Annotated in this window: 57 protein-coding genes (2 of these 57 only partly in view); 21 read left to right on the top strand and 36 right to left on the bottom strand. The window is 55.3% G+C overall.

From position 1 onward, the window contains the following. The 3 genes in view from ACX9GU_RS26715 to rfaQ are tightly spaced (at most 3 nt apart) and all read right to left on the bottom strand, a layout consistent with a single transcriptional unit that may run on beyond the window. Positions 1–163: the 5' end (the start) of a glycosyltransferase gene (locus ACX9GU_RS26715; RefSeq protein WP_473193415.1), read on the bottom strand. It extends 935 nt beyond the left edge of the window; 163 of the gene's 1,098 nt are visible here — the first part of the coding sequence; it begins with the start codon at positions 161–163; the stop codon falls past the left edge of the window. Positions 164–166: 3 nt separating this feature from the next. Beyond that, positions 167–1,294: a glycosyltransferase family 4 protein gene (locus ACX9GU_RS26710; protein ID WP_473193414.1), complete on the bottom strand. Its 1,128-nt coding sequence runs from the start codon at positions 1,292–1,294 to the stop codon at positions 167–169. Continuing rightward, positions 1,291–2,370 carry a putative lipopolysaccharide heptosyltransferase III gene (rfaQ, locus tag ACX9GU_RS26705; protein WP_473193413.1) on the bottom strand — a complete coding sequence of 360 codons (1,080 nt, stop codon included), beginning with the start codon at positions 2,368–2,370 and terminating at the stop codon, positions 1,291–1,293. Before rfaQ ends, ACX9GU_RS26710 begins: the two co-directional genes overlap by 4 nt. A 215-nt stretch (positions 2,371–2,585) precedes the next feature. Between rfaQ and ACX9GU_RS26700 the strand changes: the two genes are divergently transcribed. Together ACX9GU_RS26700 and ACX9GU_RS26695 are read left to right on the top strand one after the other, a co-directional pair. Continuing rightward, positions 2,586–3,542, top strand: a complete 957-nt coding sequence (locus ACX9GU_RS26700) for a polysaccharide deacetylase family protein (RefSeq protein ID WP_473193412.1) — start codon at positions 2,586–2,588, stop codon at positions 3,540–3,542. A gap of 1 nt (position 3,543) precedes the next feature. Further along, positions 3,544–4,638: a glycosyltransferase family 9 protein gene (locus ACX9GU_RS26695; protein WP_473193411.1), complete on the top strand. Its 1,095-nt coding sequence runs from the start codon at positions 3,544–3,546 to the stop codon at positions 4,636–4,638. Positions 4,639–4,654: 16 nt separating this feature from the next. On the opposite strand, the gene ACX9GU_RS26690 is transcribed toward ACX9GU_RS26695, so the two are convergent. The 6 genes from ACX9GU_RS26690 to rfaD are packed head-to-tail and all read right to left on the bottom strand — an operon-like array spanning position 4,655 to position 11,033. Then, positions 4,655–5,644: a glycosyltransferase gene (locus ACX9GU_RS26690; RefSeq protein ID WP_473193410.1), complete on the bottom strand. Its 990-nt coding sequence runs from the start codon at positions 5,642–5,644 to the stop codon at positions 4,655–4,657. Next, complete coding sequence (locus ACX9GU_RS26685; protein WP_473193409.1) at positions 5,641–6,873, bottom strand: O-antigen ligase family protein; 1,233 nt, start codon at positions 6,871–6,873, stop codon at positions 5,641–5,643. The genes ACX9GU_RS26690 and ACX9GU_RS26685 overlap by 4 nt, the downstream gene beginning before the upstream one ends. Positions 6,874–6,901: 28 nt before the next feature. Further along, the gene (locus ACX9GU_RS26680; protein ID WP_473193408.1) at positions 6,902–8,065 is read right to left on the bottom strand and encodes a glycosyltransferase; all 1,164 of its coding nucleotides are present in this window, start codon (positions 8,063–8,065) and stop codon (positions 6,902–6,904) included. Beyond that, positions 8,062–9,027: a lipopolysaccharide heptosyltransferase RfaC gene (gene rfaC / locus ACX9GU_RS26675; protein ID WP_473193407.1), complete on the bottom strand. Its 966-nt coding sequence runs from the start codon at positions 9,025–9,027 to the stop codon at positions 8,062–8,064. Before rfaC ends, ACX9GU_RS26680 begins: the two co-directional genes overlap by 4 nt. A gap of 2 nt (positions 9,028–9,029) precedes the next feature. Then, entirely contained in the window at positions 9,030–10,076 is a 1,047-nt protein-coding gene (gene rfaF / locus ACX9GU_RS26670) for an ADP-heptose--LPS heptosyltransferase RfaF (RefSeq protein ID WP_071683750.1), read from the bottom strand. A gap of 24 nt (positions 10,077–10,100) precedes the next feature. Beyond that, positions 10,101–11,033 (bottom strand): ADP-glyceromanno-heptose 6-epimerase, encoded by a 933-nt coding sequence (rfaD, locus tag ACX9GU_RS26665; RefSeq protein WP_473193406.1) that lies wholly within the window; start codon positions 11,031–11,033, stop codon positions 10,101–10,103. Between the two features lie 240 nt (positions 11,034–11,273). On the opposite strand from rfaD, the gene kbl reads away from it, so the two are divergent. Next, on the top strand, positions 11,274–12,470 hold the full coding sequence (kbl, locus tag ACX9GU_RS26660; protein ID WP_368438833.1) for a glycine C-acetyltransferase: 1,197 nt from the start codon (positions 11,274–11,276) through the stop codon (positions 12,468–12,470). A gap of 9 nt (positions 12,471–12,479) precedes the next feature. Then, entirely contained in the window at positions 12,480–13,505 is a 1,026-nt protein-coding gene (gene tdh, locus ACX9GU_RS26655) for an L-threonine 3-dehydrogenase (RefSeq protein WP_021181859.1), read from the top strand. A gap of 390 nt (positions 13,506–13,895) precedes the next feature. Here the strand turns inward: tdh and ACX9GU_RS26650 are convergent, their stop codons facing one another. The 3 genes from ACX9GU_RS26650 to gpmM are packed head-to-tail and all read right to left on the bottom strand — an operon-like array spanning position 13,896 to position 17,737. Beyond that, positions 13,896–14,846 carry a divergent polysaccharide deacetylase family protein gene (locus tag ACX9GU_RS26650; protein ID WP_473193405.1) on the bottom strand — a complete coding sequence of 317 codons (951 nt, stop codon included), beginning with the start codon at positions 14,844–14,846 and terminating at the stop codon, positions 13,896–13,898. Positions 14,847–14,848: 2 nt separating this feature from the next. Continuing rightward, on the bottom strand, positions 14,849–16,183 hold the full coding sequence (gene envC / locus ACX9GU_RS26645; protein WP_473193404.1) for a murein hydrolase activator EnvC: 1,335 nt from the start codon (positions 16,181–16,183) through the stop codon (positions 14,849–14,851). 9 nt (positions 16,184–16,192) lie between these two features. Then, on the bottom strand, positions 16,193–17,737 hold the full coding sequence (gene gpmM / locus ACX9GU_RS26640) for a 2,3-bisphosphoglycerate-independent phosphoglycerate mutase (RefSeq protein WP_021807260.1): 1,545 nt from the start codon (positions 17,735–17,737) through the stop codon (positions 16,193–16,195). 311 nt (positions 17,738–18,048) lie between these two features. On the opposite strand from gpmM, the gene ACX9GU_RS26635 reads away from it, so the two are divergent. The 5 genes from ACX9GU_RS26635 to cysE all read left to right on the top strand — a co-directional run bounded on the left by ACX9GU_RS26635 (position 18,049) and on the right by cysE (position 21,250). Further along, on the top strand, positions 18,049–18,483 hold the full coding sequence (locus ACX9GU_RS26635) for a rhodanese-like domain-containing protein (protein WP_021807259.1): 435 nt from the start codon (positions 18,049–18,051) through the stop codon (positions 18,481–18,483). A gap of 26 nt (positions 18,484–18,509) precedes the next feature. Beyond that, positions 18,510–18,758 carry a glutaredoxin 3 gene (grxC, locus tag ACX9GU_RS26630; RefSeq protein ID WP_024482902.1) on the top strand — a complete coding sequence of 83 codons (249 nt, stop codon included), beginning with the start codon at positions 18,510–18,512 and terminating at the stop codon, positions 18,756–18,758. Between the two features lie 82 nt (positions 18,759–18,840). After that, a complete protein-coding gene (gene secB, locus ACX9GU_RS26625) occupies positions 18,841–19,311 on the top strand; it encodes a protein-export chaperone SecB (protein ID WP_021181865.1) in 471 nt (156 codons plus the stop codon). Next, positions 19,311–20,330 carry an NAD(P)H-dependent glycerol-3-phosphate dehydrogenase gene (gene gpsA / locus ACX9GU_RS26620; protein WP_071683747.1) on the top strand — a complete coding sequence of 340 codons (1,020 nt, stop codon included), beginning with the start codon at positions 19,311–19,313 and terminating at the stop codon, positions 20,328–20,330. Before secB ends, gpsA begins: the two co-directional genes overlap by 1 nt. A 98-nt stretch (positions 20,331–20,428) precedes the next feature. Beyond that, positions 20,429–21,250, top strand: a complete 822-nt coding sequence (gene cysE, locus ACX9GU_RS26615) for a serine O-acetyltransferase (RefSeq protein WP_021181867.1) — start codon at positions 20,429–20,431, stop codon at positions 21,248–21,250. A 135-nt stretch (positions 21,251–21,385) separates the two neighbouring features. Here cysE and fic read toward each other — a convergent pair whose 3' ends face one another. Further along, entirely contained in the window at positions 21,386–22,486 is a 1,101-nt protein-coding gene (gene fic / locus ACX9GU_RS26610) for a protein adenylyltransferase Fic (RefSeq protein ID WP_039996199.1), read from the bottom strand. A 339-nt stretch (positions 22,487–22,825) separates the two neighbouring features. Between fic and pdxR the strand changes: the two genes are divergently transcribed. Then, on the top strand, positions 22,826–24,331 hold the full coding sequence (gene pdxR / locus ACX9GU_RS26605) for a MocR-like pyridoxine biosynthesis transcription factor PdxR (protein WP_473193403.1): 1,506 nt from the start codon (positions 22,826–22,828) through the stop codon (positions 24,329–24,331). A 99-nt stretch (positions 24,332–24,430) separates the two neighbouring features. Further along, positions 24,431–24,886, top strand: a complete 456-nt coding sequence (locus tag ACX9GU_RS26600) for a GNAT family N-acetyltransferase (protein ID WP_094981591.1) — start codon at positions 24,431–24,433, stop codon at positions 24,884–24,886. 46 nt (positions 24,887–24,932) lie between these two features. Here ACX9GU_RS26600 and rhaM read toward each other — a convergent pair whose 3' ends face one another. The 5 genes from rhaM to rhaB all read right to left on the bottom strand — a co-directional run bounded on the left by rhaM (position 24,933) and on the right by rhaB (position 29,983). Next, positions 24,933–25,247 (bottom strand): L-rhamnose mutarotase, encoded by a 315-nt coding sequence (gene rhaM, locus ACX9GU_RS26595; RefSeq protein WP_473193402.1) that lies wholly within the window; start codon positions 25,245–25,247, stop codon positions 24,933–24,935. 16 nt (positions 25,248–25,263) lie between these two features. Then, positions 25,264–26,412 carry a lactaldehyde reductase gene (fucO, locus tag ACX9GU_RS26590; protein WP_473193401.1) on the bottom strand — a complete coding sequence of 383 codons (1,149 nt, stop codon included), beginning with the start codon at positions 26,410–26,412 and terminating at the stop codon, positions 25,264–25,266. A gap of 67 nt (positions 26,413–26,479) precedes the next feature. Continuing rightward, positions 26,480–27,304: a rhamnulose-1-phosphate aldolase gene (gene rhaD / locus ACX9GU_RS26585; protein ID WP_473193400.1), complete on the bottom strand. Its 825-nt coding sequence runs from the start codon at positions 27,302–27,304 to the stop codon at positions 26,480–26,482. A gap of 10 nt (positions 27,305–27,314) precedes the next feature. Beyond that, complete coding sequence (locus tag ACX9GU_RS26580) at positions 27,315–28,571, bottom strand: L-rhamnose isomerase (protein WP_473193399.1); 1,257 nt, start codon at positions 28,569–28,571, stop codon at positions 27,315–27,317. Beyond that, positions 28,568–29,983: a rhamnulokinase gene (gene rhaB / locus ACX9GU_RS26575; RefSeq protein ID WP_473195243.1), complete on the bottom strand. Its 1,416-nt coding sequence runs from the start codon at positions 29,981–29,983 to the stop codon at positions 28,568–28,570. The genes ACX9GU_RS26580 and rhaB overlap by 4 nt, the downstream gene beginning before the upstream one ends. Positions 29,984–30,360: 377 nt before the next feature. Here rhaB and rhaS point away from each other — a divergent pair, with 377 nt between their 5' ends. Beyond that, entirely contained in the window at positions 30,361–31,182 is an 822-nt protein-coding gene (rhaS, locus tag ACX9GU_RS26570; RefSeq protein WP_024482890.1) for an HTH-type transcriptional activator RhaS, read from the top strand. Between the two features lie 85 nt (positions 31,183–31,267). After that, positions 31,268–32,107, top strand: coding sequence for an HTH-type transcriptional activator RhaR (rhaR, locus tag ACX9GU_RS26565; RefSeq protein WP_473193398.1), 840 nt, complete (start codon positions 31,268–31,270; stop codon positions 32,105–32,107). A 2-nt stretch (positions 32,108–32,109) separates the two neighbouring features. Here rhaR and ACX9GU_RS26560 read toward each other — a convergent pair whose 3' ends face one another. The 5 genes from ACX9GU_RS26560 to cpxR form a co-directional block, all read right to left on the bottom strand. Continuing rightward, positions 32,110–33,534, bottom strand: coding sequence for an arabinose isomerase (locus ACX9GU_RS26560; RefSeq protein ID WP_473193397.1), 1,425 nt, complete (start codon positions 33,532–33,534; stop codon positions 32,110–32,112). A gap of 10 nt (positions 33,535–33,544) precedes the next feature. After that, positions 33,545–34,579, bottom strand: a complete 1,035-nt coding sequence (gene rhaT, locus ACX9GU_RS26555; RefSeq protein WP_473193396.1) for an L-rhamnose/proton symporter RhaT — start codon at positions 34,577–34,579, stop codon at positions 33,545–33,547. 215 nt (positions 34,580–34,794) lie between these two features. Next, positions 34,795–35,268, bottom strand: a complete 474-nt coding sequence (gene trmL / locus ACX9GU_RS26550; protein ID WP_473193395.1) for a tRNA (uridine(34)/cytosine(34)/5-carboxymethylaminomethyluridine(34)-2'-O)-methyltransferase TrmL — start codon at positions 35,266–35,268, stop codon at positions 34,795–34,797. Between the two features lie 57 nt (positions 35,269–35,325). Beyond that, positions 35,326–36,696, bottom strand: coding sequence for an envelope stress sensor histidine kinase CpxA (gene cpxA / locus ACX9GU_RS26545; RefSeq protein WP_024482888.1), 1,371 nt, complete (start codon positions 36,694–36,696; stop codon positions 35,326–35,328). Then, positions 36,693–37,391 (bottom strand): envelope stress response regulator transcription factor CpxR, encoded by a 699-nt coding sequence (gene cpxR, locus ACX9GU_RS26540; RefSeq protein WP_021181873.1) that lies wholly within the window; start codon positions 37,389–37,391, stop codon positions 36,693–36,695. Before cpxR ends, cpxA begins: the two co-directional genes overlap by 4 nt. Positions 37,392–37,540: 149 nt before the next feature. Between cpxR and cpxP the strand changes: the two genes are divergently transcribed. The 5 genes from cpxP (at position 37,541) to ACX9GU_RS26515 (ending at position 42,021) form a co-directional block, all read left to right on the top strand. After that, complete coding sequence (gene cpxP, locus ACX9GU_RS26535; protein WP_024482887.1) at positions 37,541–38,035, top strand: cell-envelope stress modulator CpxP; 495 nt, start codon at positions 37,541–37,543, stop codon at positions 38,033–38,035. A 237-nt stretch (positions 38,036–38,272) separates the two neighbouring features. Then, on the top strand, positions 38,273–38,569 hold the full coding sequence (locus ACX9GU_RS26530; protein ID WP_253083062.1) for a TM2 domain-containing protein: 297 nt from the start codon (positions 38,273–38,275) through the stop codon (positions 38,567–38,569). A 184-nt stretch (positions 38,570–38,753) separates the two neighbouring features. Beyond that, on the top strand, positions 38,754–39,656 hold the full coding sequence (gene fieF / locus ACX9GU_RS26525) for a CDF family cation-efflux transporter FieF (RefSeq protein WP_071683735.1): 903 nt from the start codon (positions 38,754–38,756) through the stop codon (positions 39,654–39,656). A gap of 233 nt (positions 39,657–39,889) precedes the next feature. Then, entirely contained in the window at positions 39,890–40,852 is a 963-nt protein-coding gene (gene pfkA, locus ACX9GU_RS26520; protein ID WP_021181876.1) for a 6-phosphofructokinase, read from the top strand. Positions 40,853–41,031: 179 nt separating this feature from the next. After that, positions 41,032–42,021 carry a sulfate ABC transporter substrate-binding protein gene (locus ACX9GU_RS26515; protein ID WP_473193394.1) on the top strand — a complete coding sequence of 330 codons (990 nt, stop codon included), beginning with the start codon at positions 41,032–41,034 and terminating at the stop codon, positions 42,019–42,021. A 72-nt stretch (positions 42,022–42,093) separates the two neighbouring features. Here the strand turns inward: ACX9GU_RS26515 and ACX9GU_RS26510 are convergent, their stop codons facing one another. The 3 genes from ACX9GU_RS26510 to ACX9GU_RS26500 form a co-directional block, all read right to left on the bottom strand. Beyond that, the gene (locus tag ACX9GU_RS26510) at positions 42,094–42,456 is read right to left on the bottom strand and encodes a hypothetical protein (RefSeq protein ID WP_414825512.1); all 363 of its coding nucleotides are present in this window, start codon (positions 42,454–42,456) and stop codon (positions 42,094–42,096) included. Positions 42,457–42,718: 262 nt separating this feature from the next. Next, on the bottom strand, positions 42,719–43,486 hold the full coding sequence (tpiA, locus tag ACX9GU_RS26505) for a triose-phosphate isomerase (RefSeq protein WP_024482884.1): 768 nt from the start codon (positions 43,484–43,486) through the stop codon (positions 42,719–42,721). A 127-nt stretch (positions 43,487–43,613) separates the two neighbouring features. After that, positions 43,614–44,201 (bottom strand): DUF1454 family protein, encoded by a 588-nt coding sequence (locus tag ACX9GU_RS26500; RefSeq protein WP_473193393.1) that lies wholly within the window; start codon positions 44,199–44,201, stop codon positions 43,614–43,616. A 195-nt stretch (positions 44,202–44,396) separates the two neighbouring features. On the opposite strand from ACX9GU_RS26500, the gene ACX9GU_RS26495 reads away from it, so the two are divergent. Next, positions 44,397–44,816, top strand: a complete 420-nt coding sequence (locus tag ACX9GU_RS26495) for a DUF805 domain-containing protein (protein WP_473193392.1) — start codon at positions 44,397–44,399, stop codon at positions 44,814–44,816. Between the two features lies 1 nt (position 44,817). Here the strand turns inward: ACX9GU_RS26495 and fpr are convergent, their stop codons facing one another. Together fpr and ACX9GU_RS26485 are read right to left on the bottom strand one after the other, a co-directional pair. Then, positions 44,818–45,564, bottom strand: a complete 747-nt coding sequence (gene fpr, locus ACX9GU_RS26490) for a ferredoxin--NADP(+) reductase (protein WP_021181881.1) — start codon at positions 45,562–45,564, stop codon at positions 44,818–44,820. 4 nt (positions 45,565–45,568) lie between these two features. Then, entirely contained in the window at positions 45,569–46,192 is a 624-nt protein-coding gene (locus tag ACX9GU_RS26485) for a helix-turn-helix transcriptional regulator (RefSeq protein WP_473193391.1), read from the bottom strand. Between the two features lie 308 nt (positions 46,193–46,500). Here ACX9GU_RS26485 and emrD point away from each other — a divergent pair, with 308 nt between their 5' ends. Then, positions 46,501–47,685: a multidrug efflux MFS transporter EmrD gene (gene emrD / locus ACX9GU_RS26480; protein ID WP_473193390.1), complete on the top strand. Its 1,185-nt coding sequence runs from the start codon at positions 46,501–46,503 to the stop codon at positions 47,683–47,685. A 32-nt stretch (positions 47,686–47,717) separates the two neighbouring features. On the opposite strand, the gene glpX is transcribed toward emrD, so the two are convergent. The 3 genes from glpX to ACX9GU_RS26465 form a co-directional block, all read right to left on the bottom strand. Then, the gene (glpX, locus tag ACX9GU_RS26475) at positions 47,718–48,728 is read right to left on the bottom strand and encodes a class II fructose-bisphosphatase (RefSeq protein WP_098929446.1); all 1,011 of its coding nucleotides are present in this window, start codon (positions 48,726–48,728) and stop codon (positions 47,718–47,720) included. Between the two features lie 121 nt (positions 48,729–48,849). Next, on the bottom strand, positions 48,850–50,358 hold the full coding sequence (glpK, locus tag ACX9GU_RS26470) for a glycerol kinase GlpK (protein WP_115159610.1): 1,509 nt from the start codon (positions 50,356–50,358) through the stop codon (positions 48,850–48,852). 43 nt (positions 50,359–50,401) lie between these two features. Continuing rightward, positions 50,402–51,247 carry an MIP/aquaporin family protein gene (locus tag ACX9GU_RS26465; RefSeq protein WP_059199388.1) on the bottom strand — a complete coding sequence of 282 codons (846 nt, stop codon included), beginning with the start codon at positions 51,245–51,247 and terminating at the stop codon, positions 50,402–50,404. Between the two features lie 521 nt (positions 51,248–51,768). Here ACX9GU_RS26465 and zapB point away from each other — a divergent pair. Beyond that, a complete protein-coding gene (gene zapB / locus ACX9GU_RS26460) occupies positions 51,769–52,008 on the top strand; it encodes a septal ring assembly protein ZapB (RefSeq protein ID WP_021181887.1) in 240 nt (79 codons plus the stop codon). A gap of 54 nt (positions 52,009–52,062) precedes the next feature. Here zapB and rraA read toward each other — a convergent pair whose 3' ends face one another. From rraA to ftsN, 5 genes are all read right to left on the bottom strand, one after another. Beyond that, entirely contained in the window at positions 52,063–52,548 is a 486-nt protein-coding gene (rraA, locus tag ACX9GU_RS26455) for a ribonuclease E activity regulator RraA (protein ID WP_021181888.1), read from the bottom strand. A 104-nt stretch (positions 52,549–52,652) separates the two neighbouring features. After that, complete coding sequence (locus tag ACX9GU_RS26450) at positions 52,653–53,570, bottom strand: 1,4-dihydroxy-2-naphthoate polyprenyltransferase (RefSeq protein ID WP_473193389.1); 918 nt, start codon at positions 53,568–53,570, stop codon at positions 52,653–52,655. 97 nt (positions 53,571–53,667) lie between these two features. Further along, positions 53,668–55,002: an HslU--HslV peptidase ATPase subunit gene (gene hslU / locus ACX9GU_RS26445; RefSeq protein WP_473193388.1), complete on the bottom strand. Its 1,335-nt coding sequence runs from the start codon at positions 55,000–55,002 to the stop codon at positions 53,668–53,670. Positions 55,003–55,014: 12 nt separating this feature from the next. Then, entirely contained in the window at positions 55,015–55,545 is a 531-nt protein-coding gene (hslV, locus tag ACX9GU_RS26440) for an ATP-dependent protease subunit HslV (RefSeq protein WP_024482875.1), read from the bottom strand. A 102-nt stretch (positions 55,546–55,647) separates the two neighbouring features. Beyond that, positions 55,648–56,240: the 3' portion of a cell division protein FtsN gene (ftsN, locus tag ACX9GU_RS26435; protein ID WP_473193387.1), read on the bottom strand. 337 nt of this gene lie beyond the right edge of the window; only the last 593 of its 930 coding nucleotides appear in the window; the start codon falls outside the window, past its right edge; its stop codon occupies positions 55,648–55,650.

The following is a 56,240-nucleotide window of genomic DNA, read 5'->3' as shown; positions in this document are numbered from 1 at the left end:
GCACCTGATAATCAATGCCGGTGGGGATCGGGTAGTTGCAGACGTCCCGCAATGAGATCAGGCTGACATTATGCCCCAACTGCTGCATGCCCTGGCACAGGGTCAGCACCACCTTTTCTGCTCCGCCGCCCGGCAGGCCGTCGATAATCATCAGAATACGCATAAGTTAGTCCAGCAGTCGGTTATACAACGATATGAGCTGTTCTGAGAGGTGTGCTGGCGTGGCCGACATGATACGCAGCCGCGCCGCCTCTCCCATGCTCGATCCCAAGGCTTGCCGTGGCAGTGCACCGATAGCATCGGTGAGGGCGCTGACGTCCAATGCATCACAGACAAAGCCGTTTTGCCCAGGAGTGATGAACTCAGCGCCACCGCAGGTGGTGCTGGTGATCACCGGGAGCCCGCATGACAAGGCTTCCAAAATCACATTGGGGAACGGATCGTACAACGTTGGCAGCAACAGGGCGTCTGCGGCCTGATAGAACGGCAGCGTCTGTTTCTGCACGCCCATGAAGCGCACCCGGTCACCACAACCCAGCTTTTGTGCCAGTGAGCGGTAACGTTTTTCTGCTTTATCTTTACCCACCACCAATAGGTAGCTGTCGGTGGCGGCTACGGCGCGAATTGCGGCTGCCAACCCTTTACGTTCGAAGCCTGAACCGACAAAGATCAGACAGTGCGCCTGTTGCGGGATCTGATACTGCGCCCGCAACTGTTGCCGCTGCTGCTCATTCGCCGGTAAAAATTTCTGATTGTCGATGGCATTGTAGATCACCGTGATTTTATCGGCCGGCACGCCGAAATCGGCGATGATTTCCCGTTTGATCATCTCGGCGTTGCAGATCACCGCTTTCAGCTCTGGCGCGGCATACATGGCGCGTTCGGCACACATCACATAGCGGTGATAGCGGTTGGAGAACAGCCATTTGCGCCGCCACTCCGGCAGCAGGCGTGCCCGTTGCAGCAGCCAGCGGCGATGGACGCCGTCACCGGCGCGATAGATATCACAGCCGGGGATGCGTTCATGGCTTTGTACCAGATCGAAGCTCTCTTTCTGCCACAGGGCCCGAGCCGCTTCGGCAAAACCGCGTTCGCGGCTGATGCGCCCGAACTTCATCGGGTTGCACAGGTGGATGTGCCAGTTCGGGTTAACGTCCCCCTGCCATTCGCGGGTGATGACGTTCAGATCCAGATCTTGTTGTTCCAGCGCCTCCAGGGCACGGGAAACGAAACGTTCTGCCCCGCCGTCCGGGCGGTATTTTTGGCGGACAATCGCCAGGCGAAATGCTTTCATGCAAGCGTGCTCCGCGCGGCTGCAATCACCACGTCTGTAGGAATAAGGTCCAGGTAGCGCTCATCGGTGCCGGTATTGATGGCATCCGGGTCCGGCAGGCTGCCGTAGTCCCCGGCCCAAATCACCTGGCCGATAACCTGCCAGGGGCGCCAGAATACCAGCTTGGATGGCCCGAACAGCGCCACGCAGGGCGTCTGTAATGCCGCCGCCATATGCATGGGGACAGAGTCTACCCCGATAAAAAGTTTGGCATGGTCGATCAACGCCGCCAACTGACGCAAGGTCAACTGCCCGGCCAGAGAAACCACCCCTTGCTGTGGGCACTGTTTCAGTATTTGCGCCACCATGTCCTGCTCTTTGGCATCCGGCCCTGAGGTGATCACCAACTGGTGCCCTTCGGCCTGCAATGCGCTGATGGTGGCCGCCATTTTTTCTTCGCTCCAGCATTTAAAGAACCAGCGCGACGTGGGTTGTACCACGATATAGCTGCCGGTGACGCCATTTTGTTGCAAAAGCTGGAGGCTGGCCTGCCAATCTTGTGGGTTGTAGCTCATGGTGACCTGCTGGTTTTGCTCAGGTAAACCCAGCGGTTGCAACAGCGAGAGGTTTTGTTCAACGGTATGCAGATGCTCGTGCCCGGCTACCGGCACCAACTGAGTGTGGCAGTAACGCCACAGGAAGCCACGGCGTTTGGGGAAATCGAACCCCAGACGAATGCGGGCACCGGAGAGGCGAGTAATCAACGCGCTGCGCCACTGGTCGGCCAGGTTGACCACCAGATCGTAGCGTTGTGCCTGCAACTGACGGATCAGATGCAGTTCGTGGCCCAAGTGTGCCTTGGTGCCCTGCTTTTTCCACTGGCGATCGATGACAAAGATTTGCGACAGCGCCGGGTTGCTCGCCAACATCTCCTGCGTTTCTTTGTACAGCAGGATGTCGATTTGAGCATCGGGATAGTTCTGCCTCAGCGTATTGATGACCGGAGTGGTCAGCAGCATATCGCCATGATGGCGCAGCTTGACGATCAGAATACGCTGTATGGGCGTGGCAGAAACAGGGGCTGGCGCGTCGTTCATAGTCAGTCGCTTTCAGGGAAACCAATCTTTGATTCTAAATGACCCGGTTGCATGTGGCTACTGTTGCTCGGTTTTCTTGCCTGCACAGAAAAAAATAGTGGCATAGAGTGACAATTACGGCTCAATGTTGTCCAAACGAGGCGATAAAGTCGTTTGCCCTGAGGAATGGGGCTGCGTAACATAATGTAAATCTGTGACTATCAGGTTCCCAATGTATGACTAAACCGGCGTTTCTTATCACGATTGATACCGAAGGCGATAATCTGTGGCAAAACCACGATCGCATTTCGACCGAGAACACGCGTTTTTTGCCGCGCTTTCAGGCGCTGTGTGAAAAATATGCCTGCAAGCCGGTTTATCTGACCAACTATGAAATGGCGGTGGACACACAGTACGTTGAATTTGCCCGCGACGTGATAGCACGCGGCACCGGCGAAGTGGGCATGCACCTGCACGCCTGGAACAGCCCACCGCTGACGCCGCTCACCGATGATGACTGGCGGCATAAACCCTATCTGATCGAATACCCGGCCGACCAAATTCGCGCCAAGGTCGATCATATGACCAAGCTGCTGGAAGATACCTTCCAGACCAAGATGCTCAGCCACCGTGCCGGGCGCTGGGCGTTTAATGAGTTTTATGCCTCATTGCTGCTGGAATATGGCTATCAGGTCGATTGTTCCGTCACTCCGCGCGTTAACTGGCAGTATTCGCCCGGCAATCCGCAGGGCAACGGCGGGACCGACTATCGCCATTTCCCCTCGCAGGCCTATTTTATCGATCCGGCCAATATCGCCCAACCCGGTAATTCCAAGCTGTTGGAAGTGCCAATGAGCATTCAGTATAAACATTCGGCGCTGATGAATGCGGTGAAGCAGGGCTATGACCGCCTGCGGGGTAAAAAGCGTTCGCCGTCGGTACATTGGCTGCGTCCCTCCGGTAACAATCTGGACAAGATGAAGCTGGTGGTCGAACGCTCTCTGGCACAGGGACACGATTACGTCGAATTTATGCTGCACTCCTCCGAATTTATGCCGGGAGGCAGCCCGACGTTCAAGACCGAGCAGGATATTGACGCGTTATATCGCGATTTGGAGCAGCTGTTTGCCTGGTTGCAACAGCGCACGGTCGGCATGACCTTGGCTGAATACTATCAACTTAAAGTGAACTAACATGTCGAAAAAATGGAAAATCAAGGCCGCTGACTGGTTCTTGCGGCGCTACACGGCAAAGCACGGCCGTTTCCAGCCACCTGCGACTTTCGACAGCCGCCTCCAGTTCGAGAATATCGTGATTTATTCTACGACGGCGCTGGGGGACTTTATGTTCAACACCCCGGTGTTAAGAGCGATGCGTGAGCACTACCCGGATGCACATATCACGCTGGTCGTGCATGAAAAGAATAGGGAGCTGGTAGAGAACGGCCGCTATTACGATCGCGTAGTCTACTGGAATAGCAAAATAAAGACCCTGGGGCCGCTGTTGAAATCGTTGCGTGAGCATCAGCCTGATTTGGCGCTGATCATGCATTCACATCTGCCCTATGACATTATCAGCGCCATTATGGCCGGGGCTAAATATGTCATCCGGGATAACTATAGTTCGGGGATCTGTGGGCTGGAGCCTTGGTTGACCAACTACGTATTCCATTATTACGGCCACTTTATCCGCCGTAAGCTGGAGTTGGTTTCTATTCTGGGCTGCCGCAGCGACGATCCGACCATGGAAATCCCGGCCCCTTATACGCCAGGTATTAAAAATCCTGATTTCTGCACCATTGGTTTCCAGCTGGGCGCTTCAACAGAATCACGCTGCTGGCCGGTGGGGCACTTTGCCAAACTGGCGGATATGCTGGTTGCTCGCTATGACAACATGCGCTTCGTGCTGATCGGCGCGCCGATGGAAGAAGGAAAAGCCCAGCAGTTCCAGCGGCTGATCAATGCCAATACCCAGGCCTGCGTTGACAACCAGATCGGCAAGACCGGGCTGCAAGGAGCGCTGACGCTGATCAGCAGCCTCGATGTGTTGGTGACCGGAGATACCGGGCCGCTTCATCTGGCGGTGGCCCTGAAAACCAAGACCATCAGCCTGTTTGTCACCGCCGACCCGCGCTCAACCGGGCCGATCCAGGATCACCAACTGCACCGTATCATTCATCAGTCACGCACGGGCTACACCATGCCATTGGAAGCGGAAGGCCCGGTGGGTGTCATACAACCGCAGCGGGTTTTTGATGAGATCGTGGCTCACGTACCGCTGAATCCTTGAGAAAAAAACGCATCGGTTACCCGGTGCGTTTCTTCAGCCAGCGACGGATTTTAGACAGGCAGCTATCCACGCGCGCGAAACGCATCTGGCGCACTTTCTTGTGCGGAACGTCGCTGTTGCTACACAGGGCCGCCGTTTGGCGCAGGATCGCCAGGGTTTCCGGCGGGTAGCGATAATAGCCGTAGACCGCCTTCGACATGGCCTTTAACTCCGAGAAAGCGTTGGCGAGCATCAGGGCGGCCAGCTGCCGCAGCGGTTCATCACCGCGATGAGCGTCCACGAAGCGCAGCATCTTCTGCATGGCAAACAGCATATCTTCACTATCTTTCGCCCGGATGTTGCGGGTAATCCCACGGTCATTATCCCGATATAAGTAGAGCGGGTGGTCGAGATGAGCGATGTGGCGGGTTTTGAAATACTGGAACGGCGTGAAGATAACGTCTTCATAGCGGCGGCCGTTTTCGAAGGTTTCCCCAGCCAGCAGCGTACGCCGGTAAATCCGGCTCCAGACGTGCCACATTGAGTGTTCAAACAGCGGCTTCAGACTGGCCAGGCCGTGCTGTTCGAAATCGTAGCTACGGTAGCGTATCTCGCTATTGGCGGGCACTGCTGGCGGGTTTCCAGAGAATTTCTGATAGTTGAAATCAATCAGGTCATCTCTGCCCGTGAGTAACAGCGGGCGCAGGATCGCCAGATAGTCGCTGCTCAGCAAGTCATCGCCGTCCAGGAATGCGACGTAGCGTCCGCTGACGTGTTGCAAACCGACGTTACGGGCGTGGGCAACGCCGCCGTTTGCCTGAGTAATGAATTTGCTATGCGGGTGCTGTCTTGCCGCCAGGAATTGGCTCACCAGGGCCGCAGACGCATCGCTTGAGCCATCATCGATAATCACCACTTCAATATCATCGCCGATCTGATCGTATAACGAACTCAGGCTGGCGATGACAAAGTCTTCATTGTTGTAAATCGGCACAATAAAGCTGAGCAGCAGCGGTGACGAACTCATACCGACGGTTCCTGACGCTTTTTCACCGACAGCACGCTGGCGATGATGGCCAGGCAGAAGACTGCCGTGCCTTCGGTACTGAAGAAGATAACGTCGCTAAGCCCGTAGACAAACAGGCTGAAGGTTACCCCCAGCAACAGCGCATTGCGATACGGCTTAAATGAGGAGATGAATAGGCCGATGTAGAGCGCCAGTAAAAACAAACTTCCCCATAGGCCTTTGAGCGAATAGGTTTCCAGCAGTTCGTTATGCAGATGCACGTTGATGTAAGGCGTTACCCCGTACAACCGCGGCTCCTGCGCAACGATGGCGCGGATTTCTTCCCCACGCTGTTCGGCAGATTGTCCCAATGGCGCAAGCGAGCCGGTGCGTATGGCGATGACCTGCATCGTCAGGCGGGAAATAATCGAGTTATCCACTTCGGGCTGGTCGATCATTTGCAGATTGGTTTTGAAATCGGCAACGCGCTGTTCGATCTGTGACTTAAAGGCGAAGCCGCAGGCTAATAGCAATAAAGGCACCGAGGCGACCAGCTGGATCTTATGCTTGCGGGTCACCAGATCTTTGGTTGCCAACAGCGACAGGCAGATCGCAACGGGGTACACCAGTATGGCCGCCCGTGTTCCGGTGAGGATCAGAGTGGAGAAGGTGAGCAAGAAGCCAACCACGTACAGCGGGATGCGATACTTGGTCCGCAGCATCAGTATTGCCTTCATCATGACCAGGCTGATGGCGGTCATCAGGTAGGCAACGACGGTGGCGCGGTCGAAGTTAAGCTCCACGCGCGAGATATCTAACTGCAGGCCCTGATAAAGCGCATAACCATTGACGGCCAAGCCGCAAGCCAACGCCACGACAATAAAGGCGCGTTGCATGCAAAGACGTTCGTTCAGCGCGATCAGTAAAATAAACGCAGTAGCAATCTGCAGCTTACCGGTCGACATATACGAGCGGTAAATATTGATGTATTCGCCGGGCTGCTTGAAATGGTTCATCCAGAAAATCGTCCCCATGCCCACGCAGAAAAACAGCAGCGGCAGGATCAGGTTTCTTTTGTTTTTCAGGAAGTACCTTAAGTGCAGGCAAACGGCAATAAAGGAGATATAGCTGGAGACATAAAACAGGTTACGCCCCGTGTCGAAGCCGAAAGGGATGGTACAAAAGGCAATGGCGCATCCCAGATAGATCAGGTAGCTGAAAATGGGGTGCGGGGCAGTTTCTTTAAACATGGAGTAAGGTTTCCGGCTCACATTACGGTTAGGCAATAAAGGATTGCAGCGTGTCGTCGAATTCTGTTTTGAACAGAGCATAGCTGAAATGTTGAGCGGGGTAGTGCCGGGCATTCTGGCTCATCTGGTTATAGGTTTCCGCCACCAGCAGTTTCTCTACCGCATCCGCACAATCGATATGCGACAACAGCTTCGGCGTGACCAGGCTGTCGGAGAGGGGATCGTAAACCTCGTGCGGGAAATCGACCTTGATGCCGGTTAACCGCTGGTGTTCTTCAATGGACACCGTCGGCGTCAAGCCAATGCCGCAGTAGCCGTCTTTCACCGCTTCCGGCTGGCCGTCTACCATGGGGAAGATCACCGGTACGCCAAAATAGAGCGATTCCATGCAGGATAAGCCGAAGGGTTCGGTGATCGGCGTGCTCATATAGATTTGTGTACGGTTGAAAAAATCCGCCACGTTATCCTGAAACCCGCTGAAAACCACCCGCTCCCCGAGCTGCAGTTTGGCTGCCAGGGCTTCAAACGCTGCCCGATCCGGGCCTTTGCCCGCAATTTCCAGATAAACGTCGTGCCCACGGCGCAGTAGCTCCTGCATCATCAGCAGAGAAACGCTGATGCCTTTCAGGCTCACCAGGCGTGAGGCAGTCCCAATTCTGATCGGCTGTGCCAATGATTTAGGCGTCTCACCGATCCCGGTAGGCGTTTTGATGCGGTTGATCACCACCGGATTCGGGCAAGGCAGATTAAAACGCAGCTCCATCACCTGTTTTGAGGCATGGGAGGCAGAAATCACGCCGTCCAGCATGGCGAAGAAGCGCAACGTCTTGTGGTTTTTGGCGTAGCGCCATGAGCAGCCATGATCGTAATAGAGCAGTTTGCCACGCTTGGGTTTGGCCGCCAGCCCTGGGATCAGATCCCACACGATAATGACGTCGGCGTTTGCCCGCTCGATTTTTCTTTGCAGCAGGTATTTGCGCAAAAACTGTGGGCAACGCAGAGAGAGCGAATTGAAAAGCCGGTTGGCAAAGGTGACCTGCTGGTTCGGCATCTGTTGGCGGATCTCTTCGCCAACTTCGCTGCTGACGCAAATCACCTGGTTACTGCCGTCGTGGGTATCATTGATATACTGCAGGAACAGGCGCTCAACCCCGCCCATCTTGCCTAAATTGATAATATGCAGCTTTTTCATTCAATAACCTTTTGCAGTTCTGTCCAAACGGCGTCGGCGGTGAGGGTGGCCATGCTTTTTTCCGGCGAAATCAGTGAGTGCTGATTCTGCCCGTAACCGCCAATCAACCCCGGATCGGTCGGGCCGAACAGGGTGATATTCGGGCGATCCAGCGCGGCGGTCAGGTGGCTTAGCCCGGTATCGACCGACACTACGGCTTTTGCCCCAGCCAGCACTTCGGCAACCTGTTGCAGGCTGAGCTTGGGCAACACTTCAACGTGTTCAAACCCTTCTGCCAGCCGTAAAGCACGTTGGCGTTCGTGCTCAGCCCCCCAAGGCAGCTTGATCTTTATTCCGCTCGGAGCGATCAGCGCAATCAGTTCGCGCCAGTTTGCCTCCGGCCAGTGTTTTTCATCCCGCGTAGTGGCATGCAGGAAAACCAGATATTGCCCGGCATCGACGGGTGGTTGGCTTAGAAAACGAGCGGCAATGGCGTAATCACCCGTGCTCTGCGGCTTTGCATACCCCAGGCTCTTGGCGAACAGCTCGCGAATGCGTTCCACCGCATGCTGCTGCTTGTCGATCTCATGGCGATGATTATAGAACCAACTGGCAAAAGGCTCGCGGACGCTTTTGCAGTCCAGGCCGTGTTTGCTGCCGTGCGCGATGCGCGTCACCAACGCCGCGCTCTTGATCAGGCCCTGTGCATCGATCACGATGTCATAGTCGCGCTCCTGCACCTGGCGCTTGAAATCGCAGCGCTGTTGGCGTGTTTCACTGCCGAACCAGTTTTTACGCCAGCGGCGGATGGCCACCGGGATCACGCGATCCACCGCCGGATGCCAGGTAGGGATCTGGCTGAACCCCTCTTCCACTACCCAATCGAAGCGGATACCGGGGATGGCCTGCATTGCGTCGGTCAAGGCTGGCAGCGTATGGAGCACATCCCCCATCGAAGAGGTCTTTACGATCAGCACCTGCATGATTATTCCTCGCTGGCGGCTAATAACGGCGTCAGCGCGTCTAACACCTGCTGTGGCTGGATGTCGATCAGGCTCTGGTGATAGCCCTGGTCGGCATCGCCTTTGCGTACCTTGTGATAACCACTGATCAGGCGGATCACCTTGGCCTGATGGGACAGCGGCGGCGTGAAGTCTGGGCTGCTTGGCCCGTACAAGGCTATCAGAGGTTTATTCAACGCTGCTGCAACGTGCATCAGGCCGGAATCGTTACTGACCACGGCCCGGCAAGAGGCCAACAGGATCACTGCCTGTTCGAGCTGGGTTTCCCCGGCCAGGTTGAAGCAGAAATCGCGAGACTTTTCTGCCAATGCGTCACGGATCTGCTCACCGGCCTCGTGGTCTTTGGCTGAGCCAAATAGGGCGATTTGATAGCCTGCGTCGATCAACATCTGTGCCAGCGTGGCGTAATGGTAATGCGGCCAGCGTTTGGCCGGGCCGAATTCGGCGCCTGGGCAAAAACCGATAATGGGCCGGTGATCGGTGAGATTAAACGCCGAAGTGGTTTCGGCAATCTCTTCGTCACTGACCTGCAACTGCGGCCAGAGTATCGGCTGCGGCAGGTCTTCGGCGCGCTGTATCCGCTGCTTGTCATAGGCCAGTGCGACGTAGCGCTGCACCATCAGCGGGAATGCTGCTTTATCCAGTACGCGGAGATCGTTGAGCAGGCCGTAGCGCATCTCGCCGCGCCAGCCAGTGCGCTGTGGCACGTTGGCGAAGAAGGGCACCAGGGCAGACTTGAATGAGTTGGGCAGCACATAGGCACGGTCATAGCCATTAGCGCGTAGCGCATGGCCAAGACGGCGGCGTTCGCCCAATGCCAGGGCACCGTGGCCCAGTGGCATTGCCAACGCCTGGTTGACTTCGGGCATCCGCGCCAGCAGAGGACGGCACCACGCAGGTGCCATCACATCGATTTCTGCCGACGGGTGCTCGGCCTTCAGGGTGCGGTAGAGACTTTGCGACATCATCATATCGCCAACCCACGAAGGGCCAATGACCAGTATTTTCATACCGTGAGTAACTTCCTTCAGCGCTTAAGCGGGACGATTCAACCAGGCCATGTATTCTTTCACGCCTTCGGCCACGGTTTTGAACGGTGCGTCATAACCGGCAGCGCGCAGCTTGGTTTGATCGGCCTGGGTGTAAGCCTGGTAGCGGCCTTTCAGCTTTTCCGGGAACTCAATGTATTCCACTGCGCCGGACTGATGATATTCCACCACCGCATCGGCCACCGCCTGGAAGGTTTCCGCACGGCCGGTACCGCAGTTGAAGATGCCGGATACGCCGTTCTTCCAGAACCACAGGTTGACCGCCGCCACGTCGCCGACGTAGATGAAGTCACGCTTGAAGTTTTCGCTGCCGGCGAACAGTTTTGGATTTTCGCCGCGGTTGATCTGGTTGTTCAGGTGGAATGCTACGCTGGCCATGCTGCCTTTATGGCCTTCACGCGGGCCGTAAACGTTGAAGTAACGGAAGCCACACACCTGCGAATCCGCTTCTGGCAAGATCTCGCGCACGTATTGGTCGAACAGGAATTTGGAGTAACCGTAAACGTTCAGCGGCTGCTCAAACTGACGCTCTTCGATAAAGTTATCGGTGCGGCCGCCGTAGGTGGCAGCGGAAGAGGCATACAGGAATGGGATCTGACGATCCAGGCAGTAATGCAGGATGTCTTTGGAATACTGATAGTTGTTATCCATCATGTATTTGCCATCCCACTCGGTGGTGGAGGAGCAGGCACCTTCGTGGAAAATGGCCTCGATGTCACCCAGATCGTCACCGGCCATGATGCTGGCGATAAAGTCTTCTTTATCGACATAGTCAGCGATATCAAGGTCGACCAGGTTAACGAATTTGGTGCCATCTTTCAGGTTATCCACCACCAGGATATCGCGATATCCGTTTTCATTCAGTGCCTTGATGATGTTGCTGCCAATCATGCCAGCGCCGCCAGTGACGATAATCATTGGGTTTACCCCTGTGTTCTTCCCGGTGGTGCACAATGCCCCACCCTATATGCTGCCTATAATAGCATTTCATGCCATTGGGAACATCGGTACGGCTCTTAATATCCCGTGCCGTTACATGATGCACCGGTTTGCCGTGATATCTGCTGCAATTTTCAGATTCTCTGCGGCGGAATGTCGTCAGTTTGCCGGCAAAGCAGTAAAATATGCCGAAAATGTCCCTATCCTGGAGATGACCGAATGTCTGCGTCTTTTTACCAGCAGCTGGAACAGCAGCTTGCTACCACTCGCGCCGAAGGGCTGTTTAAACAAGAGCGCATTATCACTTCTGCCCAGCAAGCCGATATCTCGGTGGCCGATGGTCGCCAGGTGATCAACTTCTGCGCCAATAACTATCTCGGGCTGGCTAACCACCCGGCGCTGATCGCGGCGGCAAAGGCCGGGATGGACAGCCATGGCTTCGGCATGGCGTCGGTGCGTTTTATCTGTGGTACACAGGATAGCCATAAGCAGCTGGAACAAAAGTTGGCCGATTTCCTGGGAATGGAAGATGCGATCCTCTACTCCTCTTGTTTTGACGCCAACGGTGGCCTGTTTGAAACCCTGCTGGGCCCGGAAGACGCCATTATTTCCGACGCGCTGAACCATGCCTCGATCATCGACGGCGTGCGCCTGTGCAAGGCCAAGCGCTACCGCTATGCCAACAACGATATGGGCCAACTGGCCGAGCAACTGCAGCAGGCCAAGGCAGACGGTGCGCGCCATATCATGATCGCCACCGACGGTGTGTTCTCCATGGACGGCGTGATCGCCAACCTGAAGGGCGTGTGCGATCTGGCGGACCAATACGATGCGCTGGTGATGGTCGATGACTCCCACGCGGTGGGTTTTGTCGGCGCCAACGGGCGTGGGACGCACGAATACTGCGAAGTGATGGACCGCGTCGATATCATCACCGGCACCTTGGGTAAGGCGCTGGGCGGCGCTTCCGGCGGCTATACCGCTGGCAAGAAAGAGGTGGTGGAGTGGCTGCGCCAGCGTTCACGCCCTTATCTGTTCTCCAACTCGCTGGCGCCGGCCATTGTGGCAGCCTCGATCAAGGTGTTGGAACTGCTCGAAGACGGGGACGCCCTGCGCGATCGCCTGTGGGCCAATGCCAGCCTGTTCCGCGAAAAAATGACCGCAGCGGGCTTTACGCTTGCCGGGGCCGATCACGCCATCATCCCGGTGATGTTGGGTGAAGCAAAACTGGCGCAGGATTTCGCCAACGCACTGCTTAAGGAAGGCATCTACGTTACTGGTTTCTTCTATCCGGTGGTGCCAAAAGGTCAGGCACGTATCCGCACCCAGATGTCTGCCGATCACTCACCGGAGCAGATTGAACGTGCCGTTGAGGCGTTTATCCGCATCGGTAAGACGCTTGGCGTTATTGCATAAGGTAATTCGATGAAAGCATTAGCAAAACTGAAAGCGGAAGAAGGTATTTGGATGACCGATGTGCCTCAGCCTGAGCTGGGCCACAACGATGTCATGATTAAGATCCGCAAAACCGCTATCTGCGGTACTGATGTGCATATCTATAACTGGGACGAATGGTCGCAGAAAACCATTCCGGTACCGATGGTCGTGGGCCACGAATATGTGGGTGAAGTGGTCGCCATCGGCCAGGAAGTCAAAGGTTTCAGCATCGGCGATCGCGTTTCTGGCGAAGGGCACATCACCTGTGGCCACTGCCGTAACTGCCGCGGTGGCCGTACGCATCTTTGCCGCAACACCACCGGCGTGGGCGTAAACCGCCCTGGTTCATTTGCCGAGTATCTGGTGATCCCGGCGTTTAACGCCTTCAAAATCCCGGACAATATCTCGGACGAGCTGGCCTCGATCTTCGACCCGTTTGGCAACGCCGTGCATACCGCGCTCTCCTTCGACCTGGTTGGGGAAGACGTGCTGGTATCTGGCGCAGGCCCGATCGGTATTATGGCCGCTGCGGTATGTAAACACGTTGGCGCACGCCACGTGGTGATCACCGACGTGAACGAATATCGTCTGGAGCTGGCGCGCAAGATGGGCGTGACCCGTGCGGTAAACGTCAGCAAAGAAAACCTGACGGACGTGATGGCCGAGTTGGGCATGACCGAAGGGTTTGACGTGGGCCTGGAGATGTCCGGCGCGCCACCGGCGTTCCGTTCGTTGCTCAATGCCATGAACCACGGCGGCCGTATTGCGATGCTGGGGATCCCACCTTCAGATATGTCGATTGACTGGACCCAGGTGATCTTCAAGGGGCTGTTTATCAAAGGGATCTACGGCCGCGAAATGTTCGAAACCTGGTACAAGATGGCGGCACTGATCCAATCCGGTCTGGATCTGACGCCGATCATCACCCACCGTTTCTCGATTGACGAGTTCCAGCAGGGCTTTGACGCCATGCGTTCCGGGCAGTCGGGGAAAGTGGTACTGAGCTGGGATTGATGTGATACCCCTCACACTAACCCTCTCCCAAAGGGAGAGGGGACCGATCTGCGTTTGTTGATACTCCCCACTCTTTCCGAAGCCGCGCAGGCTGATCGCGTTCGTTGGTACTTCCCATACGTTTCGAAGCCGCACAGGCTGATCGCGTTCGTTGGTACTCCCCATACTTTTCGAAGCCGCACAGGTTAACTCGCGACACTGGATCAGCTCCCTCTCCCAAAGGGGACCGATCTGCGTTTGTTGATACTCCCCACTCTTTCCGAAGCCGCGCAGGCTGATCGCGTTCGTTGGTACTTCCCATACTTTTCGAAGCCGCACAGGTTAACTCGCGACACTGGATCAGCTCCCTCTCCCTGTGGGAGAGGGTTGGGGTGAGGGGAATATGAGTAGTTACGGCTTGGTTGGCTCCGAACCTACCCAGTGCTGCCAATGGCGTTTGATCACCACCACGACCGGCGACTGTGCCACGCTTTCTGCAATGATGCCCAGCGCATGGCTGGCATTCACGCCTTCCTGCGGCAATTTAACTTTGCACTGCTTGATGCCACCGGTGAACGGATTTTTCGGCTGCGGTTTGTGTGGTTTGGCTGGCGGTACATAGCCGCTTCCGCTCTGCTGTGGTTCATTGAGCAGCGAGCTGGGTTTCACCAGCACGATGTCTGAAGGCAGCGTAGCCAGCATCTGTTGCAGCACTTTTACCGTTGCCGGGCGCGGGTGGCCGATGGCGATGGCCGATCCGTTGCGGCGCGCCAGCTCGACGGCACGATTAAACTGGCGGCGGATATCGTCCGGGTTGGCCGTATCGTCAAGGAACACCCTGCGTTTGATCACCTTCACGCCGGTGCCCGCCGCCGCATGCGTGGCTTGGCTGTTGCCGATGGTCATGCTGTCGAGAAAATAGAGATGGTAGCTTTCCAGCGCCTGCATGACCTTTTGCATGCCCGGCAGGCTGGAGGTCATGGCGCTGCCCATATGGTTGTTCATGCCCACCGCAAAAGGCACGTTATTCACCGCATTACGGATGATACGCTGCACTTCTTCACTGCTCATGGAGGGGTGTAAGGTATCGCGCTCCAGCGGCTGTTTGCTGAGCGGAGCCATAGGCATGTGGATTAGCACTTCACGGCCTTGGCTATGGGCTTTGGTGGCCATCAGATGGGCGTGAGGCGCATTGGGCAGCACGGCAACGGAGATCGCCGTCGGCATTTGCAGTACGGCGTTTTCTTCATGTGGACGATAGCCCACGTCATCGATCACGATAGAGAGCTTGCCTGCCTGTGCTGCGCTAACGAACAGCAGCGCACTCAACAACAGGGCAGTACGCGTTTTGCTATAGTACAAATCTATCTTCCCAACCACGGCTGTGGGTTAACGGCCTGACCCTGGCGACGGATTTCGAAATAGAGCGATGGCGTTCCCTGACCACCGCTGGTACCGACCAGAGCGATAGGCTGACCGGCACGCACCTGCGCTCCGACGCTAACCAAAGCGCTCTGGTTGTAGCCATACAGGCTCATATCGCCCTTACCGTGTTCGACCACGACCACCAAGCCATAGCCTTGCAGCCAGTCTGCCAGCAGTACGCGGCCATCGGCAATGGCTTTCACTTCGCTGCCTTCGGCCGCGGAGATCACCATGCCTTTCCAGCGTAACTCACCTTGCAGCTGTTCGCCAAAGCGATGCTCTATGCGGCCACGCACCGGCCATACGGCTTGCCCCGCAGGCTGGCCTAAACCGCCGGTTCGCGCCATCAGTGAACGCTCACCTTCGCTTGGCTTATAGCTGGTGCCGGTTTTCTTCGCCTGTTGTTCTTTGACTTTGACCTGCTCACGCACCTTGGCCGCTTCACGCGCTTCGCGTTCGGCGCGGGCGCGGGCTTCACGTTCGGCACGGGCGATCTGATCGCGCAGACGGGTTTCGTTCTGGCGCAGTTCCACCAGCCGCTGCTGATCTTTTTCCAACGAGGCTTCTAACGCGGTCAGGGTTTTTTTACGGGCGATGCGCGCCTGTTCCAGCTTTTGCTGCTGGGTTTGTTGCTCGCCAAGCAAGGATTTCTGCTGACCCTGTTTGGCCACCAGCGAGCTCTTTTGCTCTGCCAATTGCTTACGGGTTTGCTTGAGTTGTTCAATTGACTGCTGACGGGCTTCGTTCAGATAGCCGAAATAAGCCAGCATGCGCTCACTGCGCTGGGTTTCCTCACCGCTGAGCACCAATTGCAAGGCGCTGTGTTGCCCCTGGCGGAAGGCGGCATCGAGCTGTTTGGCGAGGATTTCCTGCTGAGTCGACTGCTGTGTTTGTAGCTTGGCGATGGAGGTGTTCAGCCCGGCAATGTCTTTGCCCAGTATGTCGAGCGTACCTTGGGTATCACGCAGCGAACGGCTGGCTTGCGCGATGGTCTTTTCCTGGAGTTTGAGCTGATCTTGCAGCGAACTGCGCTGTTGTTGCTGTTGTTTAACCGCTTTTTCTTTTTCCGCGATGCTCTGCTGAATATCTTTGAGCTGGGATTTGTTATCTTCCGCGGCGTTGCTGGTGAATGGCAACAGCAATGCGCCAGCGAAAAACACGCTGGCGCAGAATGTGGTTAACTTCCGTGGCGCGGAGCGTTCAGGCAGCGGTTGGCTGCCTGAGTTTGCGCTTCGGGTTACCCTTGATAGTGCAAAATTCGCCTTCTCCCTCATGGGGAAGGATTATTCCACGATGAACAGCGGCTTACCAGTCATCTCTTGCGGGATTTCCATTCCCATCAGTGACAGCATGGTTGGAGCGATGTCGGACAGTTTGCCACCTTCCACCGCTTTGGCAGCTTTACCGATGTAGATCAACGGTACCGGCAGGCTGGTATGGGCAGTGTGCGCCTGGCCGGTGGCCGGATCGCGCATTTGCTCGGCGTTACCGTGATCGGCGGTGACCAGCAGTTGGCCGTCAACGGCTTTCACCGCTTCAACTACCTGCGCAATACAGTTATCCAGGGTTTCTACCGCTTTGACGGCTGCATCATAGACACCGGTGTGGCCAACCATGTCGCCGTTCGGGTAGTTACAGATGATGGCGTCATATTTACCGCTGTGGATGGCTGCCAACAGCTTTTCGGTCAGCTCGGCGGAGCTCATCTCTGGCTGTAAATCGTAGGTGGCCACTTTTGGCGAGTTGATCAGAATACGGTCTTCACCTTTGAACGGTTCTTCGACGCCGCCGTTATAGAAGAAGGTGACGTGGGCGTATTTTTCGGTTTCCGAAATGCGCAGCTGGGTTTTGTCATGCTTCATCAGCCACTCACCGAAGGTGTTGGCCAGCGAGGCAGGTGGATAGGCACAGGCGGTTTTGATGTCGGCGGCGTATTCGGTCAGCATGACAAAATCACCAAACTTGACCACTTTGCTACGTGGGAAGCCGTCGAAATCGGCATTGACGAAGGCGCGGGTGATCTGGCGCGCACGGTCGGCACGGAAGTTCATGAAGATTAACGCGTCGCCGTCGTTCATCTCGGCGCTGGCTTCGCCCGCAGCCTGGATCACGGTCGGTTTAACGAATTCGTCGTTTTCGTCACGGGCATAGGCAGCCTGCAGAGCGGCCACGGCGTTGTCGGCGGTGAATTCGCCTTTGGCCTGGGTCATCAGATCGTAGGCCAGCTGTACGCGGTCCCAACGATTATCACGATCCATCGCATAGTAACGGCCGATCACCGTGGCGATACGCCCGGCACCCAGCGTGGCAAATTCGTCACTGAAACGTTTCAGTGTGTTTTCAGCACTGCGGGGCGGAGTGTCGCGTCCATCCAGGAAGGCATGCAGGTAAACGGCTTTGGCACCGCGCTGTGCGGCCAGTTTGATCATCGCCAGGATATGATCTTCATGGCTGTGGACGCCGCCAGGGGACATCAGGCCCATGATGTGTACCGCTTTGCCTGCCTTCACGGCCTTGTCGACGGCGCTGGTCAGCGTTGCGTTGGTGAAGAAGTCACCGTCTTTAATCTCTTTATCCAGACGGGTCAGGTCCTGATACACGATGCGGCCAGCGCCGAGGTTCACGTGACCGACTTCCGAGTTACCCATCTGGCCATCAGGCAGGCCGACATCCAGACCGGAAGCGGCAATCAGGGTATGCGGCTGTTGTTGCCACAGACGGTCCATGACCGGCGTTTTGGCGTTCAGGATCGCGTTGTCCTGTTGCTCTTCCCGGTGGCCGTAACCGTCCAGGATCACCAGTACCATGGGCTTTTTCTTGCTCGACATTGCAGTAACCTCTTTATGATCGTTTTAAGTTGTGAATAGCCATCAGCCCATCAGCCCATTGGCACTGGAATGATGGCTATTCACCCTCTGGAACCTGATGATACTACAATGTGACCGACTAAAAAGAGCCCAAAGAGATCAAAGATGCGGTGAACAGCCTCGACTTTCTCAATGTCATGACGGTAATTTTCCAGTGTACTCCGCAGTTTCTGCATTCCCGTTTGCTTATTGGCTGTATTTGACGCATTCGGCAGGTATACTCTGAAACCTTGACTTATTTTTCCCTTAACTGACGGGAGTTGTTACACCCCATGCTGCAAGAAATTATGCAATTTGTTAGCCGGCACCCCATACTTAGTCTGGCCTGGGTCGGTCTGCTGGCTGCCGTGATCGTCATGACCTTCAAGAGCCGTTTCTCCAAGGTTAAAGAGATCGCCCGCGGTGAAGCTACTCGCTTGATTAATAAAGAAGATGCGGTAGTGGTCGATACCCGTACCCGTGATGATTTCCGCAGAGGCCATATCGCCAACGCGATCAACCTGACGGCGAGCGAGATCAAAACCGGCAGCTTCGGCGAACTGGATAAACACAAGGCCCAGCCGGTCATCGTGGTCTGTGCCAATGGCACCACCTCACGCGAACCCGCAGAAAACCTGAGCAAAGCCGGGTTTGAACAGGTCTATACCCTGAAAGACGGCATTGCCGGCTGGAGTGGAGAAAACCTGCCGCTGGCGCGTGGCAAATAAATTTTAGTGTGATTGAAGGGGTTTCCATGGCTAACATTGAGATCTACACCAAGGCAACCTGCCCGTTCTGTCATCGCGCCAAGGCGCTGCTGAACAGCAAGGGAGCTGCGTTTAGCGAGATTGCCATCGATGGTGATAACGTCAAGCGCGAAGCAATGATTGCGCGCAGTGGGCGAACCACCGTGCCTCAGATTTTCATCGATGGCCAACATATTGGCGGCTGTGATGATTTACATGCACTTGATGCTCGCGGTGGGCTGGATCCGCTGCTGTAACCAGCGGCGGTCCCACTGCCAAGATGTGGGTATTGCAACCACTGAGTGTCTATAAGGATATTTAACCAAGGGTATTACACACATGTCAGAACAAAACAGCACAGAGATGGCTTTCCAGATCCAACGCATTTACACCAAGGATATCTCATTCGAAGCGCCAAACGCTCCGCAGGTATTCCAGCAAGAATGGCAGCCAGAAGTTAAGCTCGATCTGGATACGGCTTCCAGCCACCTGGCAGACGACGTCTACGAAGTGGTACTGCGCGTCACCGTTACCGCCTCTCTGGGTGAAGAAACCGCATTCCTGTGTGAAGTTCAGCAGGCAGGTATCTTCTCCATCTCCGGTATCGAAGGCACGCAACTGGCACATTGCCTGGGTGCATACTGCCCGAACATCCTGTTCCCGTATGCGCGTGAGTGCATCACCAGCCTGGTTTCTCGCGGCACCTTCCCGCAGTTGAACCTGGCACCGGTAAACTTTGACGCGCTGTTCATGAGCTATTTGCAGCAGCAGGCGGAAGGCGAAAGTGCTGAACCTCATCAGGATGCCTGATGAATACCGTCAATGCTTCAATGACTGTAATCGGTGCCGGCTCGTACGGCACCGCTTTAGCCATTACGCTGGCGCGTAATGGCCATCCGGTAGTGCTGTGGGGGCATAACCCCGAGCAGATCCAGATTCTGCAGCGCGATCGCTGCAATCAGGCGTTCCTTCCCGGCGTTCCTTTCCCCGATACCCTGTTGCTAGAAACCGATCTTGCTCGTGCATTAGCGGCCAGCCGTGATGTGCTGGTGGTGGTGCCTAGCCACGTGTTTGGTGACGTATTGCGTCAGCTGAAACCTCATCTGCGCCCGGATGCCCGCATCGTATGGGCGACCAAAGGTCTGGAAGCAGAAACGGGGCGGCTGTTGCAAGACGTGGCTCGTGAGGCTCTGGGGGATACTATCCCACTGGCGGTCGTTTCTGGGCCAACGTTTGCCAAAGAGCTGGCGGCCGGATTGCCAACGGCGATCGCCCTCGCCGCCACCGACGAGCAGTTTGCTGAAGATTTACAGCAGCTGTTGCACTGTGGCAAAAGCTTCCGCGTTTACAGCAATCCGGATTTCATCGGGGTACAGCTGGGCGGCGCGGTGAAAAACGTGATTGCCATCGGCGCCGGTATGTCTGACGGTATCGGTTTTGGTGCCAACGCGCGTACCGCATTGATCACTCGTGGTCTGGCGGAAATGAGCCGCCTTGGTTCCGCATTGGGTGCCGATCCGTCCACCTTTATGGGCATGGCTGGGTTGGGCGATCTGGTGTTAACCTGCACAGATAATCAATCGCGCAACCGTCGTTTCGGTATTATGTTGGGGCAAGGCAAGGGCGTGCAGGAAGCGCAGGATAGCATCGGTCAGGTGGTTGAAGGCTATCGCAATACCAAAGAGGTATTGGCACTGGCGCAGCGCTTTGGCGTGGAAATGCCGATCACCGAACAGATCTATCAGGTGCTGTACTGTAATAAAAATGCCCGCGAGGCAGCGTTGACTCTGCTTGGGCGCACCAAGAAAGACGAAAAGCACAGTGCCTGACCTTGGCTGCGGTGCAGCAATGTATCGCGTCACGACAATTTGATTAGGTTACCCTGCCGGGATCCGGCGGGGTAGTCTGTTTTGGCAGAGAGGAAGCGATGTCGTCAGAAGAGTTAGAACAGGTCTGGAGCAGCATTAAATCAGAGGCGAGAGCACTGGCAGATTGTGAACCGATGCTGGCTAGCTTTTTCCACGCGACCTTGCTCAAGCATGAAAATCTGGGCAGTGCGCTCAGCTACATTCTGGCGAACAAACTGGCCAATCCGATCATGCCGGCGATCGCCGTGCGTGAGGTGGTGGAAGACGCCTATCGTTCCGACGCACAAATGATCGTCTCAGCGGCCCGCGATATTCTGGCGGTGCGGCTGCGCGACCCCGCAGTAGATAAATATTCAACGCCGTTGCTATACCTGAAAGGTTTCCATGCCTTGCAGGCGTACCGCATCGGCCATTGGTTGTGGATGCAGGGCCGCCAGGCATTGGCGATCTACCTGCAGAATCAAATCTCGGTCGCCTTTGGGGTGGATATTCACCCGGCGGCTACCATCGGCTGCGGCATCATGCTCGACCACGCCACCGGCATTGTGATCGGTGAAACCGCCGTGGTGGAGAATAACGTCTCTATCCTGCAGTCGGTAACCCTGGGCGGGACAGGCAAAACCAGCGGCGATCGCCACCCTAAAATCCGCGAAGGCGTGATGATTGGCGCGGGGGCCAAAATCCTCGGCAATATCGAAGTGGGGAAAGGGGCCAAGATCGGTGCCGGTTCCGTGGTGCTGCAACCCGTGCCGCCACATACCACTGCCGCAGGCGTGCCTGCACGTATTGTTGGCCGCCCGGAAAGCGATACGCCATCGATGGATATGGACCAGTACTTCAACGGTGCCAATCACGGGTTTGAGTATGGCGACGGTATCTAACAGCCCTTCTGTATATTTACCCTTTTGGGACCATGACTAGCGCAGGCCTAAAAGGTGTCGCCCAACCCTGAGGTATGTAACACTGTCATGAGTGCCTCATTTGCGGAGCCAAGTTTCGATCCTGGCGCAAAATAATCAGTAGGGTAGTACGGTATTATCATCACGAGTCATCAACTGTATAAGCTTAGGATGCACATACAGCTTTTCGCGACCTACGGTAATTTCATTCAGCACACCAATTTCGCAGAGCTGCTTAAGATATGTAGAAGCAGTTTGACGCTGGGCTATGCCTTGGTCGACCAGGTTTGATATGCGGCAGTATGGCTGTTCAAAGATTACCTGTATCAGTTCGTAACTATAAATTTTTGGCAACGAGTTACGAATGTACTGGGTACTGACGTCAAGCAACTCCCTAATGGCCGCAATTTTTGCGGTAGTCCATTGCGATGTCTCATTGACAGCATCCAGCATAAACACGATCCATGGCACCCAATCGCCAGAGGCCGTTACGCCACGCAGCAAGCCATAATAATCGGCCTTATGAGTGACGATATAGCGACTTAAGTAGAGGATCGGTAGTGTCAGCAGGTTTTTCTCAATGAGAAAAAGTACATTTAGTATGCGTCCAGTCCTGCCATTGCCGTCTGTGAAAGGGTGAATTGCCTCAAATTGATAATGTGATATAGCCATTTTTACTAAAGGATCAATATCATCATCAGCATGAATAAAGTTTTCCCAATTTTTCAGAAGGCTACGTATCAGCTCTTCACCCACTGGAGGAGTGTAAACAACCTTATGCTCATTGTTTACCAGAGCGGTGCCTGGAATTCTGCGAATATCCATCACCGTATTTTTTAATGTGCTGCAAATGCCCATCGCAGTGGATGTACAAAGTGGGCGCTGTCCCAAGTGCTTAAATCCATCATAAAGCGCTGTACGGTAACGCAGTGCTTCTTTAGTTGCGGGGTCAGCCAGACTATCTTCTTGCGAGAACTGAAAAAGTTTATCCGAAGTGGTCACGATATTTTCAATCTCAGACGAGTCTTTAGCTTCAAGGATCGGGATTAAGTTAATCAGTAACCCTTGGTTAGGTAGCAACTCTCCCGCCTGTTTTAGCTCGGCCAATGCAGCTCGCGCTTTAATGCAAGACTTCAATACTGGCACCGACTCCATTAGTTCACCCATAGGTGGGAGGGGCGGAAGCTGGTTAAACGGTTTTTCAGGATCCCATTGCATAGATTTTCCCCACATTTTATCGACAGGTTTCAATAATGTGTCGATAAAGGCTCTACATTTCGACACGTTTAGCGCATATGTTGATACCATAAACATGTCATCAATACGTGTCGATAAAAATCGATTATTTCGACACGTTTTGGGTTCATGTCGATACTATGAACATTTCAGCGGTGCATTTTGGGGAGGCAGCGCAGAATTTAGATCGGTGAAAGAGGTTATAAGGACTAAATTTACATAAATAACATGTGGTTATTTATTTTTTAACCTGCCTGCTGGTGGTCGAATTCTGATAGCGTGATACCTTTAGCGTTGTCCTCACTGTGAGTGGAGTGCCCTTTGAACCGCCTGACCGAAAAGCAGCTCCAGACTCTCTTGCTGCAAAAAAACCTCGCCAAGCAAACAGTCCCCGAAGTTTCATTAACTACGGCGCTGGCTGCTGCTTTCAGGACGATGATCCAGCAGGGTGAGTTCATCACCGGCCAACGTTTACCGGCCAGCCGTGCGTTGGCAGCCTCACTGCAGTTATCTCGAGGGACCATCGAGAACTGTTATACGGCGCTGGAAACCGAGGGATACGTCTGCAGAGAGGTGGGGCGGGGAAGCTTTGTCGCCCAAAGACAGCAACCTTTGCTGGGCCTGACTAGCGAGCACTCAGTTGCATCTTTCGGCGGCCAGGTTACATTGAGCCGGAGATCGTCACAGCATACCAGGCCTGAATCAGGCAACTTGCCCCAGCAGCGGGCATTTAGCCCCGGCATGCCTGAAACCCGAAATTTTCCGATCCATACCTGGCTCAGGCTATATCAGCAAACCGTCAAAGAAGAGGGGCTGTCTATCTCGGCGGGCAGCAACTTGCAGGGCAATATTCACCTGCGGGAGGCCATTTGTGACTTCCTGCTGGCCGAGCGGGGCGTGAAGGCACAGGCCGATCGAATTCTGATTGTGAGCAGTACGCAGCAATCGCTGTCTTTATGTGCGCAGGTCCTGGCGGATGCTGACGATAGCGTCTTTATCGAAAATCCGGGGTATACCGGTGCGATTAAGGCCTTGCGGGCGGCCCAGCTAAAGCCTATCCCGATTACCGTGGATGAGCAGGGGATCTGTACCGATGAAATCATTCGCTCCCAAGTTAACGGCAAATTTGTCTATGTCACCCCTTCTAACCAATATCCGACCGGGCGAGCACTTTCGCTGGCCAGGCGGTTGGCATTAATTGAGGCGGCTAAAGCTCGGGATATGTGGATCATCGAAGATGACTACGACAGCGAGTTTCACTACCAAGGCATTGCGACGGCCTGTTTGCAGGGGTTAGACCCCTATCAGCGAACCATTTATATGGGCACCTTCAGTAAAACCCTGTTCCCGGATCTGCATGTGGCTTATATGGTACTGCCAGAAGCGCTGGTAACACCCATGACCACCGCGCGGGCGAATACGGACAGCCAGGTTTCGGGGATCGCTCAGCGCACGCTGGCAAAATTTATTATGCAGGGACATTACCGAGAACATGTCCTGACGATGAAGAAAATATATTCATCCCGTGCGGCGCTGTTTATTAAGGAGATCAACAAGCACTGCGGCTTAAAGGTGAAGGTTATTGTGCCTAACTGCGGCTTGCAAATACTCTGCCTGGTGGAAAGTAAACAGCTTGAGCAAGCTGTTGCCCATCGTGCTTCTGAGTATAATTTAACGCTGAGAAGCGTTTCCGAGTTTTGTACTGCAGATATTCCCTTATCTGGCTGGCTGCTGGGTTTCGCGGCTCTGGACCCTATTGAGATAGCCTATAACGTCGAACAGTTTTCCCAGTTGCTAACGAGCTGTTTAAACGAGATCGATAATTAGCCGCTGAAATGGTCCGGTGTCTATAGCGGATTGGTCCATTAACCCCGCCCTATGGCATCGCCTATACTTGCGCCACTTTGAACATGCAGGGGTAGGACTATGTTGATGACTAAAAATGGCGTTACCATCAGGGAAATAATCGCTTCAGATAGAGCGGGTTGGGAACATTTATGGCAACAGTATCTGCACTTTTATCGTGCCGATGTCAGCGCCGAAATCACCGAAAAAACCTTTATCCGCCTGTGCCAAAAACAGGATTTGGTCGGCCTGGTCGCCGTTAACGATCAGGGGCAGATCCTCGGCTTTATGCATTTGGTTTATCACGCCTCGACGTGGAGCGATAAAAACTATTGTTATATTGAGGATCTGTTCGTTGATAAAAGCGCGCGGGGACAAAACGTGGCGGAGAGCTTATTTAATGAAGCCTATCAACAGGCGGAAGTGAGAGAGTCAAGCCGCGTTTACTGGATGACCCAGGAGTTCAATTCCTCAGCCCGTTCTCTGTACGATAAAATCGGCCAAAGAACCTCGTTTATTATTTATAGTAAAAAATAGTACGGCGTTAAAAACAAGGCGACGGGGTTTAACCGTCGCCTATTGCTTATTCTAAATAAAACACTTCACGCAGCGGTGAGCTGACCGGGCTATGATCGGGATTACTCGGCATCACGTCGCCCATATGCTGCCACCAGCGCTGACAGACGGCGGTGTTGGCCACTGCATCCCAACGTTCCTCTGACTCAATCTCCACATAGCCAAACAATAGGTTGCGTGCTTCGTCCAGGAAGATGGAATAGTGGTGTGCACCGTGTTCCTTCAGCACCTGTTCCAGCTCTGGCCAGATCGGACTGTGGCGCTGCTGGTATTCGGCATGCGCATCCGGGTTTACCTGCATCACAAAAGCTTTACGGATCATAGGTTTTCCTTAAGGGTCACAGTGCGGCTAAATACAACGCACGAACCTCTTCGCGATCTGCCGTGCGTGGGTTGCAAGGGGCACATGGGTCAGCCAGCGCTTTATCCAACCAGCCTTCGATATCGGCTTCCTTGATACCCAGGGCCGAGAAACCCGCCGGGATACCCACGCGCAGCGAAAGCGCGCGAATGGTGGCTATCGCCAGATGGCTGGCCTGTTCTTCGTTCATGCCTTGCGTGTCTGCCCCCATTGCCTGCGCAACACGGGCAAAGCGAGCCACGGCATTCGGGCGGTTAAACTCTTCGATTACCGGCAGCAGGATGGCATTGCACACGCCGTGCGGCAGATTGTGGGTCGCACCTGGCTGGTGGGCTAATGCGTGCACCAGGCCAAGCCCGGCGCTGTTGAACGCCATCCCCGCCAGGTATTGCCCATAGGCCATCATTTCCCGCGCTTGCAGGTTTTTGCCGTCATCCACGGCGGCAGGCAGCCAGGTGCTAATCAGACGGATAGCTTCCAGCGCCGAGTGATCGGTCAGCGGGTGAGCGCCCACGGAAACATAGGCTTCCACCGCGTGCGTTAGCGCGTCCATACCGGTGGCGGCGGTGACGCTGGCAGGAATATTCAACATTACCTGCGGATCGTCCACGGCAATGTCAGGGATGATGTTGGTATCGATGATCACTTCTTTGACGTGGCGCTGGCTGTCGATGATCACCGCATTGCTGGTCATTTCGGCTGCGGTACCCGCCGTGGTATTGATGGCGACCAAGGCGACGCCAGGGTGTTTGACTTTGCCAACGCCCGAATAGGCGGTAGAGGGGCCAGGGTTGCCGGTCAGGATTTTGATCGCCTTGGCGGTATCGATTGGGCTGCCGCCGCCGAAGGCAATCAGATAGTCACACTGCTGCTGTTTGAACGCTTGCCAGCCCTGTTGCACCAGTTCTTCAGTGGGGTTGGGAAACACTTCATTGAACATGGCATAAGGCAGCGCATGCTGCTGCATGGCGTTGAATAGGCTTTCCAGCAGGCCAAGCTCAACCAGTTGACCGTCTGTGACGATCAGCGCCTTACCCCATTGCTTCTGCGCCAGCAGCTTGACCATATCTTCAATGGCGCCGCAGCCGTGCAAACTGATTTTCGGTAATGCCAGCATGAAACTCATGATATTGCTCCTGAAATGAGAAACCGTTGTGATGCGCCCGCCGTAGCGGACGCAGGGCACCGATGTCTCAATCCTTGAGCGCGGCGGCCAGTGGCGTTACGCCGAAACGCTTGGCCAGCGCCGTCAGTTGGCTAGCGGAAATGGTTTGCTTCTTGCCACCCATCGACAGCACTTTCACCATGATCTCGGCCGATTTTTCTGCGGTGTCGATCAGGCCGAAAGCGTCGTCCAACGTTGGGCCAGAGCCGAAAATGCCGTGGAACGGCCACAGCACCAGGCTGTGTTCCTGCATCTGTTCGGCGGTCTGGGTGCCGATGCCGTCAGTACCCGGCACCATCCAGGGCACGATGCCGATGCCGTCTGGGAACACCACCAGGCACTCGGTGCTGCCTTCCCACAACAGGCGGGTGAAGCTGGCGTTGTCCAGTTCCTGCACAAAGCTCAGAGCGATCAGGTTGGTGGCATGGCAGTGCATGATGACGCGATCGCGGCCAGAGGTGACGTTCATACGCACGATGTGCGACTGGAAATGAGCCGCCAGTTCCGAGGTCGGAAAACCTCCCTGCGAAAGCCCCCAGTGGATGTGGTAGGCGGTGCCGTTGTGGTTCAGTTGTAACAGCACCAGATTCTCTTGCGGTGCCAACTGCACGTTGCGGAAGAACTTGCCTGAACCGGTGACCAGGAACCAGCAGTTGGCCAGCTCGGTTGCCGGTTGCGTCAGCTCTACGCAGCGCGGCTCGGCCACGAAGTCACTACGGAAAGGCTCAACATCTTCCGCCGAAAGCCGCAGGCTGACGTTGCCGCCGTTGCGCTCATCCCAGCCTTTGAGCCACATGTCGCTGGTGGCTTTGATCATGCCCTGGACGAACCAGGAAGAAACTATCTGTTGCATTGCGCTACCCTTAACGTTGGCTGAGGATCTGTTGTTCGTAATTGCGTACGTTGTTGAGCCAGCTGGCATCGGCCGGGACATCGTTACGCTGGCAGTAGGTTTCCCATACGGCTTGCCATGGCAGGCATTTCTGTTCTTCCAGCAGGGCCAGGCGGGCAGTGTAATCGCCGTTTTCTTCGATCTTGCGCAGCATCTCGGTTGGCTCCAGCAGCGCACGCAGCAGGGCTTTCTTCATGTTGCGGGTGCCGATCACCCAGGCTGCGATGCGGTTGATGGAGGCGTCGAAGAAGTCCAGGCCGATGTGTACGCGGTTTAACAGGTTGTTGCGCACGATCTCACCGGCAATCGCCTGCGTTTCGTCGTCCAGCAGCACCACGTGGTCGCTGTCCCAGCGTACCGGGCGGCTAACGTGCAGCAGCAGGCGCGGTACATACAGCATGGCGCTGGAGATCTTGTCGGAGATCACCTCAGTCGGGTGGAAGTGGCCCGCATCCAGACAGAGTGCGGTCTGGCGGCTGGTGGCATAGCCGAGATAAAACTCATTGGAACCCACGGTGTAGCTCTCTGCGCCAATCCCGAACAGCTTGCTTTCCACCGCGTCGATATGGTGTGCCGGGTTGAGTTTTTCGCTAATCACTTCGTCCAGCGCACTCAACAGACGTTGGCGCGGTGCCAGGCGATCGATCGGCGTATCTTTCATACCGTCCGGGATCCAGATGTTCATCACCGAAGGCGTACCGAGCTGTTCGCCAAAATAGGCAGAGACGCGTCGGCTAGCCTGGCAATGTTCAATCCAGAACTGACGGATATCCGGGTTGGCGTGTGACAGCGTAAAACCGTCGGCGCTCAGCGGGTGCGAGAAGCATGACGGGTTGAAATCCAGCCCCAACTGGTGCTGTTTGGCCCACTCCACCCAGTTTTTAAAATGGCGTGGTTCAATTTTGTTACGGGCGACTGGCGTATCAGACTCCAGATAGATCGCGTGCAGGTTCAGGCGTTTCGGGCCAGGGATCAGCGCCAGAGCCTGTTCCAGATCGGCCCGCAGCTCTTTGGCGTTGCGCGCTTTGCCCGGGTAGTTGCCGGTGGCCTGAATGCCGCCGGTCAGGGAGCCTTCCGGATTTTCGAACCCGGCCACGTCATCTCCTTGCCAGCAGTGCATTGACACTGGCAGGCTCTCCATAGCGCTGATAGCGGCTTCAACGTCCACGCCAACGGCAGCAAAGCGCTGTTTTGCCAGTTCCCAAGCTTGATCGATCGAGCTTTTCATATGCAAAGTTCCTTAGGTAATTGACTCAACGACTGAAATTGCGACCAGTGGGCGGCAAAGTCTGGATTGTCGCGAGGGGTAAAGTGTTGTAGTGGGAAGTTCTGTGCCACGATGCGGCGGAATTGCCCAATGTCGCTGACGGCGTCCAGGGCCATCAACTGGCAGCCGACGTTGCCCAGGGTTGAGGCTTCGATAGGCCCGGCGCTGATGGCCAGCCCGCAGGCATCGGCACACAGCTGATTAAGAAAATGGTTCTGGCTGCCGCCGCCGACGATATGCAGATGGCTGAGCGGGCGGCCGTGCATCGTCGCCAACTCCTGTGCGACCTGGCGGTAGAGCATGGCGAGGCTGTCGAAGATGCAGCGCACCAATTCGGCTGCGGTTTCCGGCACCGGCATCCCGCGTTCGCGGCAGCTGTCCTGAATGGTTTGGCACATGTTGACCGGGTTGATAAAGCGATCGTCATTGGGATTAACCAATGAACGGCAGGCTGGCTGTTGGGCCGCCTGAGCGATCAGGGCTGGCAGATCGCTGATGTTCAATTCCCGAGTGGCGCGTTGCAGCAGCCACAGGCCCATGATGTTTTTCAGCACCCGATAGCCCGTTGCGCCGCCCTCATTGGTAATATTGGCTGCCAATGACGCCGGATTAACCACCGGGATTGGGCTTTCAATGCCCATCAGCGACCAGGTGCCGGAGCTGAGATAGGCGGCATTGGCATCTTGCAATGGCGTAGCAAGAACTGCGCTGGCGGTGTCGTGCGTTGCTACGGCAATCACCGGGATCTGCTGGCCGCTGGGGCTGGTCCAATAGCCTACGCGGTTGCCCGGAGGCGTCGGTTTGCCAAACCAGCTGGCAGGTACCCCGGCCCAGGCCAACAGTTCCTCATCCCATTGATCGCTTTCAATATTCAGGAGTTGGGTGGTGCTGGCATTGGTGTATTCCCAGTTCAGCTTCCCCGTCAGGCGAAAGTGCAGGTAATCCGGGATCAGCAGCAGGTGAGCCACGCGATCTACCAGCTCTGGCTGCTGTTCACGCAGGGCACGCAGCTGGTACAGCGTATTGAAAGGCAGGAATTGAATGCCGGTGCGTTGATAGATATTGCTGCGGCCCAAATCATGCTGGGCTGTTGCCATCAGCCCCTGAGTACGGGCATCTCGGTAGGAAACGGCCTGGCCGACCCGCTCACCTTGCGCATCCAGCAGTACAAAATCGACGCCCCAGGTATCTATGCCGATGCTATCAAGGCGAATACCTTCGGCATCAAGCTGCGCTAGTGCCTGGCGGATATTGCCTTCCAGCGCATCCAGGTCCCAGCAGTCTTGCCCGGCCCGGTGCTGCAAACGGTTGGTGAAGCGGCTGACTTCACGCAGCTGGAGTTGCTGCTGTTGCGGTTGATAGCTCGCCAGCATCACTCGTCCACTGGAGGCTCCAAGGTCGATGGCGACAGTATTGCGAATAGTCATGAGAGAAAGCCCGTGATTGCTTGATGCGAGCAGTGTAGGAAGTTGCCGTTGCCCGGGCCTTCTCGCCACTGCCAACGCCAGAGGGGGATTGGCAAAATGGCAAAGGTAAAGGTGAAGTAGCTCACAGTTTGCGACTCGGGCCGATTTTTGCCCGGTTGTGACCTTGTACGCATTTCTCAACATTGCTACGGCTTTCTTAAAAAACGCGCAGCTTTAGCGCGCTTTTCGGTCAAAACCTTAAGGTTTGTTGCCGGGCGCTTCTCTTACTATCGATTACCGACGTTGCGCGGTAATCCCGCCGCGCCAAAGCTCCGGGGGGCAAGATGAACCTATTGCACAGTAGTGATTTTTTCCCTTCCTGCAGCGCGCCCGTGGTGATCGAACCCCGCGAGCCGCAGCAGGCTTTTCCAGAACATCATCATGATTTTTACGAAATTGTGATTGTCGAACAGGGGGCGGGGGTGCATGTGTTTAATGGCAACCCCTATACCCTTAACAGCGGTTGCGTCTGTTTTGTGCGCGATCACGATCGCCACCTGTTTGAACAGACCGACGGCCTGATCCTGACCAATATTCTGTTCCGGGCGCCGGACGCCTTCCGCTTTGTCTCCGGCGTGGAGCAGTTCCTGCCGCGCGAGGCCGATGGCGTATACCCGGCCCATTGGCGCATCAGCCAGCAGGTATTGCAACAGGTCAAGGGGTTGATTGCGCAGCTCGCGGCGGCACCTGCAGGTGAGCGGCCAGAAGAGATAGCGCTGCATGAAAGCGTATTTATGCAGCTGTTGGTGCAGCTGTGGCAGGGCTGTCTGGCTCGGCAGGGGGACGATCAGGAGGGGCGTTTGCATCAGCTGTTGGACTGGCTACAGGGCCACTATGCTGAATCGATCGAATGGTCCGAGCTGGCCGATCGCTTCGCCATTCCGCTGCGTACGCTGCACCGGCAACTGAAACAGCACACCAACATGACGCCACAGCGCTACCTGACCCACCTGCGTTTGCTACAGGCGCGCCATATGCTGTGCCACAGCGATAGCAGCATCACTGATATCGCTTTTCGCTGTGGTTTCGGCGACAGCAACCATTTTTCGACCCTGTTCAAGCGTGAGTTTACCTGCCCACCCCGTGCGTTACGTGGCATGCGCTAGCGGCGTGAAAATCACGACTGCATCAATTTTCCTCGCCGCGTGTTCGGCAATAATGCCCAGTCGTGCCAACTAGGAAAGGTGTGAGATGAGGGAGACATTACTGTTAGAGAGCCGCGATTACCTGCCCTCTGTACAGATGCCGGTGGCCGTGGCGGAGCGCTATCCCCAGATGGGATTTGCCACGCATACTCACCAGTTTTGTGAGATTGTGATCGTCTGGCGTGGCAATGGCCTGCACGTGCTGAACGATCGCCCTTACCGGATCACCTGCGGGGATATTTTTTATATTCGTGCCAGCGATTGCCATAGCTACGAGTCGGTACACGATCTGGTGCTGGATAACGTCATCTATTGCCCGGAGCGTCTGCGGTTGAATGCCCAGTGGGAAAGCCTGCTGCCGCCGTTTGATACCTCCAGCGAGAGCTACTGGCGACTCTCTACCCAAGGTATGGCGCAGGCCCGGCCGATTATCGCCCAGCTTTCGCAGGAGAGCCGTAAAACCGATTCGTTATCGATCCAGTTGACGGAGGCTTTGTTGCTGCAATTGGCGATCGTGCTCAAACGCTATCGTTATGCGGTGGATTGCGTGCACATGTTGCCGGACGGGGAACAGTTGGATTTGTTGATGGCGGCGTTGCAGAGCGGCATCGACGGCGACTTTGATCTGCCGGCATTTTGCCAGCAGCATCAGTTGACCGAGCGGGCGTTGAAGCTGTTGTTCCGCCAGCAAACCGGCATGACCATCAACCACTATCTGCGCCAGATCCGTTTATGCCAGGCCAAGCGTCTGCTACGCCGCAGCGAATACCGCATCAGCGATATTGCCGCCCGATGCGGCTTTGAAGACAGTAACTATTTTTCCGTGGTGTTCACGCGCGAGGCCGGAATGACCCCGCGCGAGTATCGCCAACGGTTTATCGCCTAGGGTTAGGCGATCCGGTTTGTGCGGATGTGCAGTACCTGAGCAAGTTTTTCCAGCCGATCGCCCTGGTGGCCAATGCCGATAGCACAATGGTGGGCAGGGCCAGCCAATGACCACTCACGGGTAAAGGTTCTGGCATCCAGGCTGAAACGGTAGCGGCTGTTGGTATTGCCGATATCCAACGTTTCCCCCGGCACCGAAAGCCCCTCGGCATACTGCAACACGACGTCGCCGTTACGTTCCTCAACCACAGACAAGAAGGTAACTGGGCCGTTCTTCACCGACATCTGAATCGAAACGCCACATCCCGGCTTGCCGTGATACACCGGCAGCGGCACCAGGCGTACATCACCCTCTGCCATCAGCGGGTGCGCAGGCCCATCGTGGCCCCATAGCACAGCGTCATCCTCGAATTCGATGCCGTAAGGTTCAGAGAAGGATCCACCCGCTCCCAGCAGGGCGAAAATTTTCATGGCGATCGCGTTTTTGACTTCGTACTCACCTGCGATCGGGATGCCTTTTTGGGTCAGCAGGGTGTTACCTGCAATCACCGACGTAACGATATTCTCGTAATCATTGCCGTTTTGCCCTTCGTAGTAATAGGCCATTGCGCCTAGCCCATGCCGTTCTACCAGCCGATCCAGCGCGCAGGCGGTATGCGCAGCGCGTTGCAATTCGGCCTCTGAACAGAGCTCGTCCACCACAAAGACGCTGTGCATTTCATCCCGCTTATGCTGGATTTGCGCTGTGGTACTTTGTTGGCGCAGAGCGTTCAGCTCGCACATTTCCAGCGGTTTGAAACGTACACCAAGCCGGGCGGAAAGGTTGGTCAGGTTACTGTAGACGTCGATCATCCCGGCGTAATAGTGGCCGAGCAGGCCGATTTGTGTGGTGCGTAACGCATTACGCAACGCGAAAGCGGTCAGCCAGTTGTCCAATTCCTGCCAGACCTGCGGATCGCCCTGTAATGCCCCCACCAGCAGTTGGTACTCGATCCCGGCGCGATTAAACACGTTGGCCAATTCGGGAGCGCTACACGCCTGGCAATGGGCAAGCCATTCGCCGGTGCGATCGCCGCGATCTGCCATGGCGCGAATTTTCTGGTAGGGCAAACCGGCTTCTGGTTGCAAGGCCAATACCAACACCGGTTTACCCAAGGCTTGCACCAGCGGCAATACGGTGGCACTAAGCGCGTAGGTGCTGATGTAAAGCACCACCACGTCTACCGGCTGGTGGCGAGCCTCTGCCAGCAATGCATCGGCGGCAGCGACCGAATCCACCAGCCCGCCACGCTGAACCAGGTGGCCGTTGGAAAGGCGTTCGGCGATCTGTTCGAGGTAACCTTCCAGGCGGTGCTTAAGGCCGCTAAACTGCGGCCAGTAAGTGTCAAGCCCGATACCAAACAGCAAGATATTCAAACGGCTGTTCATTTTTTGCTCCTCAAGAAGCCATGCCTAGGCCAACGATGTTGGCAGCCAAGATAATCACCAGACAACCGAGGCACAGTACCGCCACCGGCTTTCTGGTCCCGCATTTCCACTCTTTCAGCAGTAGCCCGACGATGCCGCCGCACAGCACGTAGAAGCTCATGTGCAGCATCCAGCTCATGTAGTCGTATTGGGCTGGGATCTTGGCGTGGCCCCAGGCGTAGAAGAAGAATTGCAGATACCACATCAGCCCGGCCAGCATCGAGAACAGCACGTTAGCGACCAGCAGTTTTTTCGGCAGCGAGAAATCTGCTTTCACCGAGATATTTTTCAAGGTGGCCAGGCGGATCAGGCAGTAGCCCAGGTTGATCAGCGCGCCGCCGCCCATAATTACTACATAGCTTGGCAGGGCAACATACAACGGATCGATGCCCAGTGCTCCGGCGGCTTCATGCATCGGTTTGGCCGCGTCCATGGCGAAGGACATCCCGGCGGAGAAAATGCCGCACATCACCGCCAGCGTCAGCCCCTTCTTGAGGTTGAACTCTTCAGCACGAATGCCCATAGCCCGTTCTTTCAGCAGGCCCGCGTAGCTGACGATCACCACGCCGATCAGCGCAACAAACACGCCCACAAGCGACATGCGACCACCGGCGGTGCCGAACAGAAGTTCGAAGCGGCCCTGCAACAGTGGCGTCATCAATGTGCCAATGATCAACGTGATACCGATGGCGATACCAATTCCCATCGACATCCCGAGATAGCGCATGGTCAGGCCATAGTTGATATTTCCGATCCCCCACATGGCGCCAAACAGGAACACCGGCAGCAGGGTGGCGGCGCTGAATGAACCGTAATACTGCCAAAAATCGGGCAGCAGCATATAGCTGATGGCCCAAGGCAGGATCAGCCAGGAAACGAAACCGCCGATCGACCACATGGTTTCCCAAGACCAGTTTTTGACCTGTTTGAATGGCGCGTAGAAGCAGGCCGCACTGGCCGCCCCGACCAGGTGCCAGAGTATCCCTAGCAGAATGGCGTTGTTCATCTTGTTATCCTTGTTGTTGTTGGCGTGGTGACGTAGAGCGCAGAGACCACGGATGAACAGGGAGTCTAAAGAGACACTAGGGAAGGAACCTTCGGTTGGCTGCCGGTTGCCGGGAGAGCATGGCAAAATTCAGCGGGTGCGGGTGTTGACGATCACAAATTTGGCAGGGCGGCGATCGGGCGATGTCTGGCTGGCAGGCGATCGCCCAATAGGGATTACTCTTTAAGCAGCGCGCCCGCATAATCCAGTTGGCGCCAGGCTTCGTAAACCACCACCGAGACGGCATTGGATAGATTCATGCTGCGGCTTTGGGCCTGCATGGGAATACGGATCTTCTGCTGTGCGGGCAAAGCATCCAGAATGCTGGCGGGCAGGCCACGGGTTTCCGGGCCAAACAGCAGATAGTCGCCAGCCTGATAGCTGACGGCGCTATGTGCCGGTGTGCCTTTGGTGGTAAGGGCAAACAGCCGCTGTGGATTTTCGCTGGCGAGGAAGGCGGCATAGTCGGCATGGCGCTTGATGCAGGCAAATTCATGATAATCCAACCCGGCGCGGCGCAGGCGTTTGTCGTCCCACGGGAAGCCCAGAGGTTCGATCAGGTGCAGTTGGAAACCGGTGTTGGCGCACAGGCGAATGATGTTGCCGGTGTTCGGCGGAATTTCAGGTTCAAATAAAACGATATTCAGCATGTAAAAAGCCCCTCATGACGAGGGGCGCAGAATAGCAAAATCTTTGGGTGCTGGCGATTAACGCTGATGCAGCGGCAACCACAACACCAGACGCAGGCCACCCAGCGGGCTGTCTTCCGCTTTCACCCAGCCGCGATGCTGATTGACGGCGGATTCAACGATGGCCAAACCCAGCCCGGTGCCGCCGGATTGGCGATCGCGTGCTTCATCGGTGCGGTAGAACGGCCGGAAAATCTGTTCACGATCTTCTGGGCTGACGCCAGGGCCATCATCGTCCACCACGATGGTGATCCCCTGATTATCGGCGCTGAATGCCACCGCGATGCGCGTATTGGAATAACGTAGGGCATTACGCACGATATTCTCCAGCGCACTGTCCAGGGCACCTGCGTTGCCGTAAATCGTCCATGGGCCTGGAGGGGAGGTGACCTCCAGCTGTTTGCCCATTTGTTCGGCTTCGAAACTGGCGTTGTCCAGCACGTCGGCCCACAGTTCGTTGGCCTTCAGCAGTTCGCGCACCAGCTCGCTTTTCTGTTGGCCACGGGATAGCAACAGCAGATCGTTAATCATCGAATCCAGCCGTTGGGCTTCGGTTTCGATACGCGCCAGCTCATGGCCTTCACCGTGGCGGCGGCGCATCAGGGCGGTTGCCAGCTGTAGACGCGTTAACGGGGTGCGCAACTCGTGGGAGATATCGGAGATCAGCCGTTGCTGGGCCGTCATCATCCTTTCGAGCGCGCTGATCATCTGGTTGAAACTGGCCCCGGTGGCAAGAAATTCCTGCGGCCCGGCTTCAAGTTCAGGGTGTTGCTTAAGGTTGCCACGTGCTACATCATCGGCGGCGTTTTTCAACTTACGCGCCGGTTTGGCCAGGCTCCAGGCCAGCCACAGCAACAGCGGTGCACTGATTAACATGGTGACGATCAGCAGCAGCAACGGCCGGTCGAACATCAGGTTGATAAAATCGGACTGCGAGCTGTTGGCCGGGCGGATCAGGTACAGCTGGTAGTTGTCTTCACCATCGCGCACCGAGAACGGGCCAACCAGCTCAACGCGGCCATATTTTTTCTTTTGCGGCTGGTCGGAGTTGTCCGACTGGCCGATAAAGTTGCGCACGATCTGCATTTCGTTGCGCTGCGCGCCGATCACTCGCCCTTCGCTGGTCACCAACAACAGGCGTTGGCCCGGCGGTGCCCATTTTTCGATGGCGCGGAACAGGCGGCGCCACCACATCAGGTCGTTGGCCGGATCGTTTTGCAGTTCGGCTTCGACATGCTGTTCCAGCATCAACCCCTGCCGCTGTTCGCTTTCCAGCAACGTGGTCATTTGGCGGGAGTCGAGTTTGGGCACCATCAACACCAACATCAGCACCAGAGCCAATGTGAACCAGAAAATGGCGAAGATGCGTGCCGTCAAGCTGTTGATCATGCTGCAGATACCATCAAATAGCCCCGTCCGCGCAGGGTTTTGAACCAAGGATGCCCATCTTTGCGGTCCGGCAGTTTGCGCCGCAGGTTGGAGATATGCATATCAATGGCGCGATCGAACGGCGTCAGGCGTTTGCCCAGCACTTCCTGGCTGAGAAGTTCACGGGAAACTACCTGGCCGAGATGCTGTGCCAGCAGATATAGCAGGGTAAATTCGGTACCCGTCAGATCCAGCACTTGCCCGTCGAAGCTGGCTTCCTGGCGGCCGGGGTTCAGCTGCAGGCCGTCAACGTCCAGCGTAGGTGCGCTGGTATCCACATTCTGCTGCTGTTCGCTCCAGTTGGAACGGCGCAGAATGGCCCGGATGCGGGCAACCAGTTCGCGATCGTTAAAGGGTTTTGCCAGGTAGTCGTCCGCACCCAGTTCCAGGCCAAGTACCCGGTCCAATTCGCTGCCGCGAGCGGTTAGCATGATCACCGGCGTCTGGTGGTGCTGACGCAATTCTTTCAGCGTATCGATACCGTTTTTCTTCGGCATCATGATATCGAGCAACAGCAGATCGATGGAGCTGTCCAGTAACGACAACGCCTGTTCACCGTCGTGAGCCACGACGATGTTAAAGCCTTCCATTTCAAGCAGTTCTTTCAGTAGCGAGGTGAGCTCGCGGTCGTCGTCAACTAACAGAATTTTGTGCATATGTGATTTACCTCCTGACGCAAAATACGTCATCAACTGTTGCTATTCCATGACTTTACGTAGTTTTACATGCCCTGACGCATGTTTGCAGGTGCAGCGATACACTGCTCCTCGTTGATTCGCAAAGTGAGAAAGCTCGAGGAGTAAAAATGGTTAAGGTGACCGCAGTAGTTATGGCATCAATTTTGGCAATAGGTTCTACCGCTGCCTTTGCTGCTGATACTACACCGGAAACTGTCCAACCTCCTGCTAATGATGCACTGTTGAGAGCTCTTGGCCAGAATCACATGTTCGACGGCGTTCGCTTGACCGAACAGCAACGCCAGCAAATGCGCGATTTAATGCGCCAGGCCCGTTACGATCTGCCTGGTGTTAATGTAGACGAAGTGGAAACCATGCATAAGCTGGTCACCGCAGATAAATTTGATGAAGCCGCCGTGCAGGCCCAGGCGGAAAAGATGGCTCAGGAACAGGTTAAGCGCCAGGTCGAAATGGCCAGGGTACGCAACCAAATGTATAACCTGCTGACGCCAGAGCAAAAAAGTGTTTTAGACCAGAAGCATCAGCAGCGTGTGCAGTTGATGAAGCAACAGATTTCTGGTTTGCAGCAAACTTCTGCCCAGAAGTTGAGTATGACTGAGTAATCCCCTGTTTTTCCTTGCCATAGACACCATCCCTGTCTTCCCCCTCATGATGAGGGGGTTTTTTTTATCCCTTTAATACCCCGATTAAAAACTAAGCCTAAACAAGTCCTGCCGTTTTCCTGGCATGCATTAGAACAGTTAATGATAATTATGAATTCATGTTGAAATCAGTGTGTTAATTCAGCAAACTGTTAGTGTTGCTTAAGCAATTACTGTCAAAATAAAAGGATTATACACATGTCAAACATGGTTTTTTGCCGAGGATGTGGTAAAGAAATACATGAAACTGCAAGATCATGCCCCAGCTGTGGTGCTACTCAAGGCGTAGTTGGAGAGAAAAGTCGAGTGGCCGCTGCACTCTTGGCGTTTTTTCTCGGAGGCTTTGGCGTACATAAGTTTTATCTGGGTAAGATTGGGCAAGGTTTCTTATATCTGATTTTTTGCTGGACGTTCATTCCGTCAATTATCGCCTTCATCGAATTCATTATTTACCTTTGTAATTCCGATGAAGAGTTTGCTAGAAAATATGGCTAACGGCCATATGCCGCCAGTCTGACAATTTTGCCACAATGGGTAGGGCCGAACATGTGCGATCCCTACCAGCTCAGCAACGTTGCCATTTTGTCACCAATCTGCGCCACGCCAGTTCCTATGGGCTGGCTTTTTTTACCCTCCATTCCGTTATACTGAAGCCCATAAACTTTGGTTGGGGTTTTTTATGGAACAGCAATATGCGCGGCTGGTGCAGTCCGCTGCTTTAGCCGCCACCGGAATGGCTTCCGTTCTACTGTTGATCAAGATCGTTGCCTGGTATCTCACCGGATCGGTCAGCCTATTGGCGGCTTTGGTGGATTCGTTGGTGGATATTGCCGCATCGTTAACCAACCTGCTGGTGGTGCGCTACTCGTTGCAGCCGGCTGATGAAGAGCACACCTTTGGCCATGGCAAGGCCGAGTCGCTGGCGGCGCTGGCGCAAAGCATGTTTATCTCCGGTTCTGCCCTGTTCCTGTTCTTGACCGGCTTCCAGCATCTGTATTCCCCGCAGCCCCTTAATTCGCCGGGTATAGGGGTAGCCGTGACTATCATTGCGTTGATTAGCACTCTCATCCTGGTGACCTATCAGCGCTGGGTAGTCAGAAAAACGCGCAGCCAGGCGGTACGGGCCGATATGCTGCATTATCAGTCAGATGTGATGATGAATGGTGCTATTTTGATAGCACTTGGGCTAAGCTGGTATGGATTTCACCGTGCGGACGCGCTGTTTGCCCTGGGTATTGGGGTTTATATTCTCTATAGCGCGCTGCGTATGGGGTACGAGGCTGTGCAGTCCCTGCTGGATCGCGCCTTGCCGGATGAAGAGCGTCAGGCAATTATCGATGTGGTATCGTCTTGGCCGGGTGTGAAAGGTGCGCACGATCTGCGTACGCGGCAGTCTGGGCCAACGCGGTTTATCCAGTTGCATCTGGAAATGGAAGACACCCTGCCGTTGATGCAGGCGCATATTCTGGCAGAACAGGTGGAGCAGGCATTGTTGCATCGTTTCCCTGGGGCCGACGTGATTATTCACCAAGATCCCTGTTCTGTTGTTCCGCAGGGCCGACAGGGGCATTGGGAACTATAATCAACTGACATGGGTCAATGTTGGGTGGATTGAGAAATCACGGTGTTAGCACGCCGTGCCATGTGAAGTTTTTTCCTTGATGTTGCGTGACCTGAATCAATTCAGCTGGGTGTTTTTGTTATAATATCCAGCAATAAAAGCCGTAAAGCTGGTTTTGCGCCGTTGGAGAGATACCCGGTGAGTCGGCGAATACAGAATTCTTAAGAAATTGCATCTACAGTTCAGAGGTAGTCATGATCAAGAAAATCGGTGTACTGACGAGTGGCGGTGACGCCCCAGGTATGAACGCTGCCATTCGTGGCGTTGTGCGTGCCGCGCTCACAGAAGGTCTGGAAGTATTTGGTATTTACGATGGCTACCTTGGTTTGTACGAAGATCGCATGGAGCAATTAGACCGCTACAGCGTGTCTGATATGATCAACCGCGGTGGCACCTTCCTGGGTTCTGCGCGTTTTCCAGAGTTCAGGGATGACAGCGTGCGCGCCAAGGCGATTGAAAATCTGAAAAACCGCGGCATTGATGCGCTGGTGGTCATCGGCGGTGACGGTTCCTACATGGGGGCAAAGCGCCTGACCGAAGAGGGTTTCCCTTGCATCGGTTTACCTGGCACCATCGATAACGACGTTGCAGGTACCGACTACACCATCGGCTACTTCACCGCATTGGAAACCGTGGTGGAAGCCATTGACCGCCTGCGCGATACCTCTTCATCACACCAACGTATCTCTATCGTGGAAGTGATGGGGCGTTACTGTGGCGACCTGACCCTGGCGGCGGCCATTGCCGGTGGTTGTGAATTTATCGTCCTGCCGGAAATCGAATTCAGCCGTGACGACCTGGTTGACGAAATCAAAGCCGGTATCGCCAAAGGTAAAAAGCATGCCATCGTGGCGATCACCGAGCATATCTGTGATATCGACGAACTGGCACGCCATATCGAGCAGGAAACCAAGCGTGAAACCCGTGCTACCGTATTGGGCCACATCCAGCGTGGTGGTTCACCGGTTGCCTACGACCGTATTCTGGCTTCCCGTATGGGCGCGTACTCCATCGACCTGCTGTTGCAAGGTTACGGTGGCCGCTGCGTAGGGATCCAGAACGAGAAGATGGTGCACCACGACATCGTTGACGCGATCGAAAACATGAAGCGTCCGTTCAAGGGTGACTGGTTGGAAACGGCGAAAAAGCTGTACTAATCCAGCTTGAACGCCGCGAAATAGCCTCCTTTGTTGGGGGCTTTTTTTTATCGGTAGCCGCTATATTCCAGAATGGTCTAGTACAACATTTTTTATTCTTTAATTGTGAGGGAAGTTTCTGGCAGGCTTTGATGCTAAATCAACCGCTTGAGGTTGCGTCATTTTCTGGGGGAACGGCAATGCAAAAATGGGGTGTGGGTCTGACTTTACTGCTGTTGGCATCGGGTGCCATGGCGAAAGATATTCAACTGCTGAACGTCTCATACGATCCTACGCGTGAGTTCTACCAGGAATATAACACGGCGTTTGGTAAGTATTGGCAGCAGCAGACTGGCGATAAGGTTACCGTGCGTCAGTCACACGGCGGTTCCGGCAAGCAGGCGACCTCGGTGATTAACGGCATCGAAGCGGATGTGGTCACGCTGGCGTTGGCATACGACGTGGACGCCATTGCCGAACGAGGTCGTATTGATAAAGCGTGGATCAAGCGCCTGCCAGACAACTCGGCACCTTACACCTCGACCATCGTATTCCTGGTGCGTAAGGACAATCCAAAACAGATCCATGATTGGGCTGACCTGGTGAAGCCCGGCGTGTCGGTTATTACACCGAACCCGAAAACCTCTGGCGGTGCCCGTTGGAACTATCTCGCCGCATGGGGCTATGCTCTGCATAAGAACGGTGGCGACCAAGCCAAGGCTCAGGAGTTCGTCAAAGAGCTGTACCGCAATGTGGAAGTGTTGGATTCCGGCGCTCGTGGCGCAACCAATACCTTCGTTGAGCGCGGTATCGGTGATGTGCTGATCGCTTGGGAAAACGAAGCCTTGCTGGCAGAGAAAGAGCTGGGCAAAGACAAGTTTGAAATCATCACCCCGAGCGAATCCATTCTGGCCGAACCGACGGTATCGGTGGTGGATAAGGTCGTTGATAAGCGCGGCACCCGTGACGTGGCCACGGCTTACCTGAAGTATCTGTATTCACCGGAAGGCCAGACCATTGCGGCCAACAACTATTACCGTCCGCGTGATGCAGCCGTTGCAGCCAAATTCGCCGAGCAGTTTCCAAAACTGAAGCTGTTCACCGTGGATGATACTTTTGGCGGCTGGACTGAAGCGCAGAAGGTGCACTTTGCCACCGGCGGGATCTTTGACGAAATCAGCAAGCGCTGATCGCTAATCCACAGCAATAAAAACTGGTTCGCCTGGACCAAAGCCCTGACTGTAAGGTTAGGGCTTTGAACATTATTCATTGCCGATTTCCCTTATTCGTTCAATAACCGGATTAACATCGTTGCTTACGTACTCCATAGTGCTTAGGTAAATAATATTTTCTTTATCAAATCCATTCCGATAGAACTGAAAGCGTAAGCCGGGTGCGCAAACCAATAATTGAGCTTTTTGCTCTATAAGTTTCTCGATGTTTGACTCCGTGTCATCCTGCTCAACAAGCCAGTTGAGATCCTCTTTGTCTAGCCGTTCTTGTAGGGCGGTAATGTATTTGTCTTCCTGGTAAAACCCGAATAAACCTCCACCGGCACCTTGTAACGGTGAGCGACCCAAGGTAGGGCTAGATCTATAAATAAAGTAAATTTTTTTACGTGCCATTATTATCCCCATGAATTATAGATAGTTACTGCGCACCACCTTGAATGATATTGAGATTTATTATCAATATTAACGTGGAAATGCATCTAAAAATCATGGTGTCAGGCCATAAATGTGATCTACAACCACCCTTAATGAATTCCTTTGCGTGTTTTAGGGGATTGTTGCTGACAATTAAAGAGATCAAAAAAACCGGCTGGCGCCGGTTTCATACTATTGGACCCCGGAAAACCGGGGTTTTGTTATTTCAGGCCGGATAAAATCAGGCTTTTTTCGCTTGGGCAGCGGCTTTGACGATCACGGCGAAAGCGTCAGCTTTCAGTGATGCGCCGCCAACCAGCGCGCCGTCGATGTCTGGCTGAGCAAACAGCTCTGCGGCGTTCTTATCGTTCACGGAGCCGCCGTACTGGATGATCACTTCGGCTGCTACCGCAGCATCTTGCTTGGCGATATGGTCACGGATAAATTTGTGCACTGCCTGAGCTTGCGCTGGGGTGGCAGATTTACCGGTACCGATAGCCCACACTGGCTCATAAGCGATGACGGTGCCTTTGAACGCTTCAGCGCCCTGGGTTTTCAGCACGGCGTCGATCTGGCGCGCACAAACTTCTTCGGTTTTACCCGCTTCGTTTTCTGCTTCGGTTTCACCGATGCACAGCACTGGGATCAGGCCAGCGGCTTTCAGCACGGCAAATTTCTCTGCGATCGCTGCGTCGGTTTCTTTGTGATAGGTACGGCGCTCTGAGTGGCCGATGATGATGTATTCAGCACCTACATCTTTGAGCATGGTGGCAGAAACTTCACCGGTGAAGGCGCCAGACAGGTTGATGTCGACGTTCTGTGCGCCCAGAGCGATGCGGCTGCCACCCAGTTCGTGCTTGGCCAGATCCAGATACATGACTGGAGGTGCGATGGCAACGCCACAACCGTCAACGCTGCTCAGTTCTTTACGCAAGGCGGCGATCAGTTCGTTAACCATGTGAACGCTGCCGTTAAGCTTCCAGTTACCCATTACTAATGGATGACGCATGTGTTTTCCTCCAAAAAGGGGACGCGAGAGTCTAAATGACAACTGCCGGACAGGCAGTTTACCTGCCCAACAGTATAGAGATGAATCAGTGCAAAGGCTTTGCTTTTTGTCATTAATTGCTGGGGTATCAGGGTTCAGATAGCGTTAGCTTAATCGGTTCAACGGCGAAGGTTACCCCCTTATCGCCGTTATCTGCCACCACATAGCGTATTGCCCCGACCTGTTGCTGGTAGAAGTAGGAGCCTTTGCCTTTTTCCAGCAGGTTGTTCACCTTGATGATGCTTTCTTCCACGGTGAGTGCCGGTTCAAACTGGCGGCTCAGGGCCGCCATGTAGTTTACCGCGATGGCTTTGGCCGCTTTTTCTTCGCCATCCTGCAACAGCAAATGGGTAATTTGCATGGTTTTAATCTTACCGGTGCCCTTTTCCAGCGCGGTAGAGGCGTACAGGTTTTCGTTAATCTTACTGGCCGCGCGGGTCAGCAAAGGAGAGTCATCCTCTCTGGAGGGGACGACGCGAAACTCACCAATCGGCAACGTTGGGTTGTCGCGGTTGTACTTTTCGCGAAATTGTACCACCGTCAGATCGAAGGTGGGCGCGCCAGCCAGCAAGTAGGGGGCGTTCGTCGGGGCTTCGGTAGGCGTATCCGTTGGGTCGGCCCAAGCACTGCCGATGGGGGAGCACAGGCAGGCTATAACGATGATTTTTTTCAGCATGGTATACGGCATCGGTAACAAAGATGACTCCGATTAAAACGATAACCCGGGGGAATTGTCAAAAATTCCGCGTGATTGTCGTTTGCTGACGTAAGGCGGTGCGATGGTCTGCGCTTTGCCGGGGCTAGCTCAACCCGGTATGGCCTATGTTACACTGCGGCGCAGAATATGGGCAGGCCAAGAGTGCATGAATCGATGAGCTTACAGCAATGGTGTTTTTCCTTTAAGGGCCGCATTGGGCGGCGCGACTTCTGGATCTGGATGGCTGTCTGGGTGGTGCTGATGGCGGTGGCTTTTCTGCTTGCCAACTACGAGGTGGTAGCGATCCAGACCATCGCCTTTTGCATTGTGGCGCTGCTGTGGCCAACGGCGGCGGTGCTGGTCAAGCGCCTGCACGATCGGAATAAAAAGGGCTGGTGGGCGTTGCTGTTGATCCTGGCGTGGATATTGGCGGCCGGTAACTGGCAGATGTTGGCACCGGTCTGGCAGTGGGGCGTGGGGCGTTTTATTCCGACGCTGATTGTGGTGATGATGGCGATCGATCTGGGGGCTTTTCTTGGCACTCCTGGGGATAACCGATTCGGGCCAGAGGCCGAACCGGTAAAATTCCGCTGAACTACCAGTAATGCTCGCTGGTGATATGGCCCGGCTTGCGGCGCAGATGTTTGCGCATCTGGTACTTCTCTTTCAGCGTTTGCTGGGTATCTCGCACCATTTGCGGGTTGCCGCACAGCATCACATGGCTGGTTTCGGCATCCAGGGTCAAACCAACTGCCGCTTCCAGCCGCCCGTCCTCCAGCAGAGCCGGAACGCGCCCGGTCAATGAGCCAGCCACCTCTTCGCGGCTGACCACGGTTTGAATGCGTAGTTTGCCGTTAAAACGCTGTTGCAGCTGCTGCATCAGCGGCAGGTAGCTGAGATCCCGGGCAAATCGTGCGGCGTGCACCAGTACCAGGTTGTTGAAGCGATCCAGATCCTTGCCTTCTTGCAGGATCGACAGATAAGGGCCGATGGCGGTGCCGGTCGCCAGCATCCATAAGGTGTCGCAGTCTGGTACTTCTTCGAGCACAAAGAATCCGGCGGCTTCTTTGGTGACCATCACCTCCGCTCCGGGCTGCAACTGATGGAGGCTTGGGCTGAGTTTTCCTTCCGGCACTGTGACCAGATAAAACTCCAGGTTAGGATCGCTGGGGGCATTAACGTAAGAATAGGCGCGCTGAACGCGCTCGCCGTCTATTTCCAGTGACAGCTTGGCAAACTGCCCGGCGGTGAAACTGTCGATCGGGGCATTGACGGTGATGCTGAACAAGCCATCGGTCCAATGTTGTACCCCTGTCACTTTGCCATTAACCCATTCAGCCATACTTTTAACGCTCCCGTGGTCGGATCAAATAAGCACAATGTCGTGAGCCGGAGATGGCATGCGCGGTACGTTCTATCCGGTAGCTTTTACCTAACAGGCGATGGAACAGCTGCAGTTCGGAGTTGCACAGGTTGCTGCAAGTATGGGCCGCCACGCCGATCGGACAGTGGTTTTCCACCAGCAACATCCCCTGGGGGCTTTCCAAGAGTTCCGCCATATAGCCATCGCGCTGGCGCAGGCTAACCAGGCGGTTGAGCCTGCCGAGATGGTTGTCTTCCTCTGCCAGCTCATCGGCATACCGGTGATAAAGTTTATCTTCCCGTGCACGGATCAGCTTATCTATGCCCTCGGCACCGAACAGCTCATGTGCAGACTCCAGCAGGATAGCCGAAAGCCGATCGTGCCCGTCGGCAAACTGGGCATGGCCCTGCTGGGTCAGCGACCAGTAACGCGTCGGGCGGCCTACTTTGGCGCGCGTTTCCTCGTAGCAAACCAGCTCACGTTGTTCAAGGGATTGCAGATGCTGCCGGATCCCCATCGGCGTGATTTCCAGCCGCTCTGCCAGCATTTTGGCAGAATGAGGACCCAAGGTTTTTAACTGCAATAAAATCAGCTCTGGTGTTTTCATAAAACCCAAATCCCTGTGGCGGTATCTTATTTCAAGTTGATGGAAATAATTATCGATTAAGTGCTAAAGCCAGACCCCTGCAAGTTTATCATTTTTAACTCTTTCCCGTTATGCCTACTGATACGTACAGTTTCATTTACGAGACTGGTAGCGATAGGTGCCAGTGTGATGGCGATCTATATTTGCCTGAAACTCGCTAAAAAAATCAGATTTGTTAGCTTATGCGTCGCTGAGAAGCTGCTCTGTGGTTCCCCCTGGGGTATTGGGCGGGGTTGAGTGTCGCAATACTGAATAAGTTTATGAAGATAATGAGAAAAGTTGAGAACTTCCACCTGCTGGTGATGCTGATCCTGCTGGTTGCCGTCGGTCAGATGGCACAAACCATTTATGTACCTATTATCGCCGATATTGCCCGCGATCTCTCTGTGCCCTCCGGCTCCGTGCAGCGCGTTATGGCGGCTTATCTGTTGACCTACGGCTTCTCGCAATTGATCTACGGGCCGCTTTCCGATCGCATTGGCCGCCGTCCGGTGATCCTGGCTGGCATGATGATTTTCCTGCTCGGTGCCTTGGGCGCTTTGCTGGCCAACAGCCTATCGATGTTGGTGGCTGCCAGCGCGGTTCAAGGTATGGGCACCGGCGTGGCGGGCGTGATGGCCAGAACCATGCCGCGCGATCTGTATGCGGGGACGTCCCTGCGATATGCCAATAGCCTGCTGAATATGGGCATTCTGGTCAGCCCGCTGTTGGCTCCGGTGATTGGTGGGGGATTGGCGATGATGTTTGGCTGGCGGGCTTGTTATGGCTTCCTGCTGATGCTGTGCGCCAGTGTCGCGTTTGCCATGTTCCGCTGGTTGCCGGAAACCCGGCCGCAGCAGACGGAAAAACGCCGTATGTTCTCCAGCTTCCGCCAACTGCTGGCGGACGGCACTTTCAGCTGCTATCTGGTGATGTTGATCGGCGCTCTGGCCGGGATTGCCGTTTTTGAAGCCAGCTGTGGCGTGTTGATGGGGGGAGTATTGGGCCTGAGCGGTTTGACCGTCAGTATCCTGTTTATCCTGCCGATCCCGGCGGCGTTCTTTGGTGCCTGGTATGCCGGGCGTGACGGAAAAACCTTCCACAGCCTGATGTGGCATTCGGTGATCAGCTGCCTGTTGGCCGGGCTGATGATGTGGATCCCTGGCTGGTTCGGGGTGATGAATATCTGGACGCTGATCGTGCCTGCGGCGTTGTTCTTCTTCGGTGCCGGGATGCTATTCCCCTTGGCGACCACAGGTGCGATGGAGCCGTTCCCTTATCTGGCCGGGGCGGCGGGTGCCCTCGTAGGCGGGATGCAGAATATGGGGTCTGGCCTGGCAACCTGGCTGTCAGCCATGCTGCCGCAAACCGGGCAGTTCAGCCTTGGCTTGCTGATGTTTGCCATGGCGTTGCTGATTTTGCTGTGCTGGTGGCCGCTATCGAGCCGCATGCAGCATCAGGGACATACCGCCTGATAGAGACGGGGCGCGCTCTGCGCCCCTAAGCATTAAAGCAGGAATTCGTGCAGCGCTGCGTCTTTACGATCCAGATAGTGGGTCGAACGGATGCGGCGGATAGTGCGCGATTTGCCCCGGATCAACAGGGTTTCGGTGGTGGCCATATTGCCTTTGCGGCTGATGCCCTCCAGCAGATCGCCCTTGGTGATCCCGGTCGCGGCAAAGATCACGTTATCGTTGCGCGCCATTTCATCCAGCACCAACACCTTACCGGCTTCGATGCCCATTTCTTTACAGCGGGCCAACTCCTGCTCGCCGATACGGCGATTATCTTCGTTATCCCCTTTGACCTGATGACGAGCCAGCAGGCGGGCTTGCATATCGCCATCCAGCGCACGGATCACCGCAGCGGAAATCACGCCTTCCGGTGCGCCACCGATGCCGTACATCACATCCACTTCGCTTTCCGGCATACAGGTCAGGATCGACGCGGCGACATCACCGTCGGGAATCGCGAAAACCTTCACCCCGAGCTGCTGCATTTCTGCGATCACCGCATCGTGGCGCGGTTTAGCCAACGTGATCACCGTCAGCTCCGTCAGTGGCTTGCCTAGGCGGGCCGCGATGTTGTTCAGGTTGGTGGCGAGTGGCAAGTTGAGATCGATCACTCCACGCGCCTGCGGGCCGACGACCAGTTTTTCCATGTACATATCAGGAGCGTGCAGGAAGGTGCCGCGATCGCCTACCGCCAGGACCGCCAGTGCATTGGATTGCCCCATTGCGGTCATGCGCGTGCCTTCGATGGGATCGACGGCGATATCCACCGCATCGCCCAGTCCGGTGCCGACGTTTTCGCCGATATACAGCATCGGGGCTTCATCAATCTCACCTTCACCGATCACGATCCGGCCATCGATATCCACTCTGTTGAGCATAATGCGCATGGCATTGACGGCGGCACCGTCGGCGGCGTTTTTGTCACCACGCCCCAACCATTTATAACCCGCAAGAGCGGCGGCTTCGGTAACGCGGGAAAATTCGATGGCTAATTCACGTTTCATGGCAAACCTGTCAGTGAGAAAAGGGAAGAAAATATCGGCAAAGTTTACCACAGGGGGGAGGCGGCAGGGCGAGGCAAAAAAAACGCTGCCCGAAGGCAGCGCTGTGGCAGGGTAAACCGAATCAGTCGTGATCTTCCCAGGCTTGTGCACGAGCCACGGCCTTTTTCCAGCCGCTGTAACGGAAATTACGCTCGGTAGTTTCGATACCCGGACGGAATTCACGCTCGATGTTGGCTTTGCTCTTCACCTCATCCAGATCGCTCCAGTAGCCAATCGCCAGCCCGGCCAGATAGGCTGCGCCCAACGCCGTCACTTCACGCACCTCAGGACGCTCGACACGGGTGCCGAGGATATCGGACTGGAACTGCATCAGGAAGTTGTTGGCTACGGCACCACCGTCCACACGCAGCGATTGCAGGCGGGTATTGGCATCGGCCTGCATGGCATCCAGCACGTCGCGGGTCTGGTAGGCGATAGACTCCAGCGTGGCGCGGATGATGTGGTTGCTGTTGACGCCGCGGGTCAGGCCGAAGATGGCGCCACGGGCATACGGGTCCCAGTAGGGGGCACCCAGGCCAGTAAAGGCGGGCACTACGTAGACGCCATTGCTGTCTTTGACCTTGGTGGCGAAGTATTCGGAGTCGGCGGCATCGCTGATCAGTTTCAGCTCGTCGCGTAGCCACTGGATAGAGGCCCCACCAATAAACACCGCACCTTCCAGCGCATAGTTCACTTCCCCGCGTGGGCCGCAGGCGATGGTAGTCAGCAGGCCGTGGCTTGAGCGTACTGCCTCTTTGCCGGTATTCATCAACAGGAAGCAGCCGGTGCCGTAGGTGTTTTTCGCCATACCCGGCTGGACGCAGAGTTGACCATACAGCGCCGCCTGCTGGTCACCGGCGATCCCGGCGATAGGAATACGCGTCCCGCCTTTACCCCCGATGTTGGTCTGGCCATACACTTCGGAAGAAGGACGGACTTCTGGCAGCATGGCGCGTGGGATATCCAGCGCTTCCAGCATACGATCGTCCCAATCCAGCTCATGGATGTTGAACATCATGGTACGCGAGGCGTTGGTGTAGTCGGTCACGTGAACCCGCCCTTGGGTCATCTTCCACACCAACCAGGTGTCGACGGTACCGAACAGCAGTTCACCGCGCTTGGCACGTTCGCGCGCGCCTTCGACGTGGTCGAGGATCCATTTGACCTTGGTACCCGAGAAGTAAGGGTCAACCACCAGGCCGGTATTGTGGCGGATATACTCTTCCAGGCCATCACGCTTGAGTTTTTCACAGATGTCGGCGGTGCGACGGCACTGCCAGACGATCGCGTTATAAATCGGCTTCCCGGTCTCTTTTTCCCAGACGATGGTGGTTTCACGCTGGTTGGTAATGCCGATCCCGGCGATTTGGTCAGAACTGATATCGGCCTTGGCCAGCACTTCAACCAAGGTGGAACTTTGTGAGGACCAGATTTCCATCGGGTCGTGCTCTACCCAGCCGGCCTTCGGGTAGATCTGCGTAAATTCACGCTGTGAAACCGCAACAATATTGGCATCGTGATCGAGCACTACGGCACGTGAACTGGTGGTTCCCTGGTCGAGGGCGACAATGTATTTTTTTTCGGTTGTCATAATTTTGAGTCCTACTGTGGTTAACCGTTTAAAGCCGTGCCAATCACGCTTTACGTTGTTCTGGTTTAGGGGCGGGTTGCTCTTCCTCGAAGCAAACGTCACAAGGCAGATGGCGGCCGATCAGCGCGCGATAACCAAAGGCGCCCAAACCTGCACCGACGATAGGGCCGAAGATAGGCACCAGGAAGTAAGGGATGTCGCGAGCGCCGGTGAAAGCTACGTTGCCCCAGCCTGCCAGATAGGCGAACACTTTCGGGCCAAAGTCACGCGCCGGGTTCAGTGCAAAGCCGGTTAATGGTCCCATAGAGGCACCGATGACGGCAATCAGAATACCGATCAACAGCGGTGCCAACGGGCCACGTGGGATGCCGTTGCCGTCGTCGGTCAGCGCCAGGATCAGGCACATCAGGATGGCGGTGATCACGGTTTCTACCAGGAAGGCCTGGCCAACGGAGATATGCGCGTTGGGATACGTCGAGAAAATGCCGGCCAATTCGAGGCTTTCGTTGCTGCCGCGTACCATCTGGTGGGCGGCTTCAAAATCGAAGAACAGACTGTAATACAGCCCGTAGACCAGTGCTGCCGCGCAAAAGGCCCCCGCAATCTGCGCAACGATGTAAGGGAGTACTTTGCGTCCATCAAAGCAGGCGAACAGCCACAGCGCGAGTGTGACGGCCGGGTTCAGGTGAGCACCGGAAATGGCGGCGGTCAGATAGATGGCCATCGCCACCCCCAGGCCCCAAATGATGCTGATTTCCCATTGGCCGAAGCTGGCACCTGCCAGTTTCAGCGCTGCAACACAGCCTACACCAAAGAAAATCAACAGACCGGTGCCGAGGAATTCAGCGATGCACTGGCCTTTTAAGGTCGGACTGATGGTTTGGCTCATAATATTATTGTCCTGCAGACGACGGTTATAGGTTATCTAGGCTTGGCGCGTTGGCGTTTTGGCCTTGAGCTACAGAGTTTTTCTTCACGTCCTCTTATCGGTTGAGGATGTGATGTAAATTTATCGTTAACGAGCATAAACGAGAAATAGCGAAATCAAAATGTGTGTACTTCGTCATAAAATTGAGCGAATTCGCGTTGTTCGGTGTTCTTTCTGCGCCATAAAACGGTGATCTGACCAGTTATTTTGTCTCTATTTGTTAACAACCCTGCCGTTTGGCTGCGGCGACTTTCAGCTTTGACCGATAGCCAGGGTAGGAAAATTGCAACAGAGTGCGCGTTGGGTCGGTATGTTGCTAGACACTGGGGGGCTGGCTACTTACAATCGTTTTTATTGCGGGAAAGGTTTTATCGAAACAGGCGCTGGGCCTGTTGGTTACGCGAGCATATTCGCAGTCGCTGCAGCCAAGGTTGCGGCGCTACTTATGGATGTACGCCTTGCTATCATGAGGGGACTGAAGAATGTCATTTGAAGTATTTGAAAAACTGGAAGCAAAAGTTCAGCAGGCGATCGATACCATCACGCTGTTGCAGATGGAAATTGAAGAGCTGAAAGAGAAAAACAATTCCCTGTCTCAGGAAGTTCAGAGCGCTGCGGGTAACCACGAGTCACTGGTGCGTGAAAACCAGCAGCTGAAAGAAGAGCAGCACGTGTGGCAAGATCGCCTGCGCGCATTGCTGGGTAAAATGGAAGAAGTCTGATCCATTAGCACCAACGAAAAGGGCGCCTCAGGCGCCCTTTGTCATTTTCTGCGGTTACTCGATATCGAGCGGATCTTCAGAAAGGATGATGCCGGTGTTGTCGGCATACAGATGATCGCCAGAGAAGAAGGTCACACCGCCAAAATTAACGCGGATATCACTTTCGCCTATCGCTTCGCTGGTGGCGCCTACCGGGATTGCTGCCATCGCCTGAATGCCGATGTCCAGTTCTTCCAGATCGTCCACCTGGCGCACCGCACCGTAAACCACGATGCCTTCCCATTCGTTCTGAGTCGCCAGACGGGCCAGCTCCGCGTCGATCAGGGCACGGCGTACCGAGCCGCCGCCGTCGATCACTAACACGCGGCCACGGCCGTTTTCTTCGAGCAGTTCAAACAGCAGGCCGTTATCCTCGAAGCATTTCACCGTAGTGATTTGCCCGCCAAATGAAGTACGCCCGCCAAAGTTGGAGAACAGAGGCTCAACTACGTTGACCTCTTCCTGATAGATATCGCAAAGTTCGGAAGTATCGTATTTCATAGGATTTTACGTCTGTTTGCCGCTGGAATAACCAGTATATCCCTTTATTCGCCCCGTTGGCAAAATCATCAGTGCCAGGATGCGTTCTGGTACGCAAGTCTCAACTAACTGAGCACCACGCCAATCGCAAACAGCACGTTGGCGAGCAAGGCGGTCTTGACCATATGTTCCAGCATCGGACGCATACCGACGGCCGTAGGGTCACGTAAGACACGCATTCCGTGGCGATACAGAAACGGGATAGCCAGCACGAACAGCCAGCCCCATAGGCTGTGCAGGTTAAGCAGGGTAAACAGAGCAAAGCAGACCACGGCGGCGATCAGCAGCGCTGCGTGGTAATAGCGCGCATTCTGTGGGCCAAGGCGGACGGCCAGGGTATTTTTGCCGTTAGCGCGGTCACTTTCGATATCGCGCAGATTATTGATGTTCAACACCGCCGCCGCGAGCAGACCACAGGCGGTGGCTGGCAACATTACGACGCTATCGAAAGTGTGAGTCTGTAGATAGTAAGTGCCTGCCACGCTGAGCCAGCCGAAAAACACCAATACCGAAATATCGCCCAGCCCCAGATAACCGTAAGGTTTGGTGCCCACGGTGTAGGTAATGGCCGCCACAATCGCTAGCCCGCCCAGCACCAGGAAGCCCACCACATCGCTGGGTTTTTCACAGGCGACGGCGATTAACCAGCAACCGGAAATGGCGATCAGCACCACCGTCAGCATCAAGGCCCGTTTCATCTGGCTTTGGGTGATCATGCCCTTTTGCATGCCGCGCAACGGACCGATACGGTCTTCTTTATCGCTGCCTTTTACCGCATCACCGTAATCGTTGGCCAGGTTGGAGAGGATCTGCAGCAGACCTGCGGTCAGCAGAGCCAACAGCGCCACGCCGGGCTTCAGGCTGCCCTGCCAGGCGGCGATCGCCGAACCGACAACGATGGAGGCAAAGGCCAATGGCAGGGTTCGTGGTCGTAAACTTTCCAGCCAGGCTCTGGCCGGGGTGGTGGTGGTTGATGAGCTCATATTTCGCTTCAGTAAGTCAAAAGACGGTGTCCGCTAAAAATAAATGTGGGAGGCAATGCCTCCCACAAAGATAACTGACAGGACAGTGATAGAGCGATTATAGGATAAAACGACTCAGATCTTCATCCGCTACCAGTTCATCCAGATGATTGCGCACGTATTCGGCGTCAATTGTAATGGATTGGCCGCCAATTTCACTCGCATCGTACGAAATATCTTCCATCAGACGCTCCAGCACGGTATGCAAACGACGTGCGCCGATGTTTTCGGTGCTTTCGTTAACCTGCCAGGCGGCTTCAGCGATGCGGCGGATACCGTCAGCGGTGAAGTCGATGGTGACGCCTTCGGTGGCCATCAACGCTTTGTACTGCTCGGTAAGCGACGCGCTTGGCTCGGTCAGGATACGTTCAAAATCTTCCGTGGTCAGCGCTTGCAGCTCAACGCGGATTGGCAGGCGGCCTTGCAGTTCCGGGATCAGGTCGGAGGGGCTGGCAGTCTGGAACGCGCCGGAGGCGATAAACAGAATGTGATCGGTTTTCACCATGCCGTGCTTGGTTGATACCGTACAGCCTTCCACCAACGGCAGCAGGTCGCGCTGGACGCCCTCGCGGGACACGTCCGGGCCTGAACTCTGGCCGCTGCGCTTACAGATTTTGTCGATCTCATCGATAAACACGATACCGTGCTGCTCAACGGCTTCCACCGCCTGCTCTTTCAGCTCTTCCGGGTTTACCAGCTTGGCCGCTTCTTCTTCGATCAGTAGCTTGAAGGCTTCCTTGATCTTCACTTTACGCGGTTTCTGCTTCTGCCCACCGAGGTTCTGGAACATCGATTGCAGCTGGTTGGTCATCTCTTCCATACCCGGAGGAGCCATGATTTCCACGCCCATCGGGGCCGCAGCCAGATCGATTTCGATTTCTTTATCGTCCAGCTGACCTTCACGCAGTTTCTTGCGGAATGCCTGGCGAGCGGCAGAAGGTTCATTCTGCTCTTCTGCCTGGCCCCAGTTGTTCTTGGCCGGTGGGATCAGCACGTCAAGAATGCGTTCTTCTGCCATCTCTTCCGCACGGGTGCGGTTTTTCTCGATCGATTGCAGACGCACCATTTTCACGGCGGCATCGGTCAGATCGCGGATGATAGAGTCCACTTCTTTACCCACATAGCCCACTTCGGTGAACTTGGTGGCTTCTACCTTGATGAAGGGTGCGTTGGCCAGTTTAGCCAGACGACGGGCGATCTCGGTTTTACCGACGCCAGTTGGGCCAATCATCAGAATATTTTTTGGGGTCACTTCGTGACGCAGCATCTCGTTGAGCTGCATCCGGCGCCAGCGGTTGCGCAGGGCAATGGCGACAGCGCGTTTGGCTTTGTTTTGGCCAATGATGTAGCTGTCCAGTTCGCTGACGATCTCGCGCGGGGTCATTTCAGACATGGTATTCGATCCTTACGCTTTGGAAGGCAATTCTTCAATGGTGTGACAATGGTTGGTGTAAATACAGATGTCGCCAGCGATGGTCAGGGATTTCTCCACGATTTCGCGGGCGCTCATTTCGGTATTTTCCAACAGCGCGCGTGCGGCCGACTGGGCATAAGGGCCACCGGAGCCGATCGCAATCAAATCATTTTCTGGCTGGATCACGTCACCGTTACCGGTGATGATCAGCGAGGCATTCTCATCGGCTACAGCCAGCAGGGCTTCCAGCTTGCGCAGCATACGGTCGGTACGCCAGTCTTTTGCCAGCTCCACGGCCGCTTTCACCAGATGGCCCTGGTGCATCTCCAGCTTGCGCTCGAACAGTTCGAACAGGGTGAAAGCATCAGCGGTACCCCCGGCGAAACCGGCAATCACTTTATCGTTATACAGGCGACGGACTTTTTTGACGTTGCCCTTCATTACCGTGTTGCCCAGTGTGGCCTGGCCATCGCCACCGATCACTACCTGGCCGTTGCGGCGTACGCTTACAATTGTTGTCACGAGCAGACCCTCGTTGCGGACGGAAAGAAGTCCCCGCAGCCTCTGCGTTGGCAGAGACTACGAGGCATATTGAGACTATAGATGGGGGGAGATTGACGCTTTTCAACCCCCGACGGAGAGGGGAATGCAACTTGACATGCCAATGCCCTTCAGGCGCGACAGGGTTTTGTCTGCGGCGGCGCGGCTGCTGTATGGGCCGAGCATCACACGATTCCAGCCACCGCCTGCGGTGACCCGGCTTTCAACCCCTTCAAACGCCAGCTGTGCCCGTACCGACTCGGCCTGATCGGCTGCGCGGAACGAACCACATTGCACCATCCACTTCTGCTTCGACTCAGGTTTGGTTTCCGGCTTGGCCGCTTCCGTTTTTACTTCTTGTTTCACTTCTGGCTGACGGGTCTGCACTGGCGGAGTTACGGCCTGTGGTTTTGGTTGCTGTACCTGCGGCTTCGGCTGCTGTACCGGTTGCTGCTGCACAGGTGCTGCGCCGTTGTTGAACGGGTTGCGAGGCTGAGTGGTCTGCTGTTGCTGCACCGGTGGCGCTATCTGCTGCTGTACCGGCGGTTGTGCCTGTTGTGGCCGCCCACCGTTACGCAGCTGTGAAGGATCGTTGTAAGGTACCTCAGACAGCTGCGTTGGGCGCTGCTGCATATCGGCCTGCATCTGCTCCAGCAATTGGCGTTGTTCGTCGGTCA

Source organism: Serratia sp. K1WW1 (assembly GCF_055790865.1).
Note: the sequence above shows the minus strand (reverse complement) of the source record. Positions and strands in the feature narration are given on the sequence as shown.

Excerpts from the sequence above, each read along its gene's own strand:
- ACX9GU_RS26710 (WP_473193414.1), bottom strand. The coding sequence starts at position 1,294 with ATGAAAGCATTTCGCCTGGCGATTGTCCGCCAAAAATACCGCCCGGAC.
- rfaQ (WP_473193413.1), bottom strand. The coding sequence starts at position 2,370 with ATGAACGACGCGCCAGCCCCTGTTTCTGCCACGCCCATACAGCGTATT.
- ACX9GU_RS26700 (WP_473193412.1), top strand. The coding sequence starts at position 2,586 with ATGACTAAACCGGCGTTTCTTATCACGATTGATACCGAAGGCGATAAT.
- ACX9GU_RS26695 (WP_473193411.1), top strand. The coding sequence starts at position 3,544 with ATGTCGAAAAAATGGAAAATCAAGGCCGCTGACTGGTTCTTGCGGCGC.
- ACX9GU_RS26690 (WP_473193410.1), bottom strand. The coding sequence starts at position 5,644 with ATGAGTTCGTCACCGCTGCTGCTCAGCTTTATTGTGCCGATTTACAAC.
- ACX9GU_RS26685 (WP_473193409.1), bottom strand. The coding sequence starts at position 6,873 with ATGTTTAAAGAAACTGCCCCGCACCCCATTTTCAGCTACCTGATCTAT.
- ACX9GU_RS26680 (WP_473193408.1), bottom strand. The coding sequence starts at position 8,065 with ATGAAAAAGCTGCATATTATCAATTTAGGCAAGATGGGCGGGGTTGAG.
- rfaC (WP_473193407.1), bottom strand. The coding sequence starts at position 9,027 with ATGCAGGTGCTGATCGTAAAGACCTCTTCGATGGGGGATGTGCTCCAT.
- rfaF (WP_071683750.1), bottom strand. The coding sequence starts at position 10,076 with ATGAAAATACTGGTCATTGGCCCTTCGTGGGTTGGCGATATGATGATG.
- rfaD (WP_473193406.1), bottom strand. The coding sequence starts at position 11,033 with ATGATTATCGTCACTGGCGGCGCTGGCATGATTGGCAGCAACATCATC.
- kbl (WP_368438833.1), top strand. The coding sequence starts at position 11,274 with ATGTCTGCGTCTTTTTACCAGCAGCTGGAACAGCAGCTTGCTACCACT.
- tdh (WP_021181859.1), top strand. The coding sequence starts at position 12,480 with ATGAAAGCATTAGCAAAACTGAAAGCGGAAGAAGGTATTTGGATGACC.
- envC (WP_473193404.1), bottom strand. The coding sequence starts at position 16,183 with ATGAGGGAGAAGGCGAATTTTGCACTATCAAGGGTAACCCGAAGCGCA.
- gpmM (WP_021807260.1), bottom strand. The coding sequence starts at position 17,737 with ATGTCGAGCAAGAAAAAGCCCATGGTACTGGTGATCCTGGACGGTTAC.
- ACX9GU_RS26635 (WP_021807259.1), top strand. The coding sequence starts at position 18,049 with ATGCTGCAAGAAATTATGCAATTTGTTAGCCGGCACCCCATACTTAGT.
- grxC (WP_024482902.1), top strand. The coding sequence starts at position 18,510 with ATGGCTAACATTGAGATCTACACCAAGGCAACCTGCCCGTTCTGTCAT.
- secB (WP_021181865.1), top strand. The coding sequence starts at position 18,841 with ATGTCAGAACAAAACAGCACAGAGATGGCTTTCCAGATCCAACGCATT.
- gpsA (WP_071683747.1), top strand. The coding sequence starts at position 19,311 with ATGAATACCGTCAATGCTTCAATGACTGTAATCGGTGCCGGCTCGTAC.
- cysE (WP_021181867.1), top strand. The coding sequence starts at position 20,429 with ATGTCGTCAGAAGAGTTAGAACAGGTCTGGAGCAGCATTAAATCAGAG.
- fic (WP_039996199.1), bottom strand. The coding sequence starts at position 22,486 with ATGCAATGGGATCCTGAAAAACCGTTTAACCAGCTTCCGCCCCTCCCA.
- ACX9GU_RS26600 (WP_094981591.1), top strand. The coding sequence starts at position 24,431 with ATGTTGATGACTAAAAATGGCGTTACCATCAGGGAAATAATCGCTTCA.
- rhaM (WP_473193402.1), bottom strand. The coding sequence starts at position 25,247 with ATGATCCGTAAAGCTTTTGTGATGCAGGTAAACCCGGATGCGCATGCC.
- fucO (WP_473193401.1), bottom strand. The coding sequence starts at position 26,412 with ATGAGTTTCATGCTGGCATTACCGAAAATCAGTTTGCACGGCTGCGGC.
- rhaD (WP_473193400.1), bottom strand. The coding sequence starts at position 27,304 with ATGCAACAGATAGTTTCTTCCTGGTTCGTCCAGGGCATGATCAAAGCC.
- ACX9GU_RS26580 (WP_473193399.1), bottom strand. The coding sequence starts at position 28,571 with ATGAAAAGCTCGATCGATCAAGCTTGGGAACTGGCAAAACAGCGCTTT.
- rhaB (WP_473195243.1), bottom strand. The coding sequence starts at position 29,983 with ATGCTGGCGAGCTATCAACCGCAACAGCAGCAACTCCAGCTGCGTGAA.
- rhaS (WP_024482890.1), top strand. The coding sequence starts at position 30,361 with ATGAACCTATTGCACAGTAGTGATTTTTTCCCTTCCTGCAGCGCGCCC.
- rhaR (WP_473193398.1), top strand. The coding sequence starts at position 31,268 with ATGAGGGAGACATTACTGTTAGAGAGCCGCGATTACCTGCCCTCTGTA.
- ACX9GU_RS26560 (WP_473193397.1), bottom strand. The coding sequence starts at position 33,534 with ATGAACAGCCGTTTGAATATCTTGCTGTTTGGTATCGGGCTTGACACT.
- rhaT (WP_473193396.1), bottom strand. The coding sequence starts at position 34,579 with ATGAACAACGCCATTCTGCTAGGGATACTCTGGCACCTGGTCGGGGCG.
- trmL (WP_473193395.1), bottom strand. The coding sequence starts at position 35,268 with ATGCTGAATATCGTTTTATTTGAACCTGAAATTCCGCCGAACACCGGC.
- cpxA (WP_024482888.1), bottom strand. The coding sequence starts at position 36,696 with ATGATCAACAGCTTGACGGCACGCATCTTCGCCATTTTCTGGTTCACA.
- cpxR (WP_021181873.1), bottom strand. The coding sequence starts at position 37,391 with ATGCACAAAATTCTGTTAGTTGACGACGACCGCGAGCTCACCTCGCTA.
- cpxP (WP_024482887.1), top strand. The coding sequence starts at position 37,541 with ATGGTTAAGGTGACCGCAGTAGTTATGGCATCAATTTTGGCAATAGGT.
- ACX9GU_RS26530 (WP_253083062.1), top strand. The coding sequence starts at position 38,273 with ATGTCAAACATGGTTTTTTGCCGAGGATGTGGTAAAGAAATACATGAA.
- fieF (WP_071683735.1), top strand. The coding sequence starts at position 38,754 with ATGGAACAGCAATATGCGCGGCTGGTGCAGTCCGCTGCTTTAGCCGCC.
- pfkA (WP_021181876.1), top strand. The coding sequence starts at position 39,890 with ATGATCAAGAAAATCGGTGTACTGACGAGTGGCGGTGACGCCCCAGGT.
- ACX9GU_RS26515 (WP_473193394.1), top strand. The coding sequence starts at position 41,032 with ATGCAAAAATGGGGTGTGGGTCTGACTTTACTGCTGTTGGCATCGGGT.
- ACX9GU_RS26510 (WP_414825512.1), bottom strand. The coding sequence starts at position 42,456 with ATGGCACGTAAAAAAATTTACTTTATTTATAGATCTAGCCCTACCTTG.
- tpiA (WP_024482884.1), bottom strand. The coding sequence starts at position 43,486 with ATGCGTCATCCATTAGTAATGGGTAACTGGAAGCTTAACGGCAGCGTT.
- ACX9GU_RS26500 (WP_473193393.1), bottom strand. The coding sequence starts at position 44,201 with ATGCTGAAAAAAATCATCGTTATAGCCTGCCTGTGCTCCCCCATCGGC.
- ACX9GU_RS26495 (WP_473193392.1), top strand. The coding sequence starts at position 44,397 with ATGAGCTTACAGCAATGGTGTTTTTCCTTTAAGGGCCGCATTGGGCGG.
- fpr (WP_021181881.1), bottom strand. The coding sequence starts at position 45,564 with ATGGCTGAATGGGTTAATGGCAAAGTGACAGGGGTACAACATTGGACC.
- ACX9GU_RS26485 (WP_473193391.1), bottom strand. The coding sequence starts at position 46,192 with ATGAAAACACCAGAGCTGATTTTATTGCAGTTAAAAACCTTGGGTCCT.
- emrD (WP_473193390.1), top strand. The coding sequence starts at position 46,501 with ATGAGAAAAGTTGAGAACTTCCACCTGCTGGTGATGCTGATCCTGCTG.
- glpX (WP_098929446.1), bottom strand. The coding sequence starts at position 48,728 with ATGAAACGTGAATTAGCCATCGAATTTTCCCGCGTTACCGAAGCCGCC.
- glpK (WP_115159610.1), bottom strand. The coding sequence starts at position 50,358 with ATGACAACCGAAAAAAAATACATTGTCGCCCTCGACCAGGGAACCACC.
- ACX9GU_RS26465 (WP_059199388.1), bottom strand. The coding sequence starts at position 51,247 with ATGAGCCAAACCATCAGTCCGACCTTAAAAGGCCAGTGCATCGCTGAA.
- zapB (WP_021181887.1), top strand. The coding sequence starts at position 51,769 with ATGTCATTTGAAGTATTTGAAAAACTGGAAGCAAAAGTTCAGCAGGCG.
- rraA (WP_021181888.1), bottom strand. The coding sequence starts at position 52,548 with ATGAAATACGATACTTCCGAACTTTGCGATATCTATCAGGAAGAGGTC.
- ACX9GU_RS26450 (WP_473193389.1), bottom strand. The coding sequence starts at position 53,570 with ATGAGCTCATCAACCACCACCACCCCGGCCAGAGCCTGGCTGGAAAGT.
- hslU (WP_473193388.1), bottom strand. The coding sequence starts at position 55,002 with ATGTCTGAAATGACCCCGCGCGAGATCGTCAGCGAACTGGACAGCTAC.